Source organism: Prevotella sp. khp7, from assembly GCF_900109055.1.
In the GTDB taxonomy this organism is placed as follows: Bacteria; Bacteroidota; Bacteroidia; order Bacteroidales; family Bacteroidaceae; genus Prevotella.
Map to the genome: position 1 here is coordinate 230,687 of NZ_FOIV01000002.1, position 57,671 is coordinate 288,357.

Annotated in this window: 46 protein-coding genes (1 of these 46 cut by a window edge); 14 read left to right on the top strand and 32 right to left on the bottom strand. The window is 43.6% G+C overall.

The annotated features are described in order from the left end of the window. The first annotated feature begins 160 nt into the window (after window positions 1-160). From BMX82_RS04710 to BMX82_RS04720, 3 genes are read left to right on the top strand one after another with little or no spacing between them, the layout of a single operon-like run. Window positions 161-1,276: a glycoside hydrolase family 88/105 protein gene (locus BMX82_RS04710; RefSeq protein ID WP_081911036.1), complete on the top strand. Its 1,116-nt coding sequence runs from the start codon at window positions 161-163 to the stop codon at window positions 1,274-1,276. Further along, window positions 1,273-3,009, top strand: a complete 1,737-nt coding sequence (locus tag BMX82_RS04715; RefSeq protein ID WP_255396546.1) for a heparinase II/III domain-containing protein — start codon at window positions 1,273-1,275, stop codon at window positions 3,007-3,009. Before BMX82_RS04710 ends, BMX82_RS04715 begins: the two co-directional genes overlap by 4 nt. Continuing rightward, the gene (locus tag BMX82_RS04720) at window positions 3,006-4,292 is read left to right on the top strand and encodes a DUF2264 domain-containing protein (protein ID WP_036910664.1); all 1,287 of its coding nucleotides are present in this window, start codon (window positions 3,006-3,008) and stop codon (window positions 4,290-4,292) included. The genes BMX82_RS04715 and BMX82_RS04720 overlap by 4 nt, the downstream gene beginning before the upstream one ends. Window positions 4,293-4,490: 198 nt before the next feature. Here the strand turns inward: BMX82_RS04720 and BMX82_RS04725 are convergent, their stop codons facing one another. The 8 genes from BMX82_RS04725 to BMX82_RS04760 form a co-directional block, all read right to left on the bottom strand. Further along, a complete protein-coding gene (locus BMX82_RS04725; protein WP_036910666.1) occupies window positions 4,491-6,440 on the bottom strand; it encodes a RagB/SusD family nutrient uptake outer membrane protein in 1,950 nt (649 codons plus the stop codon). A 24-nt stretch (window positions 6,441-6,464) separates the two neighbouring features. Further along, on the bottom strand, window positions 6,465-9,506 hold the full coding sequence (locus BMX82_RS04730) for a SusC/RagA family TonB-linked outer membrane protein (RefSeq protein WP_369794034.1): 3,042 nt from the start codon (window positions 9,504-9,506) through the stop codon (window positions 6,465-6,467). Window positions 9,507-9,675: 169 nt separating this feature from the next. Next, on the bottom strand, window positions 9,676-13,587 hold the full coding sequence (locus BMX82_RS04735) for a two-component regulator propeller domain-containing protein (RefSeq protein ID WP_091766528.1): 3,912 nt from the start codon (window positions 13,585-13,587) through the stop codon (window positions 9,676-9,678). A gap of 95 nt (window positions 13,588-13,682) precedes the next feature. Further along, on the bottom strand, window positions 13,683-14,285 hold the full coding sequence (locus BMX82_RS04740; protein WP_036910673.1) for a WbqC family protein: 603 nt from the start codon (window positions 14,283-14,285) through the stop codon (window positions 13,683-13,685). 10 nt (window positions 14,286-14,295) lie between these two features. Further along, window positions 14,296-15,726: a signal peptidase I gene (gene lepB, locus BMX82_RS04745; protein ID WP_091766531.1), complete on the bottom strand. Its 1,431-nt coding sequence runs from the start codon at window positions 15,724-15,726 to the stop codon at window positions 14,296-14,298. Between the two features lie 80 nt (window positions 15,727-15,806). Further along, window positions 15,807-16,520 (bottom strand): 4-hydroxy-tetrahydrodipicolinate reductase, encoded by a 714-nt coding sequence (gene dapB, locus BMX82_RS04750; RefSeq protein WP_091766534.1) that lies wholly within the window; start codon window positions 16,518-16,520, stop codon window positions 15,807-15,809. Window positions 16,521-16,600: 80 nt separating this feature from the next. Further along, window positions 16,601-17,725, bottom strand: coding sequence for a DNA-processing protein DprA (gene dprA, locus BMX82_RS04755; protein WP_036910679.1), 1,125 nt, complete (start codon window positions 17,723-17,725; stop codon window positions 16,601-16,603). 2 nt (window positions 17,726-17,727) lie between these two features. After that, entirely contained in the window at window positions 17,728-19,023 is a 1,296-nt protein-coding gene (locus BMX82_RS04760) for a DUF2851 family protein (protein ID WP_091766540.1), read from the bottom strand. A 180-nt stretch (window positions 19,024-19,203) separates the two neighbouring features. On the opposite strand from BMX82_RS04760, the gene BMX82_RS04765 reads away from it, so the two are divergent. Next, complete coding sequence (locus BMX82_RS04765; RefSeq protein WP_143058310.1) at window positions 19,204-19,785, top strand: hypothetical protein; 582 nt, start codon at window positions 19,204-19,206, stop codon at window positions 19,783-19,785. A 13-nt stretch (window positions 19,786-19,798) separates the two neighbouring features. Then, window positions 19,799-20,344 (top strand): hypothetical protein, encoded by a 546-nt coding sequence (locus tag BMX82_RS04770; RefSeq protein WP_143058311.1) that lies wholly within the window; start codon window positions 19,799-19,801, stop codon window positions 20,342-20,344. A gap of 81 nt (window positions 20,345-20,425) precedes the next feature. Here the strand turns inward: BMX82_RS04770 and BMX82_RS04775 are convergent, their stop codons facing one another. From BMX82_RS04775 to BMX82_RS04790, 4 genes are all read right to left on the bottom strand, one after another. Next, window positions 20,426-21,688 (bottom strand): outer membrane beta-barrel protein, encoded by a 1,263-nt coding sequence (locus tag BMX82_RS04775; protein WP_091766545.1) that lies wholly within the window; start codon window positions 21,686-21,688, stop codon window positions 20,426-20,428. Further along, window positions 21,685-22,230 carry an RNA polymerase sigma factor gene (locus BMX82_RS04780; RefSeq protein WP_036910689.1) on the bottom strand — a complete coding sequence of 182 codons (546 nt, stop codon included), beginning with the start codon at window positions 22,228-22,230 and terminating at the stop codon, window positions 21,685-21,687. Before BMX82_RS04780 ends, BMX82_RS04775 begins: the two co-directional genes overlap by 4 nt. Before the next feature lie 9 nt (window positions 22,231-22,239). Next, entirely contained in the window at window positions 22,240-22,875 is a 636-nt protein-coding gene (locus BMX82_RS04785) for a hypothetical protein (RefSeq protein WP_143058312.1), read from the bottom strand. Window positions 22,876-23,004: 129 nt separating this feature from the next. Beyond that, on the bottom strand, window positions 23,005-24,495 hold the full coding sequence (locus BMX82_RS04790; protein ID WP_036910693.1) for a vWA domain-containing protein: 1,491 nt from the start codon (window positions 24,493-24,495) through the stop codon (window positions 23,005-23,007). 143 nt (window positions 24,496-24,638) lie between these two features. Here BMX82_RS04790 and dusB point away from each other — a divergent pair, with 143 nt between their 5' ends. Both dusB and BMX82_RS04800 read left to right on the top strand, forming a co-directional pair. Continuing rightward, window positions 24,639-25,595, top strand: a complete 957-nt coding sequence (gene dusB, locus BMX82_RS04795; protein ID WP_036910695.1) for a tRNA dihydrouridine synthase DusB — start codon at window positions 24,639-24,641, stop codon at window positions 25,593-25,595. A 21-nt stretch (window positions 25,596-25,616) separates the two neighbouring features. Then, entirely contained in the window at window positions 25,617-26,171 is a 555-nt protein-coding gene (locus BMX82_RS04800; protein WP_036910697.1) for a DUF3332 domain-containing protein, read from the top strand. 35 nt (window positions 26,172-26,206) lie between these two features. Here the strand turns inward: BMX82_RS04800 and BMX82_RS04805 are convergent, their stop codons facing one another. The 3 genes from BMX82_RS04805 to nrdD are packed head-to-tail and all read right to left on the bottom strand — an operon-like array spanning window position 26,207 to window position 29,932. Continuing rightward, on the bottom strand, window positions 26,207-27,337 hold the full coding sequence (locus tag BMX82_RS04805; RefSeq protein ID WP_036910699.1) for an SGNH/GDSL hydrolase family protein: 1,131 nt from the start codon (window positions 27,335-27,337) through the stop codon (window positions 26,207-26,209). A gap of 21 nt (window positions 27,338-27,358) precedes the next feature. Beyond that, window positions 27,359-27,826, bottom strand: coding sequence for an anaerobic ribonucleoside-triphosphate reductase activating protein (gene nrdG / locus BMX82_RS04810; protein WP_036910701.1), 468 nt, complete (start codon window positions 27,824-27,826; stop codon window positions 27,359-27,361). A gap of 3 nt (window positions 27,827-27,829) precedes the next feature. Next, a complete protein-coding gene (nrdD, locus tag BMX82_RS04815) occupies window positions 27,830-29,932 on the bottom strand; it encodes an anaerobic ribonucleoside-triphosphate reductase (protein WP_091766552.1) in 2,103 nt (700 codons plus the stop codon). 288 nt (window positions 29,933-30,220) lie between these two features. Between nrdD and BMX82_RS04820 the strand changes: the two genes are divergently transcribed. The 5 genes from BMX82_RS04820 to ybeY all read left to right on the top strand — a co-directional run bounded on the left by BMX82_RS04820 (window position 30,221) and on the right by ybeY (window position 34,462). Then, entirely contained in the window at window positions 30,221-30,787 is a 567-nt protein-coding gene (locus BMX82_RS04820) for a LemA family protein (RefSeq protein WP_051949692.1), read from the top strand. After that, window positions 30,768-32,438: a DUF2207 family protein gene (locus BMX82_RS04825; protein ID WP_177172015.1), complete on the top strand. Its 1,671-nt coding sequence runs from the start codon at window positions 30,768-30,770 to the stop codon at window positions 32,436-32,438. The genes BMX82_RS04820 and BMX82_RS04825 overlap by 20 nt, the downstream gene beginning before the upstream one ends. 74 nt (window positions 32,439-32,512) lie before the next feature. Then, on the top strand, window positions 32,513-33,547 hold the full coding sequence (gene ruvB / locus BMX82_RS04830; RefSeq protein ID WP_036910868.1) for a Holliday junction branch migration DNA helicase RuvB: 1,035 nt from the start codon (window positions 32,513-32,515) through the stop codon (window positions 33,545-33,547). A 30-nt stretch (window positions 33,548-33,577) separates the two neighbouring features. Continuing rightward, complete coding sequence (gene coaD / locus BMX82_RS04835) at window positions 33,578-34,027, top strand: pantetheine-phosphate adenylyltransferase (RefSeq protein WP_036910709.1); 450 nt, start codon at window positions 33,578-33,580, stop codon at window positions 34,025-34,027. Window positions 34,028-34,051: 24 nt separating this feature from the next. After that, window positions 34,052-34,462 carry an rRNA maturation RNase YbeY gene (ybeY, locus tag BMX82_RS04840; protein WP_091766557.1) on the top strand — a complete coding sequence of 137 codons (411 nt, stop codon included), beginning with the start codon at window positions 34,052-34,054 and terminating at the stop codon, window positions 34,460-34,462. Window positions 34,463-34,474: 12 nt separating this feature from the next. On the opposite strand, the gene BMX82_RS04845 is transcribed toward ybeY, so the two are convergent. Beyond that, window positions 34,475-36,490, bottom strand: coding sequence for a beta-galactosidase (locus BMX82_RS04845; protein ID WP_091766560.1), 2,016 nt, complete (start codon window positions 36,488-36,490; stop codon window positions 34,475-34,477). A 155-nt stretch (window positions 36,491-36,645) separates the two neighbouring features. Between BMX82_RS04845 and BMX82_RS04850 the strand changes: the two genes are divergently transcribed. Further along, the gene (locus tag BMX82_RS04850) at window positions 36,646-38,208 is read left to right on the top strand and encodes a tetratricopeptide repeat protein (RefSeq protein ID WP_091766563.1); all 1,563 of its coding nucleotides are present in this window, start codon (window positions 36,646-36,648) and stop codon (window positions 38,206-38,208) included. 187 nt (window positions 38,209-38,395) lie between these two features. Further along, window positions 38,396-38,767, top strand: a complete 372-nt coding sequence (locus tag BMX82_RS04855) for a hypothetical protein (protein ID WP_143058313.1) — start codon at window positions 38,396-38,398, stop codon at window positions 38,765-38,767. Between the two features lie 65 nt (window positions 38,768-38,832). Here BMX82_RS04855 and BMX82_RS04860 read toward each other — a convergent pair whose 3' ends face one another. The 16 genes from BMX82_RS04860 to BMX82_RS04925 all read right to left on the bottom strand — a co-directional run. Then, the gene (locus tag BMX82_RS04860) at window positions 38,833-40,131 is read right to left on the bottom strand and encodes an HlyD family secretion protein (RefSeq protein ID WP_091766568.1); all 1,299 of its coding nucleotides are present in this window, start codon (window positions 40,129-40,131) and stop codon (window positions 38,833-38,835) included. Next, a complete protein-coding gene (locus tag BMX82_RS04865) occupies window positions 40,118-41,392 on the bottom strand; it encodes a hypothetical protein (protein ID WP_091766571.1) in 1,275 nt (424 codons plus the stop codon). Before BMX82_RS04865 ends, BMX82_RS04860 begins: the two co-directional genes overlap by 14 nt. After that, window positions 41,389-42,621 (bottom strand): radical SAM peptide maturase, encoded by a 1,233-nt coding sequence (locus BMX82_RS04870; protein ID WP_091766574.1) that lies wholly within the window; start codon window positions 42,619-42,621, stop codon window positions 41,389-41,391. The genes BMX82_RS04865 and BMX82_RS04870 overlap by 4 nt, the downstream gene beginning before the upstream one ends. 89 nt (window positions 42,622-42,710) lie before the next feature. Beyond that, the gene (locus BMX82_RS04875) at window positions 42,711-42,908 is read right to left on the bottom strand and encodes a TIGR04149 family rSAM-modified RiPP (protein ID WP_036910725.1); all 198 of its coding nucleotides are present in this window, start codon (window positions 42,906-42,908) and stop codon (window positions 42,711-42,713) included. A gap of 90 nt (window positions 42,909-42,998) precedes the next feature. Next, window positions 42,999-45,206, bottom strand: a complete 2,208-nt coding sequence (locus tag BMX82_RS04880; protein ID WP_177172016.1) for a peptidase domain-containing ABC transporter — start codon at window positions 45,204-45,206, stop codon at window positions 42,999-43,001. Then, window positions 45,203-46,456 carry a hypothetical protein gene (locus BMX82_RS04885; RefSeq protein WP_091766577.1) on the bottom strand — a complete coding sequence of 418 codons (1,254 nt, stop codon included), beginning with the start codon at window positions 46,454-46,456 and terminating at the stop codon, window positions 45,203-45,205. Before BMX82_RS04885 ends, BMX82_RS04880 begins: the two co-directional genes overlap by 4 nt. Window positions 46,457-46,459: 3 nt before the next feature. Further along, window positions 46,460-47,698: a radical SAM peptide maturase gene (locus BMX82_RS04890; RefSeq protein WP_091767268.1), complete on the bottom strand. Its 1,239-nt coding sequence runs from the start codon at window positions 47,696-47,698 to the stop codon at window positions 46,460-46,462. A 95-nt stretch (window positions 47,699-47,793) separates the two neighbouring features. Continuing rightward, the gene (locus BMX82_RS04895) at window positions 47,794-48,009 is read right to left on the bottom strand and encodes a TIGR04149 family rSAM-modified RiPP (protein WP_091767270.1); all 216 of its coding nucleotides are present in this window, start codon (window positions 48,007-48,009) and stop codon (window positions 47,794-47,796) included. Between the two features lie 250 nt (window positions 48,010-48,259). Further along, window positions 48,260-50,842 carry a carboxypeptidase-like regulatory domain-containing protein gene (locus BMX82_RS04900; protein WP_177172017.1) on the bottom strand — a complete coding sequence of 861 codons (2,583 nt, stop codon included), beginning with the start codon at window positions 50,840-50,842 and terminating at the stop codon, window positions 48,260-48,262. A 56-nt stretch (window positions 50,843-50,898) separates the two neighbouring features. After that, window positions 50,899-51,672: a GLPGLI family protein gene (locus BMX82_RS04905; protein ID WP_036910872.1), complete on the bottom strand. Its 774-nt coding sequence runs from the start codon at window positions 51,670-51,672 to the stop codon at window positions 50,899-50,901. Window positions 51,673-51,737: 65 nt separating this feature from the next. After that, window positions 51,738-51,914 carry a hypothetical protein gene (locus BMX82_RS12965; RefSeq protein WP_177172018.1) on the bottom strand — a complete coding sequence of 59 codons (177 nt, stop codon included), beginning with the start codon at window positions 51,912-51,914 and terminating at the stop codon, window positions 51,738-51,740. Between the two features lie 118 nt (window positions 51,915-52,032). Continuing rightward, window positions 52,033-53,328, bottom strand: coding sequence for a vitamin K epoxide reductase family protein (locus tag BMX82_RS04910; RefSeq protein ID WP_143058314.1), 1,296 nt, complete (start codon window positions 53,326-53,328; stop codon window positions 52,033-52,035). 455 nt (window positions 53,329-53,783) lie between these two features. Further along, window positions 53,784-55,043, bottom strand: coding sequence for a hypothetical protein (locus tag BMX82_RS04915; protein ID WP_091766588.1), 1,260 nt, complete (start codon window positions 55,041-55,043; stop codon window positions 53,784-53,786). A 258-nt stretch (window positions 55,044-55,301) separates the two neighbouring features. Continuing rightward, window positions 55,302-56,639 (bottom strand): radical SAM/SPASM domain-containing protein, encoded by a 1,338-nt coding sequence (locus BMX82_RS04920; RefSeq protein ID WP_177172019.1) that lies wholly within the window; start codon window positions 56,637-56,639, stop codon window positions 55,302-55,304. A gap of 61 nt (window positions 56,640-56,700) precedes the next feature. Further along, the gene (locus BMX82_RS12970) at window positions 56,701-56,874 is read right to left on the bottom strand and encodes a hypothetical protein (protein WP_156097635.1); all 174 of its coding nucleotides are present in this window, start codon (window positions 56,872-56,874) and stop codon (window positions 56,701-56,703) included. Between the two features lie 67 nt (window positions 56,875-56,941). Further along, window positions 56,942-57,671: the 3' portion of a DUF6734 family protein gene (locus BMX82_RS04925; RefSeq protein WP_036910738.1), read on the bottom strand. 533 nt of this gene lie beyond the right edge of the window; only the last 730 of its 1,263 coding nucleotides appear in the window; the start codon falls outside the window, past its right edge; its stop codon occupies window positions 56,942-56,944.

The following is a 57,671-nucleotide window of genomic DNA, read 5'->3' on the forward strand; positions in this document are numbered from 1 at the left end:
TATTTCATTCATACATAATTTAGGTTATTAGTTAGTATTTTCTAAGGCGGAGGGGCAGTCTGCGCGATGTAGGCTGCCCCCTTTTGTAAGAATTAACAAGCTTAGAACCTATATTATGACAGATTCTTAGTATCTTTGCAAACAGCTAACATAACAGATTATGAAAAGACTACTGTTAACACTCACATTGCTCTCGGCCCTGACTCTACAAGCAAAACGTTGGACGGCCAATGAGGTGAAGGATGTTATCAGAAAGGTAAACACCTACTGGCAGACAAACAATCCTGCTGAGGTGCGCTCCTTTTGGGACAACGCCGCCTATCATACGGGCAATATGGAGGTATACAAAATACTGAAAGACGAAAAGATGCTCGACTATAGTATTCAGTGGGCAGAGCATAACCAGTGGAAAGGTGCCACTGAGCCGGATCCTTCGAACTGGAAATACAAACAATACGGAGAAGGACAGGACTATGTTCTTTTCGGCGATTGGCAGATTTGTTTCCAGACATATATCGACCTCTATAATCTTGAAAAAGATGAAAAGAAAGTTGCCCGTGCCAAAGAGGTAATGGGCTATGAAGCCGACTCTAAAGCACATGACTACTGGTGGTGGGCCGATGCTCTCTACATGGTGATGCCCGTGATGACAAAGATGTATAAACTTACTGGCGATGAGAAATATCTGCGTAAACTCTATGAGAATATCTGTTATAGTGACTCTATTATGCTAGATCACGAAACGGGGCTTTACTTCCGTGACGGTAAGTATATCTACCCGAAGCATAAGACCGCAGCAGGTAAAAAAGATTTCTGGGCACGTGGCGACGGATGGGTACTGGCAGGATTGGCCAAGGTTCTACAAGACATGCCTCAGACCTATGTGCGCCAACCTTTCTTCGCAGAGAAATTCACTAATCTGGCCCGTGGCGTAAAAAGATTGCAACAACCTGAGGGGCATTGGACCCGCTCGATGATGGATCCCAAACAAGCTCCCGGCTATGAGACCAGCGGTACTGCCTTCTTCTGCTATGGACTGCTCTGGGGCGTTAATCATGGCTACCTGCAAAAGAAAGAGTTTGGACCAACCATCGAGAAAGCATGGAACTATCTGACTACTATCGCACTACAGAAAGATGGTAAGATTGGATATGTTCAACCCATAGGTGAACGCGCCATCCCTGGTCAGACGGTCGATGCAAACTCTCAGGCCAATTTCGGCGTTGGCGCCTTCCTGCTAGCCGCGTGTGAATACATAAGATATATTGGACAATGAATCTGCTATTGACGATAACTCTCAGCATAACCAGTCTGTTGCCGCAGGCTGACGACAACTTCTGGCAGGATTCTATTCCCACAGAAATGCGCCAGAGTTATATCACTTATGGCGAACAATACCTTGACAAGCCTTGGACGGCATTACCTTTTACCGTCTTCGCAGAGAACAAGCAAACGGGCAACCGTGTGAACTACGAAACCATCTGCTTTGAGAAACGTCGTCAGTTGGCAGCTCTCGTCATGGCTGAGATTATAGAAGGTAAAGGTCGTTTCACTGGCAAAATCATCGATGGAATAGGCAGCTTTTGTGAGGAAACGTGGTGGGGTATCCCTGCCCACTACGCCAAAGCCATTCCCTTGGCAGAGCTTCAGGAGGTGGACCTCTTTAATGCCGAGACCGCCAATCTCATCGTGTGGACCAAATATATGCTTCAGAAACAGTTTGATGACTTTTCACCCGACCTCTGCCAGCGCATTGATCGTGAGATAGAACGACGTATCCTTGTGCCGGCCTTGAAGAAAGACTATTGGTGGAAAACGGCTGGCATGAACTGGAATCCCTGGATATGCAGCAACTGGCTGGCATGCGTGTTGCTCTGCGAGCACGACGAGGCTCGTAAAGCTGAAGCTATCGCCCAGATACAGAAAGCTACACAAGCCTTTATCGACGCGTATCCCGACGATGGAGGCTGTGACGAAGGCCCTGGTTACTGGGATCGTGCTGCCGCCTCGATGTTCGAGGTACTGAGATTGATGCCTGATTTTCCTGACGATGCTGATAAAATCGGTAAGATGGCATCTTACGCCTATAAGACCTACATAGGCAATGACTACTGCGTAAACTTCGCCGATGCACATGAGAATAAGGCAGTACAACAGGTGAACATTGTCTATCCTTTCGGCCTCTGGCTCGGCGATCAGACCATGCGAGAGTTCGGAGCTTACTTAGGGCGCCAAAAGGGAGTGCTCACCAATCCTGCAGCTCTATACGATAAGAGCGGTAACTTTCCCACACTCAGCCGTGAGCTCTTCTTTCTTCGAAATATCCGCCATTTCATCGAAGAACGACCATGCGAACCATTATTAAAAGATGTGTGGCTCCCCAACCTTCAGGTTATGACGGCCCGCAGAGGTAATCTGTTTATAGCCATGAAAGGAGGGACCAATGGTGAGAGTCACAACCACAATGACGTGGGGTCTTTCATTGTCTATGCTGACGGCGAGCCATTATTTATCGACCCTAGCGTAGGTGAATATACAGCCAAGACATTCAGTAACGACCGATATAGCATCTGGACTATGCAGTCACAATATCACAACCTGCCTCAGATTAATGGCATCGATCAGAAGGACGGTAGGCAATATGCAGCCAAAGTCATTAGCCATAGAAACGGTCAACTGACACTTGACATTGCAGGTGCCTATCCCGACGAAGCAGGAATAAAGACATGGAAACGTACGGTTTCATCGAGCAAATCTGCCATTACTATTACTGAGGATTATGAACTGAGCGAATATTGCCATCCAACCCGACTGATGTTCATCACCCTCGACCGCAACGCTTTGAGCCGTATTCACTTCGACACCAACCAACTCTCAGCCACCATTGAAGACATCAGCGACCTGCTTGACCCACTGCTACAAGGCATGTGGGGAAAACAAATGTATCGTATCGTTCTAACTGTCAAATCACAAAAAACAAACAACAAAATTAAATACACCATCCAATGAAAAGACTTATTACCTTGATGACAGCCTTAGCGCTACTTCTGCCACTCCACGCTAAAAAAGTAAAGCAGCAGACCGATCGTGACTATTGGTGTTCTCTGGCCTATAAGATGGCACAGCCCGTATTGGAAAACATGGCCAAGGGAGAATTGCAGAAGAACATGAAGACAGAGTTCTCCCCATCGTTCGACAACCGCGATCGCTCTGTTGTCTATATGGAGACCTTTGGACGCTTAATGGCAGGTATTGCCCCTTGGCTCACCTTACCCGATGACAACACACCAGAAGGTTTACAACGAAAGCAACTCCGCGAATGGGCTCTTGCTGCATACAAGAATTCTGTCGACCCCGAATCTCCAGATTATTTGTGTTGGGGCAAAGCTGGGCAGAATCTGGTAGATGCAGCCTACATCGCAGAATCGTTCCTCCGCGCCTGGGACACTCTATGGATACCACTTGACGATATCACGAAACAGCGATATATCAAGGAATTCCAAGGCATGCGCAAGATAGACCCTCCTTACACGAACTGGTTTCTTTTCTCGTCGACTATCGAGAGTTTGCTAGCCAAAGCTGGAGCACAGTTCGATGAGTTCCGTGTCAACACCGCCTGCCGCAAAGTTGAAGAGTGGTACGTTGGCGACGGCTGGTATGCTGACGGCCCAGTGTTTGCCTTTGACTATTATTCGAGCTATGTTTTCCATGCCATGTATCTGGAAACGTTGCAAGCGATGGTCGATGCCAAAGTCAACTCGCGCCTGGACTACCAAAAGTATCATGATCGTGCCCTGAAGCGTGCACAGAAGTTCGCTATCATCCTTGAACGTTTTATCTCGCCAGAGGGTACCTTCCCCGTCATTGGCCGCTCTATACCATATCGCATGGCAGCCATGCAACCTTTGGCCCTAATGGCATGGTATCAGAAACTTCCTGAGGAGTTGAGCAATGGTCAGGTACGTGCAGCCCTTACAAAGGTATTACATCGTATGTTCGATATTCAACAGCACTCGGCCCAAGGAGACGCTTGCCTAAGCAAGAATTTCAACGACGCTGGTTATCTGACTATCGGTTTCTGTGGTTCACAGCCCGAGATAGCTGACTGGTATACCAATAACGGCTCGCTCTACATGACCTCATTAGCTTTTATGCCCCTCGGTTTGCCTGCCAACCATCCTTTCTGGACAGATGCTCCGCAGCCTTGGACGCAAGTCAAAGCCTGGGAAGGGCAGCCTTTCCCTAAGGATCACCGCTGGGGCGACGATATCCACACCCATGACAAGTGGTAAGTCAACCCCTAGTTCAGATTGAAAATTCTCCTTGTTTTTTGAAATCCCACACTTTCCGCACCTAAGTCGGGTGTGGGAAGTGTGAGAAGTGTGGGATGTTTCTCGGATATAACAACTATCACGTGAGTAAGGAATAGAAAACACGGGTCGTCATCAACGACGGCCCGTGTTCTACACAGAAAAGATACTAACTTAAAATTAATTCCTATATGCGGGATTCTGATATGCATCCTTCTCCTCCTCGGTCATCTCCATACCCTCCAGCTGTCCCTGTGGGATAGGACGGATATAGTAACCAGCAGGAATATCGCGCTTAACTGTCTGCAGATCCTTATCGGTGTAACCAGCACCAGCGATGCGGTATGTACCAGCACGCTCAGCCCACTTCTGAGTACGAACGAGGTCGAACCAACGGTATCCCTCACCCCAGAACTCACGGCTACGCTCGTCGAGGATGAAATCGATAGTGATCGGGTCCGGTGTTGCAGCAACCATAGCGGCGCTGTTATCAACAGAAACGGCTACGTTGTCGTTCTGAGAGAATGTCTGCTTACCGGCACGGGCACGGAGTACGTTAACCAGAGTCTTAGCATCGGCCTGCTTACCGAGCTTAACAGCAGCCTCAGCACCGATGAGATAGAACTCAGAGAACTTAGCAACGTTCCAAGGACGTGGGCTACCACCATTAACCTTTGAACCAAGACCACCAGCATTGTCAGTACGATAGATACCAATCTTCCAGTTGATGGGGTACTTCTTACGGCTGATGTGGTTTACAGCAACTACGAAGTCAGGACGGCCTGCCATCTCACCGAAACCAAGCTTACCATCGGCACCAGTGTAGTTAATCTTGCTGTCCTCGCTCTCAGGAACCCAAGAGAAGTAAACCTCGTTGGGATATACCTTCTCACCATTAGCACCAAATACATAAGGCTCGGTGTTACCACTCTTCTGCCAGTTGGTATGATAGCGCAGGGTGAAGGTTGCATCGTAACGAGAGTCGATAGCCTTAACAGCATCTTCCCAAACACCACCTTCCATGAAGTTGTCGGCGATAGGAGCCATACGAGTCCAAGGACGACCGAGAGCCTGAACTGCCTCACGCTGAATGGGGTTAATAGAAGCACCAGAAGCAGCCTTTGCAATCATCTCGGTGTAGTTCCAAGTCTCCATCCAGTAAGCGAAGTTCTCAGGAGAACCACCGTTACCCCAACCATAGCCAGCACCACCGTTACCATACTTCTCGTCCTCGTCGTGATCAGCGTAGAGCATGATTTCAGAGTTGCGGTCGTTGGTAGCTACGTTTACATCATAGAATGTAGGCTGCAGAGCGTATGGACCAGGATTGTTGATGGCCTGCATAGCGGTATCGTAAGCCTTCTGGAAATAGCTCTGGGCCTCACCAGAATTACGACTACACTCAGGATAGGTAGGAATATTGTTTGGGTTCTCCAACCACCAAGCGTATGTCAGATAAGCCTTAGAGAGGTACAAGCGAGCCAAGTTCTTAGTAGCAGTACCAGTAAGACGCGGAGTCTCTGGCAGATCGGCAACAGCTTTCTCAAGGTCGCTGAAGATTGCTGCATAGACTTCAGGAACAGTATTACGTACAGAAGTACGAGCAGTAGAGGTGTTGAACTTCAGTTCGCCAGCACCCAGATCGAGGGGCACACCACCGTAGGTCTGCACCAGGATAAAGTAGTCGAATGCACGGAAGAAGTAAGCCTCGGCCAGCAGAGCTGGATCAATGCCTGCCTCAGCACCATTCTCGATAATACCGCTGGCGGTATTGATGTTAGCAAACAGGGTACCCCATGCGCCACCAGAAACGGTGCTTGAAGGAGTAACAGAACCTACACCTGAGAGGTCGGCATCCTTAAAGTTACCATCGGCACTCTGTGCGTATGTGTACTCATCGGTACCTGTCTCAAGGGTGTTCAGGTAGTAACCGTTGCCATAGAAATAGCGCAGGTGAGCGTAGAGCGATGTCAGACCGCCCTCAATACCCGCCTTCGTATTAAAGAAGGTTGGGTCGAACTGGCTACGAGGCTGCTCGTCGAGCACGTCGTTGCAGGATGTCATGGTAGTTGAGAGACCACAGCATACGAGACCCGCAGCAAGAATATATTTGATACTTTTAGTTTTCATAACTCTTAATTCTTAAATGATTCTTTAGAATGTTACGTTAACACCGAAGATGAAGTTGCGGGTTGAAGGTGTGTTATAACCTACGATAGGCATTCTGTGACTACCGAATGAGTAACCTACAGCCGTATTCTCGTTTGACCAAGAGTTGGTTTCTGGATCAAGTCCGCTCTCGTTGTTGTATGGCGAGAAGAGCACGAATGGATTCTGAACGGTAGCATATACACGCAGACGGCTGATACCAAGATCCTTTACAGCCTGCAGCTTATCGAAGTTGTAACCCAGAGTGATGGTGCGGAACTTCAGGTAACCAGCATTGAAATAACCCAATGTAGAACCGTACTTGGGGTTATCGCTGCTCATAATGCCACCTGGTTTTGGATATTTTGCACCAGTGTTCTCCTCGGTCCAGTAGTCAACGTCGAGGTTGTTACGACGACCAGAAAGCATGTTCAAGTAACCATTTGAAGAGTGGATGGCAGAAATCAGCTTACCACCAACCTGGAAGGCACCGATAACAGTCAGATCGAAGTTCTTGTAACCAACAGTTGTATTGAAACCACCGATCAGGTCAGGCTCCATGCTCATAATCTGACGGTCGTCGGGACCAATCTGGCGGCTTGGCGTTACACCGTCCTCCAGGAAGTCGCCCTTAGAAGCATCACCACGATACTTAACCTTAATCATACCTACGTTTCCACCTGGCTCAAGAATGTTCATGTAGGGATCACCCTCCTGCCACAGACCTTCATATTCGTAGTCGTAGATAACATCGATTGGATGACCAACGAACCAGAGGTTTGCCTCATCCTGATCCTTGCCAGAGGCCAACTCAACCAGCTTGTTGCGGTTCTGATAGAAGTTGACACCAGCCTCCCAATTCCAACCGTTCTTGTTGTCGAGGATGATACCGTTCAGAGAGAACTCCCAACCCTTGTTCTGAGTCTTACCGATGTTACCAGTATAGCTGTTTACACCTGATGTATCTGGAAGCTTTACGCTGAGCAGGATATCGTTAGTTTTCTGAGTATAGTACTCGAACGATCCAGACAGACGACCATTGAAGAACGAGAAGTCGAGACCGAAGTTCCAAGTCTTAGAGTACTCCCAACCAAGCTCAGGGTTAGGCAGAGAGTTCACATAGTAACCTGACTTATAGGTAGAGCCGAAGTTATAGTTACGTGTAGCCAGACCTCCAAGAGTAGAATATGGGTTGATACTCTGGTTAGAAGTTTCACCATAACCTACACGAAGTTTCAGGTTGTCGATCCACTTCAGATCCTCCATAAAGCTCTCACGGGCAATGTTCCAACCGGCACTTACTGCAGGATATGTGTGCCACTGATGACCCTTAGCCAGACGTGAAGAAGCGTCCGAACGGAGGGCAGCCGAAATCATATACTTATTATCATAAGAGTACATGACACGACCCATCCAAGAAATCAGACCGCTCTGCCAGTAGTTGTAACCAGTGAGGTTAGCCTGACCAATAGCCTTGTCAAGTGCATAGTACTGGAAGTAGTCGGCAGGAATATCCTGTGCTGATGCACCACTCTGCTCATAAGTTGTCTGCTCAGCAGAGTACATGGCAACAACATTCAAGTTGTGCTTCTCGGCGAAAGTACGATCAAATGTGAGCAGGTTCTCAACAGCCCAGTTACGGGTCTGGTTCTCATAGACAGAACCGCTGTTAACAGCGTTGGCATCCTTATTGTTAATACCAGTACCTGTGAAAGAACCACTCTTAGAAGAACGGAAGTTAAGACCTACGTTTACACGATAGCTCAATCCCTCGATCCATGGGCACTTCAACTCGGCAAACAGGGTATTATACGAACCGATACCCTTGTTCTCGCTCAACCATATATCCTTGTCGCGCTCTACTGTCTCCTTTGTAACCACAATCTGGTCGTCGGCAGGCAGAGCGTTGTAACGCTTCAGGTTACCATTCTCGTCGTATGGGCTTGACAGAGGTGACGAACCCAGTACAGCGTACATGTTGTTCACACCCTGAGTTTTACGATAGCTATTGTTGGTGCTCAAGCCGAAACGGAACCATTTTCCAACCTTCTGGTCGAAGTTACCACGGATAGAAACACGGTCGTAACCCTCGGTAGGAACAACAGATTCATCCTTATAATAACCAGCGCCAAAGCTGTAGCTACCGCCATTGGTACCACCAGCAACACTCAGGTCGTGGTTATAGCTGATACCTGTCTGATAGTACAAATCCTGCCAGTCGGTATTGGTGGTTTCGCTCTCGTCGAGTGAATTCTGGTACAGACCTGCATACTGACGCATCTTAGAGAACGTAGGTCCATCCATCATAGGATACTTGTGGAAAACCTTCTTAAAGCTTACATAACCATTATATGTAACCTTGGCAGGTGTGCCCTGAGCTCCCTTAACGGTTGTGATGATGATAACACCATTAGCACCACGAGAACCATAGATGGCTGTTGCAGAAGCATCCTTCAGGATATCCATTGACTTGATGTCAGCAGGATTGATATCAGAGAGCTGACCCATGAATGGAATACCATCGAGCACGATCAGAGGGTCGTTACTTGCGGTCAGTGAGCGCTGACCACGAATACGAATCTGCATCTCAGCACCTGGCTTAGACGATGTCTGTGTCATGAGCACACCAGCTACACGACCTTGCAGGGCCTGGGCAGCGTTAGTAGCAGCAATCTGATTCAGTTTCTCACCACCGATGTTGGCTACAGAACCTGTAACGGCTTCGCGGCGCTGGGTACCATAACCGATAACAACCACTTCGTTAACTACGTGGCCGTCTTCTTTCAGGTTTACGCGTACATTATCACCAGCCTTTATTTCCTGTGGTTTGTAGCCGACATAAGAAATAACGAGCGTAGCGCCTGGCTTAACATTAAGAGAGAAGTTACCTTCAAAGTCGGTGACTGTACCATTGTTGGTACCCTTCTCCATGACCGTGGCACCAATCAGTGGACCCTGAGAGTCTGAGACCTGACCAGTAGCCTGCTTCGTTTGCTGAACGGAAGCTACAGATTCGGTAGCTGCCGAAGCCTGCTGTGCAGTGATCATGCCCAAGAAGCACAATCCTACCAACATGGCTGTTTTCTTTGCTTTGAAACTCATACGTTTTGGTTTTGTTAGTTAATAATCAATTAATTTAATAAAAAATCTGCCGCAAAGGTAGGCAGATTTCTTTTTAGAGGCTTTAACGTATGTTTCACTTCATTTCATTTTTGTTTCAACCTTGTTTTTTGGCTACTTTTTGCTCCATATACTCTGTTGGCGAGACTCCAAACTGTTTACGGAAGACCGTAGAGAAATGCGCCAAATTACTGAATCCTACAGAATAAGCAACCTGCGTAACATTGATTTTCTGTTCTTCTAACAGACGTACTGCCTGTTCCAAACGGATGTTACGTATAAACTCGCTGACTGGCAGACCTGTCATCTCCTTCATCTTACGATGCAGCTGAGCCCGACTGATACCCACCTCCTTCGTCAGCACTTCAACATTGAAATCGCTGTCATCCAAATGTTCGTTTACAACTTTCATGATTCGCTCCATCAGAGCCTCATCATTTCCTTTCACCTGCTTCTCCTCGACCTTGTCTTTCTGCTGTTGGGTACCAGAATACTTGCCTTTCAAGCGTAAGTTCTTACTTATCAGATTATTGATAATCACATGTAGCTCATCCATATCAAAAGGCTTTGCAAGGAAAGCGTCGGCCCCTTTCTCAAGACCTTCCAAACGATTGGCCACATCCGATTTTGAAGTCAGCATCACCACTGGGATATGTCCAATATTCATGTTCGATTTAATCATTCTCAGCAATGTAAAGCCATCCATTTCCGGCATCATCACATCAGACACCACAAGGTCGAACTGCTTATCCTGATCTACTGCCAGCAAAGTCCGAAGCGCCTTTCTTCCACTAGTTACAGCAGTAATATGATAAAAAGCTCCTAATTCTTGCGAGATGTACTCGCCAATCTCAACGTCATCATCAACAACTAATACATGATAATTTGACTGCGATTTTGGCTTTGCCTGTCGCTCTTTTTCCTCGGCTACAAGCAATTCATCTTTTGTCAGGTGACTGTTTCCTAACGGCAAACGTACGGTAAACACACTACCCTGTTCGTTCTCACGATTTGCAGCCTCAATAGTTCCATGATGCATCTCAACCATCATCTTACAGAGGTTCAAGCCGATTCCAGTACCTTCAATATGCAACGAGCGTGAACTACTACCCTGATAGAAACGGTCAAAAATTTTATGTACATCACCCTTGATTCCCATACCATTATCAAGGACTTGCAACTCCGCCGTCTGACCTGGGCCTTCGGCTACACGCACCTCTATTTCGCCTCCATCATAGGTATACTTGAAGGCGTTGGAAAGCAGGTTGTCAATCACCTTATCTATTGAGGTGCGATCGAACCAAACCTTCAACTGGTCTATTGCCGGTACGTATCTGAAACCCATGCCTCTTTCTTTTGCAGTATATTCATATGACTTCAGGATATTACCAACATACTGTACCATATCGGTTTCCTGACATTGTAACTTCATCTGCTGTTTGTCTATTTTACGAATATCAAGTATCTGGTTTACCAGATTCTGAACACGTTGGGCATTATGCTCAATCGTCTTCAGTTCCGATTTCAAATCACTATCTAATTCGCGCTTCAACAGTTTATGTAACGGACTCATGATAAGTGTTAACGGCGAACGGATATCATGGGTTGCATTTATCAGGAATTTCATCTTCTCCTCGTCAAGTTCCTGCTTACGTCTGCGAATATACGCCCAAATAAGTACGCCAACCACAAGAAGAGTTGCTAATATATATATAAGGTACGCCCACGATGAACGATACCATGGCGCACGCACAATGATGCGATACACCTGCGAATCTGTATAAGCACCGTTATCATAAGCTCTAACCTCCAATACATAAGAACCTGGCTGCAGATGTGTAAAAGAGATACTATTACTGCCTGCCGCTGTCTGCGTCCACTCCTTAGAACCGTTTAAACGATATTCATAAACAACATTTTCTGTATTCGAGTAGTTTAATAATGAAAACTCCATTGTAAAGAAGTTGTCGAGATATGACAATTGAAAACGGTTGCTTTGCTCCAAAGCCGTCGTAATCACATACTCGTCATCAGATAAAGTCTTGCAGTTAACTGGAATACCACCTAAAAACAACCCTGTCAAATGAACAGAATTCTGCCTGTCTTGTCTATTTCTCAAAGTCGCAGGTTGGAACAAGGTAATTCCATCACTAATTCCGAAACAAATGGTACCATCAGCTTTCTTAATAGCAATATCCGACACGTATTCACGTGTTATCAACCCGTTGCCATAGACATGTGCAATAAATCTGTTTTTATTGGCCTGATACTGCCATATACCCATAGAAGAACTACACCACAAATCACCAAAGTCATCCTGCATAATGCCACAAATAACCTTACCTGCCAAAACCTCTGCTCTAGGACAAGGTATAAAATTTCCCTTTTTGCTGTCATAAAGAAAAAGTCCCGTATCGGTGCCAGCCAGAATCCGATGAGCCGCATCTTCATAAAGCGCAGTTACCCCCTTACCCTCCAACTGTACCTCCCAGCCATAGGGTCTAAAGAAATCATTCTCAGGATCATAGCAACACAGATTTGAGGAGGTGCCTAACCATAGTTTCCCATTGCTGTCTACCATCATCGACATAACCCAGTTATTATGCAACCGCCCTTTTTCTTTGTTTGTTTGCTGCATGTTATAGTTTCTCAGCTCTTTTGTCTTCTGGTCATAAGAACAAAAGCCTTTCGAATAGGTTGAGAAATAAAGGAGCCCCTTGCCATCGTCTGCCATTACGTTAATGTAGTCGCTATCAAAATCCACCTCTTTCTTATAAGCACCTGTCTGTGGGTTATAGGAATAGAGCCCTTTGCCCGTACCAATCCAATAGTTACCTTGTTTGTCACGATAGATTGAATATGTGTCGGACGGAGAAGCCGGATGAGCTACAACCTTTCCATTAGCATCAAGGCCATAGATACCATTGTTCTGCACCGCACACCACGTCATACCATTATCACCTTGACACACGGAGGTTACAGAGCCACCAATACTGACATTCTGTGCAGAGAATTCCCAAGTAGTGAACAAAGGCTCATGCTGAGGCAGTAACAGCAGTCCGCGTTTCAAGCATCCCACCCAGAGGTTATCCTGGTTATCTTCAAACAAAGCCCATACATTTGAGGTGTTCAGGTCAAAGGATCCGCTAGTGTATTCATAACGTTGAAGTTGACGGGAACCGCGTGGTATCCAACAAAGTCCCTGCCCGAGAGTCCCTATAAACAGGTTACCAGCCTTGTCGAGGAATGCACTACGTAACTGGACATTCTCACTACCCAAAACACTAATATCGAAGAAATCGCACTGCAATTTTCCATTTCGATAGAAGGCCAAACCTTTTTTACACACCATCAAAACACCTCCTTCATAACTGATAAAATCAGTCACCGTTCCAACGGGCGATTCAAAAGTCCGGATGGTATGACGCCTATCATTCTGTCTGATTGTGACTATTGGAGCAGAACCTGCCTTCCAGAAATTTCCCTTTTCATCGATCATGATATGACTGAAATAGTCTTTATCGTCAGCCTTGGAATAGTTGTTTACTGCCACAACCTCGAGTGTTCTGATATTTACCCGAAAGAGGCCGTATCCTGCCGTTCCTATTAACAGGTGCGTGTCATTTTCTTGTATAATGTCATTCACGCGAGCCGATGCAATCTCAGGGAATTGAACTCTCTCGAATTCGTCGTTTGCACTATTATACCTACAAAGTCCAGTACCACAACCAACCCACATAGACCCCATATTATCAACAAAGAGCACAACGATATTGTTACTATTGACTGAGGCGGGGTTATTTTTATCATGCAGATAGTTTGTAAAACGATAGCCATCGTATTTGTTCAGGCCATATTCTGTGGCTATCCATATATAACCCGTCTTGTCCTGACAGATGTCTGTAATCTGGTTACTCGACAGTTTATCAGATGTATAGAAATGCTGCGTCTGACTTGATATGGTCAGATTGAAAATGAAACACAAAGATAATAAGACAAATTTCCTCATTGTTTTGGTTTTTAAGTTGGTGCAAAGGTAAGCATAATCCCCGAAACAGCCAACAAACTTACATAGAAATCTGCTTTTCTATATGTCTCAATAGTTTATAAATAATATATACCCTCTGGGCCCATATTCATCAAAAGGTCCAAAATTGAGAGATTTGGAAGGAATCCGTATTTTTCCTTATATACTTGATAATAAGGCTTTAACAGAAAGTCTGAATCTGATACGGGATGTTTCGGACGGATTGTCTCACGATAATCTTTCTCTGAAACATCCGGCATATACATCTCTGTAAGAGACACTACAGGCTGTATATCGATTAGCTCACATATTTTCTGACGGATAGCCTCATTGAAATCGAGCAGAAACGTCCAACGCTGTTCGAAAAACGGACGAATATCATCTTGATAATACTCAAAAAAAGGTGATTCTCCATAGGCACTCTTCAAGGCATTCCAATGCAGATGTCGCCAATTACCATGATCACTGATGCGAATATCCTTTATCAGCAAACTGTCCCCATGTTCCACTGGCACAGTAAGTGTCTGAACACCATTGGTCGTAGCAATGAGACAACGGTTGCGGTAAGTCTGTTTTGAGAAATTCTCCCATTGTTCTATTTGCACAGATTTGGCCCGATGTAGTTTCTGATACCACTGCACCGGGCCAAAATATGTTGTACTTAGCAGAATGTTCTCCACCTTAGATAACTTACTTGATATTATCCACAATCCGCCCCAGCCTACTCCAGCGTATACCACTAAAGCCATGACGATCCGGATCGCTCGACCACCAGATGAAGATAGGCTTACCCACGATATGATCCTCAGGTACAAATCCCCAGTAACGTGAGTCGGCTGAGTTGTGACGATTATCACCCATCATCCAATAATAATCCATCTTAAAGGTATACTCCTTCGCTTCCTTACCATTAATGAGAATTTTACCGTCTTTAATCTGCAAGTCATTATTTTCATAAACCTTGATAGGACGTTCATAGATGGCGATATTATCAAGATTAAGCGTGATAGATTCACCCTTCTTCGGAATCCAAACTGGTCCATAATTGTCTCTTGTCCAGTGTTTATTTCCGTTTAGCGGATATATTTCTAAATCGTTTACCTCTGTATTCAGTTCAACACTCTCTACAATATCCTTTCTTGCCTTCAGCACTTCCAAAGCCCGTTTCGTCAAAGGAAGATATCCCGCGGTGTTCAGGCTCGTCAAATCTTCCATCGAAATGCCGAGATCTTCCATCATATCATCAGGGATAGCCTGCTTCAGTTTCAGACGATAGGTATACTGCACATTCTCTGGCTCTTTATTAGCCTTACCATCGAGATAGATGATATGGTTCTTTATCTGCAACGTTTGTCCTGGTAAACCAACACAGCGTTTTACATAGTTCTCTCGCCGATCCGTCGGACGGGTGATGATTTCGCCATATTCAGCAGCATTCTGACGAATCACATCACGACCTGCTGCATAGATGGCATCAAAGTACTTCACACGCATATCTGCCGACAATGAGTCGGGATCAGGGCGGTTAGGATAGAGCTGATAACCTATGCCATAACACATCTGATAGTAGTCGTAGGCCTGATATTGTGGCGCTGCGCACAGGGTGTCGCCTGCAGGAAAGTTGAAAACAACGATATCATTCAGTTCAACCTTACCCAGACCTTTTACACGTCGATAGTCCCAATGAGGCCACTCGATATAGCTCTTGCACTCTACCACAGGCAGAGTATGCTGAGTGAGCGGCATCGTTAACGGGGTTTGTGGAATACGGGGACCATAGCTAACCTTTGAGACGAACAAATAGTCGCCTGTCAGCAGCGACTTCTCCAATGAGCTCGATGGAATCACATAGTTCTGGAAGAAGAACTGGTTGATGAAGTAGACAGCCACCAAAGCAAACACCAGTGCATCTATCCACGACATGACAAACTTAACCGGCTTCTCGGCCTCTTTCCACCACTGCCACTTAATCTTCTTGGTGATATATACATCAAAGATGAAAGGCACTACGAGCAGCCCCCACCAACTCTTAACCCAATAAAGGAAGAGCAGATAGAGCACCAGCACAACGATGAACTTCGCCCACTGCACCTTCGGATTGAATTCTTGCTTCTTTACCATTTTATCAAAATTACATTCACATCGGTTTGACGCAACGATATTTAAGGAAGTTGCATCTTTTCCAGACTTTAACCTATGTTTTAGAACTTAAACATATCAGAAATTGTCAGCAGACCCTGATGATCCTTTGTGTACTCGGCAGCCAGCACGGCTCCGAGGGCAAAGCCCTTACGGCTGTGAGCATCGTGGGTGATTGTAATCAGATCGGCATCAGAATCGTAACGAACGGTATGGATGCCAGGCACCTCACCACGGCGGATATGGTCTACACGCAGCAGTTTCTTATCCGTAGTATCTTCTGCCCACGCCTCTTTACGGTCAATATTCTCTACGATTTCATCGGCCAGCGTAATGGCTGTGCCGCTGGGGTGATCGAGCTTGTGCACGTGGTGCGTCTCCTCCATCTCTACATCGTATTGTGGAAACTGATTCATGATTTTAGCAAGATAACGGTTTACGGCTGAGAATATGGCCACACCTATCGAGAAGTTCGAAGCCCAAAAAAGTGTCTTACCCTCAGCACACGCCTTGCGAACTTCATCGCCATGATCTTTCATCCAACCCGTTGAACCACTGACAACCTTCACACCAGCCTTCCAAGCTTTCAGATAGTTACCATAGGCCGCCTGTGGAGCCGTAAACTCGATGGCAACATCAGCCGAAGCAAAAGCAGGCGAATCAAAGTCCTGCTGATTATCGATATCGACAATACTCACAATCTCATGACCACGGCTCAAGGCTATCTGCTCTATCATCTTGCCCATCTTTCCGTAGCCGATTAAAGCTATTTTCATAATTAATTCGAATTAAAACGCTGCAAAGATACTTATTATAATTGAGAAACGAGAATCGGAAATTGAGAATTATAATATTTTTACAATAACAGATGATACATACCGCCCGCCAAGGGTTTCACAACACCCTTCATCTCCAACTGAAAAAGCAGGGCTGTCAACTGTCCGATGCTGAAGCCCGTCTTCACGCCAAGTATGTTCAGCTGTAAGTCGTTGGTTTTCTGGAGCAAATTCACAATCTGCTGTTCTTCAAACGACAATTCCGGGAAGAGATTTCTTTCGATTCCGTCGATAAAAGCCTGTTTCCTTCGAACATCATCCTGCCAACCCATGGCTTTTACAAAATCCTCTGCATTTGATATGAGGCCAGCCCCATTGTCACGTATCAGATTGTTACAACCTTTGGAGAATTCTGCCCCGACATTACCAGGGAATGCAAAAACGCTGCGATCATAGCTTTGGGCGATCTCACAAGTTATCAGGCCACCACCCTTTTCTGCACTCTCAACCAGAATCGTACAATCTGACATACCAGCCACGATTCGGTTTCTACGCACAAAGTTGGGCTTGTCGGCATTGGTCTGCGTCATAAACTCTGTGAGCAGTCCGCCTTGATTCAACATCTGGGCTGCTATCTCACGATGGTGATACGGATATATCCTATCCAATCCATGAGCCAGTACTCCTACTGTCTCATAACCATTGGCAAGTGCCTCACGATGAGCGTTCACATCTACGCCATAAGCCAAACCGCTGACTATCAGCACCTCAGGGCAGTATTGATGCAAATCGCTGATAAAACGACGTATCAGATCCTGTCCGTAAGAAGTGATGTGGCGAGTACCAACAATACTGACGACTTTTGCCTGATTAAGTTCACTATTACCTTTATAATATAATACCAATGGCGCATCAGGGCACTCTCTGAGTCGTTGGGGATAGTCATCATCATTTAGCGAAATTCCCTTGACACCATGCTCCTGCATGAACTGCGACTCAGCCTCAGCCCGTTTCATCGCATTGCTCCAGTCTTTCAGAGCCTCAACAAGACGTGGTGAGCATTCACCGATTAATTCGTCAATATGGGAGCGGTTCTCAAACAGTTGTCGTGCTCCTCCCGCAGCCTTATACAGTTCGAGAGCCTGCTGGTAGTTAAAGTTGGTCAGGCGCGTCAGCGCCATCACATAGAATAGTTCTTGTTCCATTATTATTTCTTCCTAAGATATTCATAGCCAAATCGACATCGGAGACAGTCTCTCTTATCGCAATATTCTTTCTTCAGTTGGATAAGTGCTTGCGAGTCACCTGCTGTCTGTACAACTAACCCCACCTGCTGCCACATTCTGATAATATAGTTGTTCTCAGCTCTCAACTGCTCCAAATAATCAAAGGCCCTGTCGCAAAGCGCGTCCTTTTGCTTGTGACGCCCATAAGCAAACAGCATAGGTATAGCCGTGTTGATCATCAGCAGGTTCAATGATCCATAAGCCAGATGTTTCTCATTCCTGCTACTGGTAGAACCAAAGGTATAATGCGTCTCCCAATAAGGCGTTACTTGCGATGAAAACAGGGCTTTCAACTCTTCTATGGTCTCACACTCCACAAGTTGGCTGAGTCCAGCCTTCTGCTGGTAATAAAGGTTGGCCAATTGCGAAATGCGAATATGGGGAAAGTTCTGTGGACGAAGCCTCAGAAATCGCCAGAGTTTATAATCCATCGGTTTCATCGAGAATTTGTGGGCCAGGTAGAGGTATTCATTGCGCAGTTTAGCGAAATAGCCCTCGTTCAGCGCATCCTTCTGATAATACTCTGGTATGGTGTCAAGTTCCAGCAGTCCAGCTTGTCCCATGAAGATAGCCTCTATCTGAAAGAGGTTGTCGCGATGATGAGCAACAGCATCCAAAGGCAGGTTTTGCGCCCAACATTCAAAGGCATCATTATTAATACCAAACCCATAGTTACGAGCCAACGTCATAAAGTAAGCATTCTCCCACGAGCCATTACACAGTTCCACCCGTTTGTGTATGGCCTCTGTCTTCTGTTCCAGCCGTTCCGTCTGCAGGGAAGCCATCCAGGAATGAACAGTCAGCCTTTCCAAATCAGGTATAACCTTATAACAAGGGGGATAGCTGTCTGTCCTCTGCAATTCATCGTAGTGTTCCCTCACCTTATCAGGCACGTCGAGCTGCATCTGACGGATAAATTCCCCATTGGTATTCATCACTTCAGCGTCAAGAGCCTCTGCCACATGCAGTATCACGTTGTTATAGCTGGAGTCCTTATCATGACCATGCAGATACCAGTCGCTCGACTTGTCGTGTATCTCCACGTTACCCACCCAAAGAGTATCTCCTATCCTGACTTTCGCGTTAAAGAAATCTGGCCCGGAATTGCGATTATGCAGCCCAGGGTCAAGCACCTCAACGGTCTGACCATCGCTGGTCAGTAATTCATGCAACGGAAACAATTTATGCTTCCACACATAATGAAGTAGTTGCTCCATAGTGTCAGTTCTTATGTTAGTAAAGTTTATGGATTGCAAAGATAGTACAAAATCCCGAATCTGCCAAACATTGGTATATCAAAATTCATAATAATCGTTAAATCCGCCAGGCATGCTGCAGGATTTCCATGTGTTTCAAGTTCTAATTATATAGCAAACATCTAATTATAAATAAAAGAAATGAGACAGCTAACATTCTCAGCCGCAATACTGTTGGCAATGTGTTTCTTAACAGCCTGCGACAAAAACAGTGATGTCATTTGGGACATTAGTCCGATAGAATTCACCATTCTTATGACAGACAGCGAAGGACACGACTTACTCGACTCCACCTATCAGGGCAATCTGATAAAAGACATTTATGTTACCTATCAAGGTGAGGACTATTCTTTGATGACAGAGCAGGAGTATTTGGAGAACATGTACGAAAAGGCTGGTACAAGAGCCTATATGCCTCATTTCTATGGACTCATGCTTAGACAATATTGGAATCCCATAACCAGTTCATATGATTGCTATAAAATGGTTTTCGGCGAATTTGACGGCACAGACAATATTGACAGACGCGAGATAACACTTCATCTACCTGAAAATCATCAGGTTAAACTGGCATACAGCAACAATTTCAAATGGAAATCTAATGGTGAACCGAAAATCAAACGTCATTTCTATTTGGACGACAAAGAACTAGAAGGTGGCTATTTTTATCTCCGCTATTCCAAAACTGGCGGTTGTGAATACATCACAAATGGAACAAAATAATAATACTACAAACATGAAACAACTATATTATCTTTTAGCAACAGCCATTTTTGCCTGTCTGTCGCTCTCATGCTCCGACAACAACGACGATATCGAAGCAGAATCTTCATCAAACCTCTATGCTGTCATCAAACCCGAAGGGGCACAGCTGATTGATATCATTTCGGAGGACTATGTGCTGACCCTCGACAACATTGTTGCCGTGAATCCGGAAACTGGCGAATTTAAAATCAAGGACTCGAAGCGTATTGACGAGAAAGCCTTCCCAATACCAACGCAGTATGTCATCATGTTCTATTCAGGAAACAGTTTTCTTTTCGAAGCCAAACTCAACAGCGCCATATCCAGTGCCCTGTCAACAGGTCTGAATTTCTGCCATCTCTTCACAGACGCAAGCGGAATGGCAAGATATGACCTTGAGCCAATCAGTCTTATCAATGGAAAGGTCTCAAAAGGGAATTCTACAGATCAGCAGAAAAAGGGCATACAGCGCATGTATGACATTCTGCGAAAGGCAAGAAAAATAGATTATCACATCGATTACGACATTAATTACTAAAAGTCCAGACGGAGTAAAGTGGGAGTTTACTCGGAGTAAAGTCTGGATTTGCTCCGTCTAAACTCCCACTTTATTTTTCTTTTATTTCTTCAGATTCAGGCGTAAACCAAGTTGCAGGTTGAAACTTGTCGGCTTGTCTTTAAAGAAGGTGCTGACATTACTTCCGTTGTTGAAATAGTACTTTACGCCAGGCTCCGCATAAATGCCCAATTGCGGAATCACATCATACTCAACACCAGCTGCTCCATGAACAGAGAACTGCCAGCGATCGCGATAGGCAGGATAATCTACGCCTTGCTGCTCCATGTGAGCCCTCAGGTTATAGTCGGCTTGTCCGCCTGCAGACGCATAGACACTCAGTCGCTTATAATTCCACAACTGATACTGCACACTCAATGGAACGCCCAGATAATATAATGTCTGCTCTTTTAAAAGGGGGAATCCTCCAATAATGCTGGTAAAGTCTGAATGCAGACGGGTATAAACCAAACCAGTGGTAAACGAAAGCCGCGACGTGACAGGAATGTTAGTTGTCAAGCCAAACGAAACGGGCTGATAGTGCTTCTGGCGTTCCTTATAATCCACAAGATAGATAATTTCATTATCAGAACGCGTTCCATGGGGGGCAAGCAAATGGCCATAATAGTTATAACTGCTTGCCATCGACGGACTCATGACGACCCCATTAGTACTCATCTGACTACCCCCACCTCCTTGGGCGTATAGATTAAAACTCATACGGCCTCGCTTGCTCTTCTTCGTTGTCTGTGCCAGATTCTCGTAGAACTGGTTAAGCGGTTCCTGTTCCTGATAGCTGGTCATAGCCCTTTGAGGCTCTTCAACAGGAGGTTCCGATGAAATGGGCGTTTTTACTTCCTGATTTAACACTTCTGGTGCCTTTTCTGGTGAATTCGAGTGAATTATATCCGCTTGTAACAACATCTTCTGCGCTATAAATGCATTCGGATGGATTTCATATACCTTCTCGTGCATTATTCCAGTTTCAGAAGCACGTTTTGGCGTATTCACCGTTATTTTCTCTGCCATTTGGGCGTTCTGCTCATGGCTAATCTCCCACATCAGGAAACCATTACAGGTCATCACCCCAATAATGGCTGCTGCAACAGCGATACGCTTGGTCCACAAAGACAGAAGACGGACAGGGCGCTTTGTGGCTTCAGCCTCAACCCGATTCACGGTGCCCTCTTTCTGAAGATGCGCCTCGATATCAGCCCACAAACCTGCTGGGACTGGCTTTTCGCGGTCTGCCAGCTTGCCGCGTAGCTTGTTCGTCCAATCCGCTTCTGGATTTTGTCTGCCTACCTGTGGTTTTTCTTGCTTCATATTGCTTGTGAATATCTGTATTTTCTAATCATTTCTGCTAATAACTTCTTTGCGTGAAAGAACTGTGAGGCCGAGGAAGACTCCTTGATACCCAGTCGTTTGGCTATATCCTTGTGAGAGAGTTGTTCGAAGACATACAAGTTGAGCACGGTTCTGTATCCGACGGGTAATTGTCCAATCATCGCATCAAGTATATCTGGCGGCACGTCGTCAACATCTGGCACATCATCGTCTACGACTTCCTTAGGCATATCTGATATTGTTATGTTTCTCTCATGTTCCTTAATCCAGTCAATGGCATGATTGACTACGATTCTTGCCACCCAGGCCTTCAGCGTTCCCTCGCCACGAAAATCAAACTGACGAACGTTGGTCAGAATGCTTACAAAACTGTCTTGCAGAACATCTCTGACTGCGTCATAATCAGGAATATACCTCAGCGCTATTGCCGTAGTATATCCTGAAAAGCGGTCATACAGGCGTCGCATCGCCTGACTTTCACCACTTACTATCGCATTGAGCAGTTGCTGTTCCGTCTCCACCTTACGTTCTTATTTCTTTCTGCCCGTAGTCTGGAATGACATGAGTATCGGGGAAGAACCTCCACGCAATGTTCTTGTCTCAGAAGTCTTCATATTTGTAATGGAAAGGCTATCTAATGGCATCACTCCAGACCATACATCTTTATCCATATCGTATATCAAAGCTGTCTGCTTAATTGCAGACTGTCCTGTATTTGTCCACATCTTACATTGGTAATACACATTATCCAATATAAATGCTGCGCTTGGATCTAATGAGGTATTTGAAAAATAAACGTTTTTGGTTGACAATCCGACAAACGCCAAATCCATCTGCCATGACGACCAATGATTGTATCTGAGATTTTCTTCTTTAAAGTCCTCAGGATTACGATCACTGTAAAGAATCTTCATGAAATATTCCATCGGAAAATGGGAAATAACTGGTAAAGAGAAATTATCCTGATTTGAAAATGTTGCCGTGTCTACCGGATTATTATCTATTGTCCATGCAACTCCAAAAGAACCTCTAGACATTGTCGCAATTTCCTTTAGAAGTTTATCGTTATCCTCATATATGGCGGAAGCAATATCATCAGTATCACTTTTGCTACATGACATTACCAAAGGAATGACACCTACCATAAACAAAAACAGTCTCTTCATATCCTAAATTTTGAATATATGTTTATTGTTATAACTGAGTATAGGATTAAACCTTGCATGAAAACCGCCCTTTTTAAGATTGTTTAACTATGAGAAGAAAAGCACCACCCTTGTCGGATGGTACTATATTTATTTCGTTTGAGCGGCTTTGGTGATGAGGTTTAAGAGTTCTGAGCGGCGATGATCGGGGTCGAAGCTAAGGCTGCTCTTGATAAGGCGACAGGCCATGTCGTAAGTGGCATCACCTTTGTAAGGCGAATTGCGCAAGATCATGCCGTAGGCGGCCACGCCGCTGGCGAAGTTCAGATTGGCTGAGGCCGGTTTTGCGGACTCCTCGACAGCGACTTTGAGCTGCATGGGTACACTCTCGTCGCTCAGACTGCGCTTATATCGGACATCGAAGGTACAAAACGTGCTTTTGGGATTATTCTTAAATTCATCCGTAGGTACTATCTCATAGAGGGCGGTAATAGTCTGGCCAGCCCCAATCTCACCCGCGTCCTTGGCATCGTTGTCGAAATCCTCATTATTCATCACGCGGTTCTCATAACCTATCAGACGATACTTGCTGACGAGCTTGGAATCGAATGTGAGCTGACATTTAGTATCATTAGCCACACTGACAAAGCGCTCACGCTCCGTTACGAAGACTTTCATCATCTCATCTTCGCAATCTATATAATGGTAAGCGCCATTGCCTAAGTTGCTGATACGCTCCATCATGGCGTCGTTGAGGTTGCCCATTCCAAAACCAAGACAGGTCATATAGATGCCCTGCTTGGCATACTTCTCAACGATGCCTGCTAACATCTCAATATTGGTGACACCCACGTTGAAGTCGCCATCAGTGCCTAGGACAATGCGGTTATTACGCTTTGCATCATAGTTTTTCAAAGCCTCTTCATAGGCCATCTTCAAAGCGTCGCCACCATTGGTACAACCTTCAGCCTGAAGTTTGCTGATGGCAGACTTGATCTTGGCAGCTTCACGGGCTGGCGTAGATTCAAGCAACTTCTTTACCTCACCAGAATAGGTGATGATAGAGATGCGATCGTCAGGATTCAGCTTGTAGACGAGTTCTATGAGTCCAGACTTCAGCAGTTTGAGTTTGTCGTCAGTATACATGGAGCCAGAGACATCGACAAGAAATACGAAGTTGGCCTTAGGCACCTCGCTCTTAGCAAGACTCTTACCCTTAATGCCCAAGCGTAATAACTTATGACCTGCATTCCAAGGGCAGTCGCCCACCTCGGCATTGATGGCTATCGACTCACTGCCTATAGGGTTAGGATAATCAAAGGTGAAATAGTTCAGAAACTCCTCGATGCGTACGCTCTGCGGATCGATGGTGTAACCAGAAGAAAGATAACGCCGCATAACGGCATAAGAGGCACCATCGGCATCAACAGAAAAGGTGGAAACATGCTGCTCTGCAACTGATACAAAAGGATTGTCGGAAAACTCGTCGAACTTGTCTCCTCGAGGTTTGCACTGCTCAAATGCATCCTTGTTATAGTCAGCATAGAAACTGCCAACCGTATCATCAACGTTAGTCGTATCACATCCTACAGCCAGCAGACTCATAGCTATCAGGCCCAACCTTGCAAATGTCTTATTCATTATCATCTTCGTTTTAAATGATTTCATATATCCTTATAACTGTATTTGGCTTCAGACACTGCATGAGAAAGCAATGATTTAAACTTATTTAGCAATAAATAATCTGCAAGTTTGACTATTTACTCGTACCTTTGCCACCGAATATGAAGATAGGTAATGTAGAATTTGGAGACAGACCTGTGTTTCTGGCACCTATGGAGGACGTGACAGACATCGGATTCCGACTGCTATGCAAGCGGTTTGGAGCAGCGATGGTGTATACGGAATTTGTAAGTGCCGAGGCGCTGATACGCGACGTAAAGTCTACGATTCAGAAACTCACTATCAGCGACACAGAGCGCCCTGTCGGCATACAGATCTACGGACGCGACGTGGAGGCGATGGTTGAGGCTGCCAAAATTGTAGAACAGGCTGGGCCTGACGTAATAGATTTAAATTTTGGTTGTCCAGTAAAGAAAGTGGCTGGCAAAGGTGCTGGCGCAGGTATGCTTCAGAATATTCCTAAGATGCTGGAGATCACCCAGAAGGTGGTAGAATCCGTAAAACTGCCCGTAACGGTGAAAACCCGACTGGGCTGGAATCACGAGCAACTAGTTATCACCACGCTGGCAGAACAGTTGCAGGATTGCGGCATTAAGGCATTAACCATCCACGGACGCACTCGCAGCCAGATGTATACTGGTGAGGCTGACTGGACTCTGATAGGCGAAGTGAAACGCAACCCACGCATACATATTCCTATTATAGGCAATGGCGACATCCATTCACTCGACGAGGCCGACAAAGCCTTCGACACCTACGGCGTGGATGCGGTGATGATAGGCCGCGCCACATTCGGATGTCCTTGGATATTCAGTCGTAAGCAACTAACCTTCGATCAGAAACTCGATCTACTGGAAGAACTGCTTCGTATCAATGTAGAGCGCATCGATGAAAAGCGCGGCATTCTGCACACGCGTCGACATCTGGCAGCTACACCGATATTCAAAGGTATACCCGACTTCCGACAAACACGTATTGCCATGCTCAGAGCAGAGACGATGAACGACTTGCTTGGCATACTTGAAGAAACAAGAATGAGATTAAATCAACAATATTAATCCTTATTAAATGATTTCGAAATGAAAAAAGTAACTTTGAAAGTGGCTACATGCCTCGTTGCAGGTGGACTCCTGCTTAACTCGTGTATCGGCTCTTACAGCCTGTTTAACAAGTATGCTCAGTGGGAGCTCCGTATGACTGACAATAAATACCTGAATGCCATCATCGGTTTTGTGCTTGATATTGTATGTGTTCCTGTAACCCTGATGGTTGACTCGCTGGTACTGAATACCATCGAATTCTGGAGCGGCGAGAACCCCATAGCTTCAAATGTTGGTAAGACCCAACAGGTCGTTGGTAAAGACGGCAGAATGTACACCGTAAAGAACCTGAAAAACGGTTATGAGGTAACAGACTCTGAGGGTGCCGTAACCTTGTTTACTCACAATAAGAAAGAAAATAGCTGGTCGATGACTCAGAACGGCGTGACTCAGGAGATTTTCCGTTTCAACCCCGATGGCAAGAGCATCAGCACCATCATTAACGGAGAGCAGAAAGACTTCTCACTTAACGAGCAGGGTGTCTTCGAGGCGCAGATGAGTGCTGGCGATGGGCTATTCTTTGCTGCACGATAAAAAGAAAATCCCTGCCAAATACAGGGATTTTCTTTTTAATACCATTTCATCAATTCTCTGAGATAGGCAGTCAGTTCGGCTGCCATCTTTTCATCTTGATAAATATTTGGGTGCCAATCGTTACCATACCAAGGATCACCTGCAATGGGAGACATATCGAAACGATATATTTCCTTGTCACCAGCTTTCTGGGCTTCAACCTTCACCTCGTCGAGCAGTTGCTTGGCCGTTTCCAATTCCTGATTGTAGAGCATTGAACCAGTGAGAAGTACAATCTTAGCCTGAGGATTATGCTGACGTACCAACTCCAAAAGCTTTTGATAACCCTGCTTTAGCAACTTTACATCGTAGTTATTGGTAGACAGGTCGTTGGTGCCAAGATTGATGCAAACCACATCAGGCTGATAGCGGCTAAAATCCCACTTCTCACTCAGGAAACTGGCCTCGTTACGCACTTTTAAGTCATAGGCATACCCCGTATACTCATACTGAACAGGCATACAAGAACGTGGAGAGCCTGTCTTGACGTCGCCATAGTTACGATAGGCGCCAATGCCACTGCGGGCAACCACCCAATGTTGGGCTTCAAGTGCACGTGCTGCGATAGAAGCATAGGAATAATAATGATTCTCTGTCTCGTATTCGAAATGCTCCTCTTTCTTCAAACCCTCGTTGCCATAACCACAAGTAATGGAGTTACCCACAAATTCTATCTTCCTTAAAGGAAGGGCTGGAGCCTCAACAAGTGCCCGCCCCTGGTCAAGCAAGAATCCCCAAAATTCAGGATAAAACTCATAACCCTCGATAATGTACATCAGGCGAACGGTATGGCAACCATCTGGCAGAGCCGTAGCCAAAGTCACCACAGAATCACGCTCCCCACGGAAAGCCACCTTGAATGGTTCTGCCTCATCTATCTGAGCCATGAAATAACCGCTACAAGGCTTTGCCATCATTCGAATCGACGTACCCTCGAAAGCAGCTACAATCTGAACACCGGGATAATTGAAGGCAGGACGCTCGGGATTGGTAAAACTGATACGGCCTGCATACAGAATATGCTTGTCGGTCGGACTGATAAAAGCCCCTTTAAGGGGCACACTCACATTAGCCTTTGCTGACACACCGACTAAAGCCAATAGAGTCAGCAGAAAAAACTTATTCATTGTTTTGTTGGTTATATTTAGTTATTTTTTCCAGAAACGGGAAGTAATATCCTCAAACTCACCATTATCGTTTTGGCGATACAGGCGCTGGTTGGTTGTTGGCGACTTTAGGGGACCTAAGTGCTTGATGAACGGGCCAATCTTGATATAGTCAAAATCAGCCTTATTAATGACAGAAGAGATAACAGTCTTACCACTATACCATGCCACCTTGAACTCTGGATACATCTCATGGATATAAAGGGCTAGCTGACTCACAGCTTTTGGGTCGCCATCGCCTCCCATAAAAGATATACATGTAATGTCGCTGCCAAACGTCTTCACGAAGTCGTCGATAGCTTCGGTATTCAGCGGTAGCCCAACATCATCCCAAAGATAATAGCTATGACACCCAGGACAATGACACGGGCAATTAGAGATGTTTATTGCCAGTGTCACTTCGTCGGGTATCTCCTGAAATACTATTCCCGTATTGACGTATTTCAGCATAGTTTACAATTTATTCTCCGGAGCATAATATCGGCGGGCAGCCTCCTCCTGACGAGCCTGAGAGAAGTTGCTTACACGCTTCAAATAGCCAATGATACGAGTCATGTAATCAACGTTCTTAGAATGACAGTGAGGACACTCCTTCAAATAGCGCTTGTCAATATGCCCACAATCGTTACATACAGTATTGGGGATGTTGAATGTAAAGTAGTTACAACCTTCCTTGGCAGCCACCTTCAACAAATGCAGATACTGCTCTTTCGACAAGTGTTCGTCAAGGTTCATATGGAGGGCAGAACCACCTGTCAGATGCTCGATGTATGGCGCACCATGGAGTTTGAACTTATCGATGATGGTAAGCGAATCGTCCTCTACCACATAGAAATAGCTGTTATAACAATCGCGTGGTACAAAATAGCCATCCTCACGATCCCACTTGGCATGTTTCACACCTACATTCTCGGCAGGAATCATTTCACAGTTAAACATCACATCCTTGGTACGATACTCACGGTTGTATTTCTCAATGAGTCCGAGAATACCTTGGACAAAATGCAGATAGTCATCATTAGGCGTTATTTTCAGTCCCATAAACTCGGCAGCCTCAACCAAGCCGTTGATACCGATGGTGAGATACTGACGACCAATATTAATGTAGCCCGCGTCGAAGAGAGGCAGCATGCCATGCTGCTGTAACTCTTTCAGGTTTTCATTGTATGCCAACTGGACCTTATGGCAAAGGTCGATAACCTCACCCAAATATTCAAGATAATCCTGATTGTGATTTACTGCATATTGGATGCAACGATTAAGGTTGATTGTCAATACAGACTTAGAACCTGTAGATACTCCACCGGCACCGAGGGTATAGCTAAAGCCATTATCAGTAATCTCATTACGCAGACGACAGCAAGAACTCAGTGAGTCTGCATTGTCACTCATATAGGTGAAGAAACTATGACCCTCTGAATACATTTCTGCAGTAAAATCGCCCCACTCTTTATCCTTGCATTCGCCTTTTTCGTCAACGAGCAGAGCCATCGTCTCAACAGGGAAAGTAAGTAGAGTCTTGGTACGCTCATGGTTGAACCACTTCATAAAACGCTTCTGCAACCAAGAGAGGCCTTCCCAATCGGGCTTAGAACCATCGGGGAAATAGAACTCACCGAAGATACTCTCAAAATAATACTTATCATAATATGCCACATTCCAGAACACGGCCTGATAGTTGCGGGCGCCTGTAGGCTGATTCAGCGTATAGACTATCTGCTCAAAATAATCGGTAATAACCTTGTCAATCGTGCGATGCTTCAAACTAAGGTCAGCTTGTTCGTCGGCACGTTTATAATAGTCGAGACCATACTCTTTACCAATGAAATAGTTCATGTACATCAGAAACTCTGGTGTGGCGCATGCGCCACTCAGCATAGAGCTGACCATGAAAACCATATTAACAAAACCACCAGCAAACGATTTCAGATTTGTTGGAGCTGTGGAGTTACCGCCAATGGCAACGGTACCACCAATAAGCCAAGGATACATAGTGATAGAGGCGCAATAGTTGGCTAGGCTCGTCTCGTCGTTCTTATATATAAAATGGTGTGTTAGCTTGTCTATGTATTCATCTGCTAACTTCTTGCCATACATCTTCTTAATACGGTCGGTCAAGAGGCGACGGTTAAGACGGATGAAGTTCGACTTAGGCAGTTCACCAATCAGCGTTGCTATGTTCTTATGCTCCACATTGGCATTAGCATCATACTTTGAACCAGTTGCAGCGTTCACTGACTCCATGTACTCTGAAAGGAAATTCATCTTCTCCAGGGTTTCACGGTCTTCTGTGTGCTGCTGGCGATAGAGGATAAATGACTTGGCAACATTGTAATACCCCTCACGCATCAACGCCTCTTCCACTTGGTTCTGGATATCTTCCACGGTGATGTCGTCGTGCATGTCGAGGTGATTCAGAATCTTGGAAACAATACCCAAGTCTGCCGGTTCATTCACACTTTCAAATGCCTTAACGATGGCATTCATGATTTTGTCTAACGAGAACTGGTCTTTAGATCCGTCTCTTTTGGTAATAGTAAAGTTTTTAATCTCCATTGTTATTGTTCTGTTAATGTTTATCGCCTCATCGTCTCTCAAAGTTGTCCATTTTGGAGAACTTTTCTCTATTGAAATCGAAAAAAGTTTCCCGTTTTGGAAAACTCCAACTGGCTGCAAAGATACAAAATTTCCCCAAAACCATCAATACCTTACAAATAGGTTAACTTAAATTAACACCCCAAAAATTACCCGCTTTATAAAAAATATCGAATAAAGCTTGGATTATTAATTTGTTCGTTGTACCTTTGCAAACAATAGTAATCATTAAACCAAACTATTTCAATTATGAGTACAGCACTAATTATCATTATTGTTTTGGCAGTTATCGTCATTGGTTATTTCATTTCAACCCAACGCTCGTTGGTAAATCTTGATGAATTGTGCAAGAACGCCCTGAGTCAAATTGAGGTTCAGCTCAACTCTCGCTGGGATGCCGTACTGGCTTTGGCAAAGATGGCTGCACAATATTCTCAGCATGAATCAGAAACACTGATTAAAGTGATTGAACAACGCCGTGGCGAACAAGTTAACACACCTGAAGCTGTGAACGAACAGCAGAGTGCCCTGGGGCAGGTGATGGGACGACTGATCGCCATCGGTGAAGCCTATCCTGATTTGAAAGCTGCCGATTTGTTTAAGGAAACTCAGGAAGGTGTAAAGCAGTATGAAGAGAATGTTCGCATGTCGCGTATGATTTACAACGATACCGCAACCAAGATGAACCGCATGGTCCGCCAGTGGCCGTCATCAATCGTTGCTTCCATGCTCCACTTCGACCAAAAAGAATATCTGAAGGTCGATGAAGAACAAAAAAAGAGTTATCCCAATCTCGATGAAGCATTTAAAAAATAGATTGTTTTTGTTGCTGGTGCTCTTCGCATCAGCAACAAATATTTCAGCCCGTCCATATCTCTCGAATCTCAACATCCGCGTGGTGCTGAGCAAGAATGGTGACGCACACATCACAGAAACCCGTCAGATGGAGATTGACTCTGAAGGCACAGAATGTTATATTGGATTGGGGGGAATGAGCGGCAGTGAGGTGCATGACTTGGAAGTGCATGACGAAAGCGGTACCAAGTTTGAGAACATTGGCAGTTGGGATGTCGACCGTAGTCGTAACTGGAAAGCAGGCAAATGTGGCATTGTGTATAAGGACAATGGATACGAACTCTGCTGGGGGCTTGGCGACAACGGCAATCGTACTTATATTACCAGCTATACCATCACCAACCTCGTCCGTGCCTACCCTGACGCCGATGCCATCCGTCATATATTCCTTGATCAGAATGCATCACCAAAGCCCAATAAAGCCGAACTGTCTATCGAGGCAGAAGACTCGGTGCAATTAACCGAAGAGAATTGTGGCATTTGGGGATTTCGCTTCGGAGGTGAACTCGCCTTCGAGAATGGAAAAATCATCGCATACAACACGGAGGACTTCGGTAACAACGGTGCCCTATATATTATAGTAAGGTTCGACAAAGGTATATTCGAACCGACTATCCAAGAAGACGACACCTTTGAGCACAAGAAAGAACAGGCTCTTGAGGGCAGTGACTACAATAGCGATGATGATTGGACATGGGAAGACACGTTTATTCTCCTTGCCCTGGTCATTGGGGTCTTCGTTGTACCTGCCATTGCCTTCATCTGGCATATCATTTCAGTTTTCCGAGCCCGAAGAAAAGCCAACAAAGACCTACTCTGGTATCGTGACATCCCCATGAAAGGCAATCTGCAGCAAGCTAACAACATGCTCAATGCTTATAGATACTTTGGTTCTGATTACAACAACCTGCTCTCCGCCTGTATCCTGAAACTCATCGACATGGGCGCCATCAGCATCGAACAACAACTCAAAGGCAATGCCGAGCAGCGCTCGACCTCTGGCCACTTTGCCGAAGCAAAGAACTTCGTCATCCACGACCTGCAGAACTATGCCGACCAGCCCCTGCTGCTCCGTAAGATTCACAACATATTCAAAGTGGCCGCTGGCGATGACACCGTACTGGAACCCCGTGAGTTGAAGGTCTATATGAAGAGTAGTAAGAATCAGAGTGCCATCGAATCTTTTATCAACACCCTACACACCAAACGAGATCTCTCCTACTACAAGAAACACCTCGACGAGGTTCGTGAGGTGTTCGGCCTCAAAAAGTTCCTGAAAGAATTCTCATTGCTTGACGAGCGCCATGTAAACGAGGTTACGCTATGGAAGGACTACATGATCTACGCTACCCTCTTCGGCATTGCCGACCAAGTAATCAAAGATATGAAGAAGATCAACCCCGAATACTTCAATATGGACCAGGTGGCATCCCAAATGGCCGATGATATGACGTTGCCTATCATCTATTCTACACTTCACTCCGGCACATCCCGTGCCGTGGCCGAGAAGGCAGCTCGTGAGGCCCGTGCCTCTGGCCATGGCGGTCACTCCTCATGGGGAGGTGGTGGCGGAGGTTTCTCTGGGGGCGGCTTCGGCGGCGGTGTGAGATAAATCACAGAAAACAAAAATAGCCACAGATATTTTGTAGTCTGTGGCTTTTTTCGTAATTTTGCCCCCAGATTATGATGGACGAAGATTTCGACATACGGGAAGAACGGTTTTCACAAGGCGAGAAAGACTTTGAGAACGCCTTACGCCCCTTAAGTTTCCGCGATTTCAGCGGACAACAGAAGGTGGTGGAAAATCTGGAGGTGTTTGTAGAGGCCGCCAAATATCGTGGTGAGCCCCTCGACCACACTTTGCTTCATGGCCCTCCAGGATTGGGTAAGACCACACTCTCTAACATCATTGCTAACGAACTGGGTGTTGGATTCAAGATTACCTCAGGCCCTGTACTCGACAAACCTGGTGATTTGGCTGGAATCCTAACCTCACTTGAGAAGAACGACGTGCTCTTCATTGATGAGATTCATCGTCTGTCACCTGTAGTAGAGGAATATCTCTATTCGGCAATGGAGGATTATCGCATCGACATCATGATTGACAAGGGACCTTCAGCACGAAGCATACAGATAGACCTGAATCCTTTTACGCTCGTCGGCGCTACCACTCGCAGCGGATTGCTTACAGCGCCGCTCCGCGCTCGTTTCGGCATCAATATGCATTTGGAGTATTATGAGCCCGAAACCCTACAAGCCATCATAGAACGTTCTGCAGGTATTCTAGGTGTTCCCATCACAGAAGATGCTGCTTTGGAAATTGCAGGTCGATCAAGAGGAACACCTCGTATCGCCAATGCCCTGTTGCGTCGTGTGCGCGACTTTGCTCAAGTAAAAGGTAATGGTAAAATTGACACTAAGATTACCAAGATTGCGCTGACAGCACTGAACATCGACCAATATGGTCTCGATGAAATCGACAATAAGATCCTGCTTACCATCATCGACAAGTTTCGTGGCGGCCCCGTGGGTATTACAACAATCGCGACTGCTATCGGCGAGGATGCCGGTACAGTAGAAGAGGTTTACGAGCCTTTCCTTATCATGGAAGGATTTATCAAACGTACCCCCAGAGGCCGCATGGTAACAGAGTTGGCCTATCGCCACTTTGGGCGCAACCCTTACGGCGGCAACATCATGGAACCGAATCTGTTTGAGTAGTAAAAAGCGAAGAGTGAGAAGTGAGAAGTTATGAGAACAGGTATTTTCGTTGGGAGCTTTAACCCGTTCACCATTGGACACGATTCTATCGTGCAACGGGCATTACCACTATTTGATCGTCTGGTAATCGGTGTGGTAGGTGATAATGTACACAAGCCTGACATGCCTTCTGCCGAGGAACGAATAAAGGCCATTGCTGATTTATATAGTGCGGAGCCTCGTATTGAGGTGAAGGTCTATCAAGGTCTTGCTATCGACTTCGCCAAAGCAGAAAATGCCCATTTCATCGTAAAAGGAGTACGTACCATCAACGATTTTGAGCATGAACAGTGGCAAGCCGACTTTAACCGTCGCTTAGGGGGTATTGAGACCATTCTGCTCTACACAGAGCCAGAGTTGGCTAGTGTATCTTCTAGTGCTTTAAGAGAATTGGCGCATTTCGGCGTCGACATCAATCCTTTTCTGCCGAAAAGGAAATGAATAATGACGAAAAGTGAATAGTTTATGATTTCATACGAAGCTGAAGGGGTGAAATTCCCTAACATCAAAAAAAGAGAAACAACCAACTGGATTCGCCAAGTGGCAGAGTCTTATGGTAAGAAAGTTGGCGAGATAGGCTATATGTTCGTTAATGACGAAAAGATATTGGAAGTCAACAACGAATATCTTGGTCACGACTACTATACAGACATCATTACCTTTGATTATACCGAAGGGAAAACGCTTAATGGCGACCTGTTTATCTCTTTGGACACCGTATTCACCAATGCTGACAAATTTGGCCGTCCTTATGATGAAGAGTTGCATCGCGTGATTATCCACGGCATACTTCACCTTTGCGGCATCAACGACAAAGGCCCAGGTGAGCGCGAAATCATGGAAGCAGCAGAAGATAGGGCTTTGGCCATGAGATAACAATCATCCCCGCTAATCAGCGGGGATGATTGTTATATGCCTAATCTCCTCCCCTGGTGTTATATCAGCCTCACGAGGGAAATAAACGGGCATATCCTTTTGCAAAGGAAGGATGCGGATTTCTAATTGGGTGCAACCTTCCGGCAAGCGCCACAAGGCATATTGGAAGGGACGTCCATTATAGAAGTTGTCATCTAGGAGTTTTCCGTCAACATAAAGGCGGGCCACATCACCACGATAATCAATATTCAATAAGTTTCCTTCTCTAGAAGTCTCTGGCAGGTTAACGGTATAGACAGCTGCCTCGTCAAAGTCTTCGTCTGTTGGTTCCTCCGCCACCTTGTTTACACCGATAGTAATAGTGCGAAAAGGGCCAGCCTCCTTTATCTTATTAAAAACGGGAACATTAATGGCGATGTCAGGACGAGCCTCTTCTTCTAAGAACAAGCGCCCTGCCTGCTCAGATGTGAGCAAATAATAGTTCTTATAAACTGGCGTCTCAGGCCCTTTGGCCTTCAGGTTCCGCAACACCTTATCACCAACAGCTAACGTGGTTGGAATGCCTTTTATCTGTTCCAGATAGATCTTCCCATCACGCTTAGCCACCAATTGTGCTGTAACATACTTAATGCCATCGATATTCACTGGGAAGATACAGATACAGCCAGCAGGAATATTGAGTAGAGGCAATCTCACACCGCAAGCCTCCAACTTGACATTTCGCTTAGTGGAAAGATTCTGCAAACGCTCATAGTTGTTCACAAAGATAAAACCACTACCATTTCTCGAACGATATGACCAACGAAGGAACGAATCGTCGCCTTTTGAGATATCCTGTTTACAAGGGAAACCCGCCTCCATCGTAGCCAATATACTCCCCCAATCCTGCATAAACAAGTGGAGTTTCCGCAACAGATAATATTGAGGATTCTTCTGCCCGAACTCATTCAGCGGTGCTTGGAAATCATATGTCTTCACAGGCAAATCATTATAGTTTGTCGCCATTGTACGCTGGGTTTCGTTCAGATAAGTAGACCCTTCTGGATTCGTACCACCATGATACATATAATAGCCCAATAAGTTAGAGCCACTGCCCAACTTTACCACTGCCATCGAATAAGCATCCTCTGGATAGAGGTAAGGACGGCGGTGATAGGCCGTCATCATACCACCACCGAGTTCACATGTAAAATAAGGATATTGCTCATCGCCCTTGTTCAGACGCTCTTTCTGCTCTCCTAGTTGTTCTGTTGCAATGGCCGTCGACGAACGGAATGCCTTAAAGTTGAAAGCTTTATAGTAGTTGCCTGCCGTTTCTTCAATGCTACGTTCCCAAAAGCCATCTGCATAGTCTCCATAAAGGGGTAGCATCTCACCAAAAGGTACAGGAGTAGCCAACTCTGGCCATCCTGTACGAGTATAGAAAGGCAGATTGAAACCAATCTTTGTAGCCATCTGTTTCAGAGCCATCAGATATTCTCCTCGACCACGATACTCGTTGTCAAACTGAGCCGCCACCACAGGGCCGCCATCTTTCCACTGAAGTCCCTGAACTTGAGTGAAAATCTGTCGATAAAAACGTTCCACATAACCAAGGAATACAGGATTCTCGTCTCTCATCTTACAGTTTTTAGAGAACATCCAGTCGGGTATACCACCGTTTCTCACCTCTCCATGACAAAATGGGCCTAGGCGAAGAACCACAGGCAACCCGTCTTTCTGGCAAATCTCGATGAAATGGCGCAAATTGCGTTGTCCGTCCCAACGAAACACGCCTTCTTGTTCCTCAATGTGATTCCAAAACACGTAGGTGGCGATAATCGTTATGCCGCCCGCCTTCATCTTCCTAATCTCAGCCTCCCACTCATCTGTAGGAATACGTGAGTAATGCACTTCGCCCATAGCAGGAACTACACGCTGACCATCCGCCATTAGACTGTAGGCATCCCAACTTACGTCTCGGATCTGGGCCCCACTCATCAAATAGACGGTCATCATTGTCGTCAACAAAAAAAACTTCTTTCTCATCTTAGGTAGTCTGTTTGGGTGCAAAATTACTAAAGAATTATATGATTTTACACAATCCATCTTCTATAATTAACATATTTTATTAAACTATATACATCGATTTTGTTTGGTGATAATTCAAAAAAACATTATCTTTGTCGCCAAAAAATAAACAAATGGCCCGGCAACTCAGATTTATTCCTTTTGTTATTGCTACTTTTATGCTCATTTGCTGCACCAGTCCGACCCATCAGAGCCTGGAAGCAATTAGCTATTGCCTTAAAGAAGATTCTCTTGCTGAAGCTGAAGCCTATATGGACTTGATTAATATAAATGAACTCAACGAAGAAGAGAAAGCTATATACTATCTTCAAGAAGCAATTATCACATATAAGAAATATCTTCATCCAAAATCTTTTGACGGTATCAACTATAGTATAGATTATTTCAGCAAAAAAGGAGATGAGAGGAATCTGGCTGAGGCCTATTTCTATAAAGCAGCACTGGAAAACGAGGTTGGGCTAACAGAGAAGGCGATCAACAACCTAAAATGCGCAGAGTTTGAAGCGCAGAGCATTCAAGATGCAGCTCTGCACCATAAGATTGACGAGTTACAATGTTCCGTTTTTGGTTCATCTGGTCTTTACGAACTTAGCCTGAAATATGCTAGAAGGAATTTGGAACAGGCGATTCAGGAAAAAAATAAAAACTGGTATGTCTATGCACTCGATAATATGGCATCAGTTTATCATCGTATGGGTAAGGAAGATAGTGCGCTTCATTACATCAACAAAATCTCCGCCTACGAGAAGTATCTTAAAAAAGAAACGATGGCAGATGTATATACTAATATTGGTATCATACTCTCCTCTCATCGCGTTGACCTGGCAAAGCAATACTTATACAAAGCAATAGATTTAAAGAATTCTCCAAATGCCTATGCCATGCTGGCAAATTTGGAGATCGAGCAACATGGTGACAGACTGGCTGCAAAAAATCTACTAGACAGTGCTATTGCGTTTACTTCTGACAAGGATGTTCTCTATATTATTAGAAAACTTACAGCCTTATATATGCAAGATAATCAATACGAGAAAGCATGTAGTCTACTATTAAAGAAGGATAGTTTAACGTGTATGCAAGACGATATCAAGCAGAACCTAAGTCGAGTACAGATTAGATATGACATGCTTCACAAGGAAAAAAGGCAATCTGATCTTATCCATATGGCACTGATTATTGCCATCCTAGTTGTTGCCTGTATAGCCTTCCTTATCTTCCATCACCAATATAGGTATCTGAAGGTCAGGAAAGAGTTGATGCAAAGACAAATGCTGATAGAGAAATACAACAACAAGTTTAAAGACCTCCAACTTTCCGAAAAAGAAGAGTTAAGAGATAATCTCATATCTCTTCAAGAAAAACAGGCCAAAGCCATTTATAAGGGTAAGCAACTATACGACCATATCAATGAAGGAGGCAGTGTCGTCAACTGGAGCAAACAAGATTATCTCATATTCATTGATTATTTCAACCTCGTTGATGCCTCTTTCAGCATCCGTTTAGAGACTGAATATAATAATCTCTCGCCACGATATAAAGTATACCTGATTCTTCAGAATATGGGTAAAAGCGATGAAGATATTGAATACATCTTTGGTATTGGAAAGAGTGCCATACGCTCTATCAAGTCACGAATTAAACTAAAAAACGAAGAAAACATGAGTAATAAAAGTTAGAAGAAAGTCTCATTTTTACCATCAAAAAAGTGTTGCACGATATGCAAACGGCTATATTTCATCATGTTAGGCTATTTCTTCCTGCAACACCATCAATAAATTTTAGCTCGATTCTTCGTTTTTTCGACCAAAAACAGTTAACTTTGCACCAATTTTATTATCATAAACCCTATAAACAGTTATTATTATGAACCGAAAAGTTTTTTTATCTATCGCTCTTGCATTGGCTATGTCATTGAATATGTATGCAGGTGATGATGGAGATGAAAAGGAAAAGCCAGAAATTGGTCCGACAACTTTTCCAATTCCTCATCGTGCGCCTAGACAGCAGCCTGCCGTTACTGTGAACAATATTGGAAATGGCACAGCCATCATCCAGTTTAACAAGGATGCAAAAAGAGTGGAAGTAGAATTCTACAGAAATGGTATCTTCGTTGGTTTTGAAGGCTTTGTATCAGTAGAGGCATCAAGCATACTGACAATCTCTGCCGACGACTATTCTGCAGATAGTTTTGCCATGATTGTTAATGGCAAAGAGGTTTACGCTGGCGATTTCTAATTATCGCCTGAGTTATTTCAGCAGTAAAGGGAGGTATGATACCTCCCTTTACTGCTATATGATAGCTAATCATCTAAGACGTTTCGATAGAACAGATATCTGAGAGGACCAATAAGTCTTACTGCTACAGAGAGGTCTTCAGTAATGATTTCACCAGTACCTGTCAAATCTCCCGATTTTCTGATATGCTTACCGTATGAGGTAACCTCTCCGCTTTTTACCTCAAAGGTTGCGGTGTAGATGTCCTCGTCGGGCATTGAGGCAACGGAAACAACTTTTCCCGTCAAGAAACCATATTCCAGATAAGGATAGCCGTCTAACTGGATATTGATACGCTGTCCTGGTTTCACTTTTCCAGAGCCGGCCACAGGTATCTTTGCTTTACCTATCGTAGTTTTCTCATGAGTACTGACAACAGAGAAAGCCTTATCGCCTGCAGTAATGTTCTGATTAGTCTTCCACAGATTGTTATAGGAGACAACACCCGTTATAGGGCTCTGAAGAAGATAGGCCTGTTTCCACTCTTGAATGGCCGTCCGAGTGCTCTCCCAGGCAGACTGCAGAGCCGTCTCCAACTGCCGTTTCTCCTGTTCTTTCTGCATCTTAAGTTCAGAGATGGTATTTCGTATTTGGGCTACTTGTATCTTAGCATTAGCTAAAGATGAACGCATCTGTTCTGTCGACATACTACTGTTAAGCAATCCTTGTTCTGTTGATTCTAAATCGGAAACGGAAGTCAATCCTTTGTCATGCAGTATCTTTTCACGCTGATAGTTTCCTTTGCTTAAAGTGTTGATGCGCTGGCTATAATCTACCTGTTTAGATACAGATGTCAGATAGTCTGAGTATGGTCGTAGTTGAGCCTCCTCTGCAGCAATACGCTGGTCGTAAAGATTGTTGTTCACAAAGTTATTATAATCTGTAATAGCCTTTGCAAGCGTCGTATATACACTCTGGATACTGCCAAGATGCGCATTGTCAAGACAAATACCGAAACAATCCTCATTCTCCCATGATGTAGAGGACAGAAGAGAATCAAGTGTCAATACATCCTGCGTATTTGCTGGGTTTTCAATGACTGCGATGATATCATCAGCCTTAACATGTTGTCCGTCTTTAGCATAGAGTTCCTGTAGCCTGCCCGACATTTTGGCGACTACCCAGACAGGAGGCTCTGTCTTTGTAATGGTAACCGCACACGAGATGGTGTCGGGATACTTAAAGATGAAGCAAGCGATGAACAGCACCAACAAGATACCGCCAATCACCGATGACCCGATGCTTAGCAACTTATGAGGAGGAGCCGACAGGATATCTTGTACCTCCTCACTTCTGATAACACTCTCTTTCCTACTTTTTGCCATTTTCTAAAGACTTTCTTATTTTGCAGACCGATGTCAGGTTCTCTTTCAGTTCATAAACAGAGATAGGAGGACAGATGTATTTGAACGGACAAGAGCAACATGATGTCAGATTACGTGTCAACCTCCAAGTATGGTTTTCTTTGAGCTCTTTGCAAACCGCTTGTAATAATGTACACCCATCTTTTAGATTTCCCAAAACAGACTCAGATCCATGGGGAGAGATTTTTCCAGAGTAATCAATATCCAATACACCAAAGAAGTTCGCGTTCAATTTCATATTTCTGAATATCTTTTGATGTGAAAGAACAGTATTCTGTAAATCTTCTATTGTTAACATCACATTCCTTTCAAAGAAGTCAATATTATCTGTTGCCCATATCGGAACCAGTTCCAGATTCTCTATTTCCTGGTTTTCTACCTCACTTTCATCAGAAACAAGATACAGGAAAGAGGCCTTATCTGAATAAAGTTCCTTAAATACCACATTACCATCATACAGATTATATTTGTCTAAATAGACCCTATAATCAAGATTATTTATCACAACTCCCTTTAAATGGGATTCAATGGCGGCATAATCCTCGTAGAAACAAGAGATTGTAAACGAGAAAGGATACTTGTTGAGAATATGGGCAAATTTGTCAGGTGATGTTTGAGCCAAGAACGAACTACCAATAATTAAGTTCACTCGAGCTACTCCAGAGAGGCGCAGCTCATCTAGTATTTTAATAAGTAGTCCGCTTTCAACCATGTCTTTTAATGGCTGATTATCGTATACGGGAGAGCATACATCTTTATAATAGCTATTCCTATAAGCAACCTTCTTTTTGTCACTATTGTCATAAGTACTTGAAGACATCCAAATATTAACACCCGTCAGAAACCTGAGTTTCTTTTCCATAATGAATAACCGATCATCTATATTCTTTCCTTTGTCCAAATCTCTCTGCAGATTTAATATGGGTAGAAGTATCAATGGTTTTGTGTTATCCTCTGTCCTCACGGTTTTTAATACACATATATTTAGAGCCTCAGAAAAATCGGATGAGAAATCCGCTATTTCTTTGTCATCGAATGCAACGCTTCCCATATTCTTTGGCTCTCGCAATCTATCGATTAAACGAATAAACGACTTATTCGTACTTACCATGAAAAGCCCATTGTCAGTATTGTATAATATTGCACACGCCTCATCTACTCTGTCATAAAAAGTTGATGAGGGCAGTATTACCCAATGAGCTTGCATCTTTTTTTTATTCATATCACCTCGAGATTATGCATAATATGAGAATAGGCTTCAGGAAACTGCTGAAAGAATAAAAGTGCTGCCTCTTTTTCTTTTCCTGTTATTTGTGGCGTAGCAAAATCATTACATCTACAATTCTCCAAATACCCGTTATGAAAGATACAAGTTAAACAGTTTCCTTTATTTTCACATTTACTGCATAGTTTTGTAATACGATTATAGTAGTTGTTATATGTATTGGCGATTTTTTCAAAATCGATCTCAACACCATCTTCCCGAACTTGACCTAATCCATATTGATGGGATATCTTTTCGCATGGAAGAATCTTTCCTGCGACCGTTACAAATACTCTCTTAGTAAAGGGTTGACAAGTCCCTGTTGGTATTGGTTTGCATTCTCTTTTCCCAAACAGCAATTCATTATAATCAAGAAAGAAATAAGGAGAGTTCATACTCAAATAACTTGCAACCGCCTCATAACTCGGATGTTTTTGAAAGTCAGAGGGTTGTGAACTAAGACTATTTATTGACTCATTCATCTTCTGGAATATCTTGTCAAATTCTTCTTGCTTACTTTTTCTAACTCCCGTCATGCTGATTTCAGAGAGACGTGGCACTTTCTGAAAAGTATTTGTTATATAATCACGTACACCTGATATAGAATTCTTGTTATTTAGGACTGCATTGAAGTCCACAAACTTCTCATAGTATTCCGGATATTTATTCTTAATGAGTTCTATCGACTTGACTATCTCCCCAAAAGCAGGAGTCCCATTCTTAAATACTCTATATGAATTTCCTTCTTTATCTCCATCAAGACTGATAAGTAATTTAAATCGTTTATCGACCAGATAATCCATGTATTTCGGAAGAAAAATCGCATTCGTAGTCATAGAAAAGGAAAAGGTCTTACCATAGCCCGACAAATCAGACTCCACATATTCAACAACCTTTTGGATAAGTTCCATGTTCATTAAGGGTTCACCTCCATAGAAACCAATATCGATCTCTGACTTACCATTAGTATCATACCCTTCTTCCCAAAGTTCTTTTATAAATGAAAGAAATTTAATGGCACATGCATAACTTAGTTGTCTATCATGCCTTTGGTCGTAATCAGAATACAATTCTCCGTAAGCACAATATGTACAATTGAGACAACACCTCTCTGTTACCTCAAATGTTATCTGAGGAGTTGTAGCTAGATTTTCCTTTACCTTGTATGGATTTAAATATTCCGTCATTACTTATATAAAATATGAAATGAGTCAATGGCCATCTTTTACATATTGTTAGTAGAGGGCGTATATACACCCTCTACTAAATTTATGACTTAGGGATGATGAATGATAATCTCATGGTCTGTATGATCAGGAGACTGCAAATGGCCACGATAATTAGCACCTCCATTGGCCCTTGTGTTTCCACTTACGCAGGCACAGCGGCAATCGCCACCACCACCAACAAGATTGTTCATCTCTCTTCTTCCCATAGCATTCTCGGAAAGCATGTTAAGTTTTAAATTTTTCATAAAATAAAAAATAATTAATTGAATATTGTTTGAATGTTGAATGTACAAGGCCAAACCATCTGTCGTTTACAGACAAAAAATCGATGTACACTATATGTTTAGCTGGTTCTTTACGAGTGTAAAGTAAAGCCCCTTCTTTCCTATTAATGTTTCGTGGTCACCTTGTTCACAAATCTTGCCATCTTGTAGTACCACGATATTGTCGGCATCGCGAACGGTACTCAGACGGTGAGCTATAATAATGGCCGTCTTACCCTGTATGAAACGATTGAGATTCTCCATAATCTGGTGCTCATTGTTGGTATCGAGCGAATTTGTTGCCTCGTCCATGAAGATAAATTCCGGATTTTTGTAGACAGCACGCGCAATCAGTATTCGTTGTTTCTGGCCCATACTCAGTCCGTGTCCCTCGGCACCGATCTTTGTATTATAGCCCAATGGTAACTCTTCGATAAAGTCCTTGATATTAGCCGTAGCAGCCGCCTCGCGCATTCTGTCCTCATCAATCCGTTCCTCTCCTGGGGCAATGTTCCGCGCGATGGAATCAGAGAAGATAAAACCATCCTGCATCACTGAGCCGCAATGTTTCCTCCACTCCCGTTTATCGTAGTTCTCAATATCAGAGTTACCAAGAATCACCTTACCCTTGTCTGGCTTATAGAAGCCAAGAATCATCTTCAGAAGGGTTGTCTTACCACTTCCACTAAGTCCGACGATAGCAGTTGTCTTACCACGTGGGATTGTCAGATTAATATTATCAAGCGTTGGCTTCTCGTTCAATTTGTCATATCTGAACGTCAGATTCTCAATCTTGATGTCATTATTATGGATTTCCGTGATAAGAGTCTTCTCCAAGGGGCGCTCGTCATCTTTCGAGTAAATCTCCTGCAAACGATCGAGGCTCAACTTGGCATCCTGATATTGGCGTGCAAAGTTTATCAACTGGTCGACAGGGCTATTCAGCTGACCGATGATATACTGAATAGCCAACATCATACCCAGTGTAATCTCTCCTTTTATGACCAACGCAGCAACAAATGCCGTGATAATAGCATTCTTAAGCTGATTAATCAAAATACCTCCGGATTGCTGATATTGCGACAAGGCAAGCCCTTTCACGGTAATCTTATATATTCTTGCCTGGATATGCTCCCACTCCCAGCGTTTCTGCTGCTCACACCCATTGAGTTTTATCTCCTGCATACCTGTGACCAGTTGCACCATATTACTTTGGTTTGCTGAATTTTGGGTGAACATCTTATGGTCAAGTATGGCCCTCCGTTTCATGAACAGCCATACCCATGCCACATAAAAGGCACTGCCCAAGAAGAATATCAGAAAAATCATCTGACTATAGAAAAGGATGACCACTCCAAAGATAATAACGTTAACGATAGAGAAGAGAGTCGATAAACTGGTATTGGTCAAGAACTGCTGAATACGTGTATGATCATTGATTCGCTGTAAGATATCACCCGTCATCTTCGTATCGAAGTAAGCAATAGGCAGACGCATCAACTTAGCCAGATAGTCAGAGATAAGAGATATATTTACCCTTGTACCAATATGCAACAAAATCCATCCTCGGATGAACTCGACCGACGTGCTACTGATGACGAGCATCATCTGTGCAATCAGCACCAGGTAGATATAGCCAAGATTCTGATTGGTAATACCAAAATCGACAATAGACTGCGTAAGGAACGGCAAGAGGAGTTCAAGAAGAGTCCCTGTACCAAGCCCTATAAATAATTGAATAATCAGTTTCTGATATGGTCGGAGATAGCCAAACAGGAACAGAAGGCTCTGTCGGCCTTTATTGGTGTCATCGTCAGCAGAGCGGTTATAGAACTCGGGGGTTGGTTCCAGACATAAAGCAGTCCCCTCGTCTTCCCCGTCTTTCCTACTACTCAGCCAGCATCTCTTAAACTCCTCTTCCGTAAATGTGGCTTTAGCGCCAGCTGGGTCTGCCACATGAAATAAGGTCCCTTTTTTAGTTTTCTCAATTCTGTAGAGTACTACGAAATGGTTTTGGTTCCAATGGATGATACAAGGCAAGGGGACATCTTCTTTCAGTCGGGATATCGAAATGCGCAGTCCAATGGTGTGCATACCAAGTTTCTCTGCAGCCTCACTGATGCCAAGCATAGATACGCCAAGACGCGATATGAAGCAGTTCTCCCGAAGATACTGTATCGAGTAGTGCTTACCATAATAAGCAGCGACCATCCGGAGACTCGTCGGACCGCAGTCCATCGCATCATGCTGGACATATAGTGGAAAGTCTTTTATTCTCATCGTTTAATCAGGCATTTCGGAGCTGTCTTATATAATGTCTCAAAAGCCGAGACTGGTGGACATATCGTCCGATAAGCACATTCATCACAATCAGTCTCCTTACGTGTGATTCGCCACGAGGTGTTTTCACGTAATTCTTTTTCGACAATATGATAAAGATCATCGATATAAATATTTCCCAACGGGACTTTTGCATTCAAGGCATAGATACTACCAGTAGGAAGAATCTCCATAACCCCAAACGAAGATGCATTCAATTTCATGTGTCTGAAAAGATCTTCCATAGTCAGGCGGGAATTATCAATATCCTCTTGCGTCATCAGCACATAGCGTCTGAGAAACGTTTCGTTATTACCCGTCCAAACGGGAAGCATATCTATGCCGTCAGTTTCGTCTACAAAATCGCTTTCATCTGCCACAATCTTCTTGAAGACAACGGGAAGCCCCTGATCTTGCAGACTGGCACAAATCGCATTCAGATTGTCTGTCCTAGAATATCTGTCGATATAGGATGTGATGGAATAGTCGCCAGTAAACCCTTTGGCAAGTAACAATTCTGACAGACATTTGATGTCCTCGTCATAGCAATTGAACACATACTTGAAGTTGTATAAACTGAGCGTATCCAATACATCTGAGAAATAAGCCTGTTCGTTTTTGTCCAGGCTCACAATGATATTGACAACGGCCGTACTCGACACCTTCAATTGATTAAGTGTGATGGCAAGTGCTTGATGAGAGAGTCTGACGTTGGTGAGATAATAAGGTGGTACAGGGTGTTGTCGATGACTCCTATTTCTGAATGCCACCATCGTATGTTGCTGACTGTCTCGCAGTTTGCAGTTCAGATAAATGTGGACACCCGACAGGAATCTCATCTTGTTACCCATCGTTCTCAGACGTTCTTCTTTCTCGTCATTTGTGCAGTCAAGATCTGTCTGCAGGTTGATGTAGGGTAACAGGTTAATGGGTCTGCCTCCGTCGCTAATGTCTTTGAGAAAAAATATTCCCCGATTGAAAGCCTGAGTGATATCGGCGTCGTTGCAGATAGCATCCTCACTATAGGGTAACGCACCCATATTGGCTGGCTCATACAGACGCTGTACTAATCCGACCATCTTCTGACTCTCAGAAATCATATAGGTCTGAGCTTGCGTATCGTACAGCATAACTTTTCTTTCGTTGATGATGTCGACATAGACAGAGGGCGAGATGATAATCCAACGGGTATTGGTAGTAGGCATATCCATCTGTTATACAATTTTTAATTTGTTCATAATATAAGAATATGCCTCCGGATATTTCCTCAAGAAGCTATATGCAGAATTTTGGTTGACTCTGGCCATCTGTTTGTTGACAAAGAAAGAGCACACGCTCTTCTCGTTCTCCAACTGACCATTATAAAACATGCAACACAAGCATGAGAGATAATCGTGACACTTCTGACAGACACGGTTCACCCTCTCATAATAGGCATTATACTTATCGGCTATCTCTTTGAAATCAAGCAATATCTGTCCATCTTCGATTCTGCCTAATGCATACTTATGACTAATACGTTCACAAGGCAGAATTTTCCCTGAGACGGTAATAAAGACTTTTTTCGCAAAAGGGAGACAGGTTCCCGTGGGCATCCTGTTGCTTTTCCCCCTCCCAAGAAGCAACTCGTTGTAGTCGTGGTAAGTATAAGGTGAGTGCGTCTGTATATATCGTGCAGATCTCATGTATTCTGGACTGTCTTGGAAACATGTCGGTTTTGATTCCAAGGCTGCCTCTTCTTCTGAATCGACCTTACTCTTATGTACTTTCTCAAATAATTCTCGCGCATCTTCTCTGATACCGGAGGTATTAATCTCCCCAATACTAGGCGTTTTCCCATAACTCTCCATGAAGAAGTCGCGGATGGACTTTACGCTGTTGCAGTTGTTCAGCACAGCATTGAAACTGATGTTATCTCTGAAAAAGTCGGGATAGGTGTTACGGGCATAATCAATGGATTTCACAATATAGTCATAGGCAGGCTGTCCATTGGGGAATACCCGATAGGTATTACCGATACGGTCGCCGTCAAGACTAATTAATATTCTGAAACCCTTTGAAACCAGATAATCAAGATTCTGCGGCAATAACAATGCATTGGTTGTCATCGAGAAAACAATCTTTTTATAAGCGAGGAGCTCTTTTTCTATATATGCGACTACTTCCTTGATAAATGGCATATTCATCAGAGGCTCCCCTCCATAGAAACTGATATGGAGAATGTTTGCTTCTGCGCCCTGATAACCGCTATCCCACAACGATTTTATATACTTGAGAAATGCGATTGCATTCTGAGTGTCAAGCATCCTATCGTAACGCGCATCCTTATCAGAATAAAATTTACCATAGCCACAATAAACACATGAAAGATTGCATCTTTCGGTAATCTCAAAGGTTATCTGCGGTGTGTTGGCAAGATATTCCTTAATATTCTCTGGTATTAATTGTTTCATCCCCGTTATATCTAAAGCTAATGGCATTGGCCATGGCAACACGTCCAACGCCATTAGCGGTTAAGGTTGGTCGTAGTTTTTATAGACTACATTTATTATGGTCTGCAAACAACTTCGTCCAGGAACCAAACCTGTTCTGTCATGCTACCTTTTGAGTGTTTACCACCTGCATGGTTAGCAGTACCATTGTCATAAGTTGAAGAAGGTCCGTTACAGCCACAACCACAAGCGGGTCCAGCACCTACGAGTTCTCTCATCTCTCTTGCTTCCAAAGCATTCTGTGAAAGCGAATTCATCTTTAATGATTTCATAATTAATAAAATGGTTAAATTAGTAATAACGGTTTGATTTTTTAATGCCAAACTTTCTGCACTTTGCAGATATAAACTCATTGCAATTGCGCTGCAAATTTAACCTGATAATATTTATAAACCAAGAAAAATGCGTCGCAAAAGCAAATCTGCGATTATATGGTTTTTTGATAGTTAATCTCCTGTTTTTTAACCCATTGCATTCTTGCAACACTATTGCGCAACGCATTTTGAGACGACAGACAAGCGCTTACGGATTAATAAACACACTCATTATCAATTCACGTCCACGAATGTGATTGACAGAGGTACTGCTGGTAAGGTCGCTGGTGATGACATATGAATAGGTGTCACGATTCAGCAGATTATTGAGCGAGAGAGTGAAATCAAGACGCTTTGATTTGTAACTGGCTTTGATGTCGGCCAGGAAGAAGTCTTTGTAATTACCACTGGTAATCTCGTTGCGGTAATACTCACCCCGAAGGTCAATGATGAACGGACTGACAGGAATAACGATGGAGAGATCTTGCTTCCAGCTGTCAATCTTTTGCATATAATCCATCGATTGGATTTTGGCTTTACCTTCGTCCGTCACAGCTCGACCAATTCCGAGCAAGCCCTGTTGGTTCTCGCTGCTCCGTCCGTTCATACGGTCCTGATTGAACGTGAAACCATAGCGCAGGTGCATGTCCTTCCATAATGAGAAGTCGAGACCTGTGCGGATGTTGAACATCTGACTATTGTAGGTAGTCATTATCCCGTTTTGGAGCATCGAGGCATCGTTATTGAGATACAAGGCTCGAAGATTGACAACACCATTCCAAAGGCTGATGCCTTTACTGGCTATCAGGTTGGCTTGCCAAGAGTCCGACTTACTTTCCTGCTCTACAGCAGAGAGGATGATATAATCGCCTACGAACAGGCGTGTCGGTGTATAAGGCGAGGTGCTGAAAGTACGCGATACGGTCAAGATGGTGTGCAGGGCTTTCAGTGCATCATTATAGTTGATGCCGCTACGGATAGCCTGCGTATGGCTGTGCTGATATCCCGCATAGCCTCGGTTGATATACTGGAAGTCCTGCAATATCAGTGAATGGTAGAAACGACTGGCATCCAAAGGCTCCACAGAGGCAGAACCTCCTAATAAAAGACGCAGGCGAGGTGTGACATACCACTTGACACTGAGGTCTGGCGAGATTTGAAACCCCTTGTGAGAGGGCTGACCAAAGTCAGAGGTATATTCATAGAGGTATTCTGTTGTGGGGCTGAGTTCCACGCTGACATCGTGCGTCTTGTAAGTCAGATTCGGTTGTACGTATAACCGGATGAAAGAAAAACAGCTGTTATCCGCCAACAATCCGATAGTATCGGGAAGTCCTGTTAAGTCAGACTCTATGCGGTGCAAAGCTGCATTCACACCCGCTTTGAGCGAAAGGCTAAAACGTCCAAGTTTAACGCCACCCATAGCGTAGGTATCGGTGCCGTATCGTTGACTACTGACGTACTGATGAAGTGAATCTACGAACAATGACTGCGGACGGCTGATGATGCGGTTGTTGGAATAGAACGACACAAGGCGGTTGCCGTACTTGCGGATGATATACAGATTGTCCTTAATGTCGTATTCGGGCTTGCGAGCAAACTGGTTGTGGTTTGCACTTCCAATCTCGTTAAGCCACTGACGGCTCCAAGTAAAATCGCCCGACAACAAGTTTTTCAGATATTGATTGGTACTGTTACGCTCATACTTCATCAGCGCATAGAGTTCGTTATCCTTTTGTAGATAGCCCTTACGATTGTCGATGATGCGGTTTCCATAGGGAAGAAAATACTCCGTGCGCCTTTCACCCTCTGCCGTCTCGCGATTGTTATTATAGATTACCTGTATGTTCATCTGTGATGACTCACTAAACCGTTTCAGTGTGTTGAGCGTGACAGCATGGCTGCGATTGAACAGGGTACGGCTTTCGGCAAGATTGGGTGTCGTAGGCGGTGACAGCTGAATATAATCACCACTGCTTTCCGATTCGTCGAAATTAAAAAGACTCGTTGTTTCCTTGCTGATATCCAGTCCCATGTTATTGGTTTTGTAAGTGAGCATGGTCTGGAAATCAGACTTGAGGCGTAGGCCAAAGCCCTCGAATTTCCATAATCCAGTACGATGGCTGATACCGGCCCCACCATTGAATGATGTTACCCAATGGTTCTTGGCCCCCTCTTTCATGCGGATGTTCACTGCAGCCTCGTCGGTATAAGTAAAATCCTCAAGCACACGAATGGGCTGGTGATTTCTCATGACCTGCACAGAACCGACATCTACCTGCGGCAGAGTATTGGTAGCTACACCGTATTTGTCACCCAACATATCCAGCCCCTCAATATAGAACTTGCTGATGGGCTTACCCTCGTATTTGATTTGTCCGTTCTGCTTGTTCACCTCAAAGCCGGGAATGCGGGAGAGTACGTCGCCAATGTTGCGATCATTTTGATCGGCAAAAGTCGCCACATTGTATGTCAATGTGTCACCATGCTCACGCACCTTACTTGCCTTGACAGTCACTTCCTTCAGGGCTATTGCCTCTTCCTGCATCACTATTCGTAGTGATCTTTCGTCCGAAAGGTTGTGAATACGCTGTTTCCTGAAACCAAGCATCGAGACTTCAAGATAGCTTTCTGTTACCGCTTCGATGGAGAACATGCCTTTACTATCGGTCTTGCAGAATCCTATCATCTTATTTGTTGCATTGCTACGTACTTGAACGATGGCTCCCGTCAACGGATCATCGTTCCTGTCGGTGACCATTCCCGTTATCCGCATCTGCGCCGATGCCATGAGCGGAAGAAGGCTGTATAATATAATTATAAGGCAACGTCTCATTCCTATTTTGACTATTCCAATTCTATATATGGTTCTGCTGGTAAGACTTTATTCACCCGAGGTATGGTTCTTGGGCGATTCTTGTACTTTAGGAATTTCTCTCTTGTCATGTGATAGTATTTTTCATCACCCCAATTATAGAATGTTACGGGATTAATGCCATCCTTCTTAATATTTATAGCTGTGAGTCTGATAAAGTCACTATCGGCCGTAGCCTTGAGAATAAGACCAGGTAAGCCGCCAAGTTTCCAAGGACCAAGACTAACAGGAATTTCTTCAGTAAACCAAACATCCCAAACACGCCCTCTGAACTTTGTTGTGGCTTTATGGCATTCTAGTCCCAAGATTGTCATTACAGAATCCATATTGATAGTCCATTCTTGTTGAGGAATATCTTCCTCATAAGTATAATAGGCATCCGAATAACCGCTATAAAGAGCCAATTTCCCTGTTTTCACGTCTTGATAAAGCTTCTCTCTGCTAATTGTGCTGCCTTTTAGCTGTTCAGACTTGCCTGCCTCTTTACTCACAGACGCAAAAAACTCATTCAGAGCTATATCCATTGTTGTATCATCTGTATTCAACAAGCTGTCAGTTCTGTTTTGGTAATAACTAAAAAACTGATTAGCCGTCTTTCCTGTCCTAAGAATATAAGAATCGCTACAATCCTTCTGCCATGAGTCATATCGTACTTCGAGTATAGCTGGCTCTATTACATGAGTCTCCTGCGCATTAACATTTAAAGTCAAACAAAGAGATAATATAAACAAGAAAGTATGTTTCATATTCATTGAGGTTCTAAATGTACGTCAACTATTTTTGTAGTTGACGTACAAATCACAAATATTTTTTAATCCCAACAGTTCTTCTCCCAGAGCTCAGCCCATGCATCCCATTGTCTCGGGCCCCAGTTAGCACTCTCATCGCCATTGGCCATTTGTTGAAGTCTTGTACATGCATTACTACGACCACCATTCACATTGTTCATCTGAGCTTTGCTCATCTTAAACATTTCTAAATTTTTCATTTTACTTTTTCTTTTAAGTTATACATAAATTTATTTTTGGTGAGCAGTTTAGGTCGTATCACCACTTGACCCATATATTGTGCACTAATATGCTAGTTGATAATTGACAAGTTTAATTCTATAATACATATTTCAAGTTCTCAACGCTATACAGTTCTGGGAGCTCCCTACCATTAAATACAATCGTCGGTGTCTTATCTATATGATTCTTTCTACAATATTCATTTAAATCTATATCATTTGAAGCTAATGACACCGTCTTTACTTTTGCTACCTTTCTCAGTTCTGGAATATATTTATATACTCTTTTGCACTTCTTGCATCCTGGATGAACAAACAATGTTATTATATTGTCTTCACCAACACCACCCACGTCTGCATATTTATCATCAACCTCATCGATCGGCCTTTCCTTCGACAAAAGCCAATCAAACAACTCTTTATTATACAAAGCCGAATCCCGATGCTTAAATGATTCATTCTGACTTGCAACAGATAAATAGTGAATAACGATATACCATGTTACATATGCCACGACACCCGACAATATAAGTACAAAAGGAGTCTGAAGATTAATTGTTATTCTATTAAATGCAAACATAATCGTATCAATCCACACCATTAAATTGATTGCCATACAATACAAACATATCTTTCGGATTACAGCTATCTGATAAATAACAGAATACAGCGTAAAACAACAGCCTACTAACAACAAAAGAAAAGCATACCCCAACAAGTCAGAATTAGCTATCAGGGCAAAAAACAACTGAGTAGAGAAAAAGAGAAAAGCCAAATCACTCATACGAAAGAGACCAAAGAGTAGACTTCCTTTCGAAGAAAGCACCTGCTCACAATCTACAACCTTTCCAATTTTACAATATTTTTCCAATATATCACCTCCATAATCTCTTCTCAACAGAATTGTAGAAACCCAGATTCCCAGAGCTGACATAACAGAATGACAAACTACCCTAAGACCTGGCCAAGCAAAGACTATAAACAAAAATAACAATGTTGCGATAATCAGATACATCTGATTATCAATAATGTATCCTACAGCATTGCGAAGCCATACATTTTTATATATAAAAGTTTCAGAAGTCTTTCTTGCAACTAATACAACACCTTTCCATTCAGGCATTGCTTTAATTCTATTCTCCTCATTTTCTACGACAGCAAATGCATCTTCACGATGAGGGAGCACCATCACATAGGGATAATCTAGTTCTTTAAGATACTCTGGGGGCAATTGATAAACATCATTATCAATATTCAGAGAATCCAATGCGTCGCTGAGACCTCTTAAGGTTGTTCCCACAGGAGTATCCAGCAAACGTTTCACTACAGAATTCGGCACTTTGACACCGATACTCTGCAAAAGTTTCTTCAACGTTTTTTTTTCCAAATCCATTAAACACCTTTTATTAATGATTCGTAAGATATATGGTTGCGTTGCAAAGGTAAGCAATCTTTTTCTTTAATACTAAGAAAAAGCGTTGCAAAAACAAAAATTCGGAAAACGCACTATTCCAAAAGCTAACTATCTACAATACAAATAATTGCATATACGCAACATCATTGCGCAACGCATTTTGAGACATATAATCAAACGTCGGTATAAAATAACTCTTCATGAAAAAACAGATGAAATCCTAGGAACTGATTCGAAAGAATCTCATTAGTGAAAATAATCGGTATTTTTTCTGTTTTGCTATCACTTTACGCATAAATTGCTTAATACAAGACACTTATGAATGGTTGGCAGCAAGATAAAAGTGACAGCAAATTACGAATCTTTTAGTATTATCAGGTATTCAGTACCCTTATTGGAACGTTTTCGCATGATTTCGCTCCGATTGAAATCATTTATATTTTTCTAACCTTTCTATCAAGCATGTCTACGACATTTCCAGGCAACCGTCCTCTCATAAAAGAGATAAAAGAGTTATAGTCTATATCCTTGCCTTTATTATCCAACATAAATTCGATGATGCTCATAGCCAAGGACTCCATCCCAACCTGATCTGCAACCTCATACAGTAACTCTGGACCATATCCGTATATTAAACAAGCTGTACGAGTATCGTCAGACTCCAAATCATAGATACTTATCTGAGGTCTTTCGCCCCATTTTGTGGTATCCTTTTTTTCATTAAGATACTGAGCCAGCCACTCAATGAGGCTCTCGCTTACAAAATATCGTCCTTTTGTGTTAGGAGATACACGGTTATCAAATATAGAATGAAGTATCTCATGAACACAAGACTCATACTTCATATCCTTGTCAAGGATACAGAATCTGCCCAAAGAATGCCCAGCAAGCCAATTCCCTGAACGGTATAATACACGCAGGATATCCAAATCGCCATTTACAGGTGCTATGCTGCTCAGTTTGTTCATTGCTCGTATTACTGCATTTTTAAGAGTTGGTTTATCTCCTTTCATATTGTAAAAGGTCAAGCTCAGATTCCCCATTTTCATTGTATCAGACTCAACATAGGTCTTGCTAACAAAGACTATGTATATCCGGCTCTCTTCATTTCCAGAGGTTTTGATACTTTTTAAGGCATAAAAACTATCTGGTGCCTCCACGAGAATATCCTTAACAAACACATTAGTAGGGAATACAGACTCTTCTTCTGAACAATATGCATAGATCAGAGTCCTGTCATCCTTATTGTTTTCTTTAATGGGATCAAAAAAGAAAAAAGTACCCATAACGTCATATTCTACCTTAATTCGAGCGACATCCCCTTTCATAACCGTGATGATTTGTTTATCCGAAAAAGGTGCAGAACCGCTTTCGTTCTTATATGTCGTTATGAACGTCTTCTCTTTGTTGTAATAGTCATAAGCTTTGATGTAAGAAGGGGCAAGCATTCCATTTCCTTCTATAGATGGTTCGCCGATTCTCACATTAGTAAAAAGCATAATTGTGTCAGATGACTGATGAGTGTCAAGGTCAAGCTCAACGTGCAAATTCATTATTGAATCGTTACCAAAGGATTGGGGCCTCAACGATACCACCATCTGATTACACTCCAGTTTTTGACCATACAATGAAGATGTCACTACTAACGACATCAACAAATCCACCAGAAGAACTCTCATAAATTGTCTATGCATATATTCACATGTCTTTTTTACGCTCACGCTGCAAAGATAAAGAGATTGTTCTTTTAAACAAAGAAAAAATCACTTTTCTTTTGCCAAACTATTTAAAAAGGAAATACCGCCATTCTAGCAAATCATCGATTTGCTGTCACCAGACATTTTGCTGTCACCACCCATAAACCGCACATATTTAGCGGTTTATGAATAAAGTGACAGCAAAACAGCAAGTGATGCAAAATAATATGTATATATACAACTCTCTTTTTTCCTTTATTTATGACACTGCTGCTGTTTTCTCGTTTTCAGATAGACATACACAGAAAGCAGGAAGTTCCACCGCATTTTCTGCATCTCACACTCGTCTGGCGAGAGAGACTCGTGCTGCCGTCCAATCAGAAGTTTCTCAGAATAGCACCCTCCTGAGCACAGATACTTGACCCAGCAATCGCGACAATTCTCAATCTCATGAACCGAGGTGGGACGATACGACCTCATCTTCTTCACGTCAATACCGCTACGGATATCACCGATGGCATACTTTTTGTCGTAGGCCAGATGTTCGCAACTGAAAATTTCTCCTGTATCAACAATCGAGAACATGTACTTTCCCGAAGAGCAGGCCCTCAGATGTGTCCTGTGCTTATCGAGTGTCTCAACCTGCTCCCTAATTGACATGCAGTGAACAGGCCGTCCGCTGTCTATGCGACGGATATAATAATCAATCAGGTCCTCATACTGTTTCTTAAACGATTCAAGACGTTCGTCATAAACACATGTTCTGTTAACGTTCCTCGACTTATAGGCAGGTACGGCAGAGAAAGGCATACCCAGATTCTCAAAGTAGTCGTAGACCTTCCACATGCATTCGCAGTCGCTTGGGATGGTCGCCCTCATCTGGAACTTCAGACCGGCATCCTTCACTTTCCGAATATTCTTCAGCACGAGGTCGTTGCTACGCTTCCCATTAGGGAACACGCGATGAGTCGTAAACTCCTCAGGACCGTCATAGCTGTAAAGAATGTCAATCTGGTGGTTTTTGAAGTATTCAATATTCTCGTCGGTGAACAGCGTTCCGTTGGTTGTCATACCATACCCCACATTCCTGTCTGCGTATTTCTCGGATATATAGTTAAGCACAGCGTCTATAGTGTCCATCCTGAGCATAGGCTCACCACCGAAGAAGTTGAACCGGCATTGCATGTCATTATTCGTGTGCGCCATAACGTAATCAATAATCTCGTGGCAGTTCTCTGGCGTGATGTCACCGAACCCGAAGTTTCCTTTGTTCTGCGCAAAGCAATAGGTACACCTCAGGTTACACTTGCCCGAAATCGGCAAAATCACATCCTGCATCGAATATGAATCATCGTCACCTTTTTCTTCATACCTTTGGCAGAAAACCGGGAAGACCTCCAACACCTCCTCTTCAAGGCTTTGGAACTCCTCATCATCAAAGAACTGGCCTTGCCCTGTCAGCTGTGCGAAGAACTGATCGACAACCGTATTCTCCTTCAGGTTCACCACCGTCATAGTTGGAATATGCAGGAGATAGCACTGGTGGTCTCTCTTCAGATAGTAGAAATCACATTTTGATAACACTTTCAACATCATCGTAAGCATTTAAGAGATTCGCCATTCTTTACTAAAATGGCGAATCCCATGAAAAATACTAAGGTCTCAGAATAACCGGATCGGGGAAATCTACCTTGTAGTTATAGTAACAACAGGCAAACTCCATGTGATTGCAGATGGGAAGAGACTTCTCAACATTAATTCCACCATTGACCTCATTCATCTCGCTCTCATTCAGAATAGCGAAATCTTCTTTCTTAATCTTTTTCATAATTTTAATGAGTTAATAATTAGGGTCTATTTTATGCGCAAGACCGCTAGCGCTTATTGGTTATCCGTTAAGTAATCGTTAGACATTTTGTAATATAAAGGCTTTCCATCATCAGGTAAAAGACTTTGGTAAATATCTGCTCATATGTCAGGTTGGGAAGATACGCTTCTCTGCATATTTCCCGGCATACTGCCTCCCCCGTATTTGCTTGTGAGAAAAGAGTCAAAAAGACGCACCATCCTGTTAGCCTATATTTTCCATAAGGTGAATTCATATAGTAGTCCTCACTCTCTTCCTCTATATGACAATTGGGGCTGAGTTTAAATTCAAAATCCGTCATAACCTCATGTATGTCCTTAGCCTTACCAATTCGTGAAAATATTTTGTAGAAATGATTGTATTCCTTCATTGACTTGATGTTTTCTTCATACTCCACCCCGTCTTTATCCAGATAGGATAATATCCGATCATAATACGAAGGGAACTCATACTTTAACCGATATTCTATCTGTTCACAAACATAATTATACCGTTTCAACTGTCCTAAGCAATGCGTATACTTACTTTCGTATTGAGCAGTTTCGATAGTACTGTATTTCACAATTTCGTCAAGGTCGTTACTTCCTATTAAATACGAAATCCTCTGATGGTGTTTCTCTGCAAGTTCTGTCAGCAAAAGCTGCTCATAGATAATATTGAACTTTCCTTTTATATCTCCTGAACACATGATCCCATCATACATATCATGAAACGCGCTCTGGGCCTCTTGACAGTATTGCTGGATAAAGTCTAGATTA

What these genes read in the sequence shown, in the direction of transcription:
- dusB (WP_036910695.1), top strand. Translation starts at nt 24,639, where the DNA reads ATGAAGATAGGTAATGTAGAATTTGGAGACAGACCTGTGTTTCTGGCA.
- BMX82_RS04735 (WP_091766528.1), bottom strand. Translation starts at nt 13,587, where the DNA reads ATGAGGAAATTTGTCTTATTATCTTTGTGTTTCATTTTCAATCTGACC.
- BMX82_RS04855 (WP_143058313.1), top strand. Translation starts at nt 38,396, where the DNA reads ATGAACCGAAAAGTTTTTTTATCTATCGCTCTTGCATTGGCTATGTCA.
- BMX82_RS04760 (WP_091766540.1), bottom strand. Translation starts at nt 19,023, where the DNA reads ATGGAGCAACTACTTCATTATGTGTGGAAGCATAAATTGTTTCCGTTG.
- BMX82_RS04900 (WP_177172017.1), bottom strand. Translation starts at nt 50,842, where the DNA reads ATGGCATCGGCGCAGATGCGGATAACGGGAATGGTCACCGACAGGAAC.
- dprA (WP_036910679.1), bottom strand. Translation starts at nt 17,725, where the DNA reads ATGGAACAAGAACTATTCTATGTGATGGCGCTGACGCGCCTGACCAAC.
- coaD (WP_036910709.1), top strand. Translation starts at nt 33,578, where the DNA reads ATGAGAACAGGTATTTTCGTTGGGAGCTTTAACCCGTTCACCATTGGA.
- BMX82_RS04775 (WP_091766545.1), bottom strand. Translation starts at nt 21,688, where the DNA reads ATGAAGCAAGAAAAACCACAGGTAGGCAGACAAAATCCAGAAGCGGAT.
- BMX82_RS04905 (WP_036910872.1), bottom strand. Translation starts at nt 51,672, where the DNA reads ATGAAACATACTTTCTTGTTTATATTATCTCTTTGTTTGACTTTAAAT.
- BMX82_RS04850 (WP_091766563.1), top strand. Translation starts at nt 36,646, where the DNA reads ATGGCCCGGCAACTCAGATTTATTCCTTTTGTTATTGCTACTTTTATG.
- BMX82_RS04880 (WP_177172016.1), bottom strand. Translation starts at nt 45,206, where the DNA reads ATGAGAATAAAAGACTTTCCACTATATGTCCAGCATGATGCGATGGAC.
- BMX82_RS04860 (WP_091766568.1), bottom strand. Translation starts at nt 40,131, where the DNA reads ATGGCAAAAAGTAGGAAAGAGAGTGTTATCAGAAGTGAGGAGGTACAA.
- BMX82_RS04865 (WP_091766571.1), bottom strand. Translation starts at nt 41,392, where the DNA reads ATGAATAAAAAAAAGATGCAAGCTCATTGGGTAATACTGCCCTCATCA.
- BMX82_RS04910 (WP_143058314.1), bottom strand. Translation starts at nt 53,328, where the DNA reads ATGGATTTGGAAAAAAAAACGTTGAAGAAACTTTTGCAGAGTATCGGT.
- dapB (WP_091766534.1), bottom strand. Translation starts at nt 16,520, where the DNA reads ATGAAAATAGCTTTAATCGGCTACGGAAAGATGGGCAAGATGATAGAG.
- BMX82_RS04915 (WP_091766588.1), bottom strand. Translation starts at nt 55,043, where the DNA reads ATGCATAGACAATTTATGAGAGTTCTTCTGGTGGATTTGTTGATGTCG.
- ruvB (WP_036910868.1), top strand. Translation starts at nt 32,513, where the DNA reads ATGGACGAAGATTTCGACATACGGGAAGAACGGTTTTCACAAGGCGAG.
- BMX82_RS04820 (WP_051949692.1), top strand. Translation starts at nt 30,221, where the DNA reads ATGAGTACAGCACTAATTATCATTATTGTTTTGGCAGTTATCGTCATT.
- BMX82_RS12965 (WP_177172018.1), bottom strand. Translation starts at nt 51,914, where the DNA reads ATGAAAAATTTAGAAATGTTTAAGATGAGCAAAGCTCAGATGAACAAT.
- BMX82_RS04765 (WP_143058310.1), top strand. Translation starts at nt 19,204, where the DNA reads ATGAGACAGCTAACATTCTCAGCCGCAATACTGTTGGCAATGTGTTTC.
- BMX82_RS04870 (WP_091766574.1), bottom strand. Translation starts at nt 42,621, where the DNA reads ATGACGGAATATTTAAATCCATACAAGGTAAAGGAAAATCTAGCTACA.
- BMX82_RS04770 (WP_143058311.1), top strand. Translation starts at nt 19,799, where the DNA reads ATGAAACAACTATATTATCTTTTAGCAACAGCCATTTTTGCCTGTCTG.
- BMX82_RS04805 (WP_036910699.1), bottom strand. Translation starts at nt 27,337, where the DNA reads ATGAATAAGTTTTTTCTGCTGACTCTATTGGCTTTAGTCGGTGTGTCA.
- BMX82_RS04920 (WP_177172019.1), bottom strand. Translation starts at nt 56,639, where the DNA reads ATGTTGAAAGTGTTATCAAAATGTGATTTCTACTATCTGAAGAGAGAC.
- BMX82_RS04730 (WP_369794034.1), bottom strand. Translation starts at nt 9,506, where the DNA reads ATGATCACTGCACAGCAGGCTTCGGCAGCTACCGAATCTGTAGCTTCC.
- nrdD (WP_091766552.1), bottom strand. Translation starts at nt 29,932, where the DNA reads ATGGAGATTAAAAACTTTACTATTACCAAAAGAGACGGATCTAAAGAC.
- BMX82_RS04725 (WP_036910666.1), bottom strand. Translation starts at nt 6,440, where the DNA reads ATGAAAACTAAAAGTATCAAATATATTCTTGCTGCGGGTCTCGTATGC.
- BMX82_RS04715 (WP_255396546.1), top strand. Translation starts at nt 1,273, where the DNA reads ATGAATCTGCTATTGACGATAACTCTCAGCATAACCAGTCTGTTGCCG.
- BMX82_RS04885 (WP_091766577.1), bottom strand. Translation starts at nt 46,456, where the DNA reads ATGGATATGCCTACTACCAATACCCGTTGGATTATCATCTCGCCCTCT.
- lepB (WP_091766531.1), bottom strand. Translation starts at nt 15,726, where the DNA reads ATGGTAAAGAAGCAAGAATTCAATCCGAAGGTGCAGTGGGCGAAGTTC.
- BMX82_RS04790 (WP_036910693.1), bottom strand. Translation starts at nt 24,495, where the DNA reads ATGAATAAGACATTTGCAAGGTTGGGCCTGATAGCTATGAGTCTGCTG.
- BMX82_RS04895 (WP_091767270.1), bottom strand. Translation starts at nt 48,009, where the DNA reads ATGAAATCATTAAAGATGAATTCGCTTTCACAGAATGCTTTGGAAGCA.
- BMX82_RS04845 (WP_091766560.1), bottom strand. Translation starts at nt 36,490, where the DNA reads ATGAGAAAGAAGTTTTTTTTGTTGACGACAATGATGACCGTCTATTTG.
- BMX82_RS04800 (WP_036910697.1), top strand. Translation starts at nt 25,617, where the DNA reads ATGAAAAAAGTAACTTTGAAAGTGGCTACATGCCTCGTTGCAGGTGGA.
- BMX82_RS04785 (WP_143058312.1), bottom strand. Translation starts at nt 22,875, where the DNA reads ATGAAGAGACTGTTTTTGTTTATGGTAGGTGTCATTCCTTTGGTAATG.
- BMX82_RS04720 (WP_036910664.1), top strand. Translation starts at nt 3,006, where the DNA reads ATGAAAAGACTTATTACCTTGATGACAGCCTTAGCGCTACTTCTGCCA.
- BMX82_RS04825 (WP_177172015.1), top strand. Translation starts at nt 30,768, where the DNA reads ATGAAGCATTTAAAAAATAGATTGTTTTTGTTGCTGGTGCTCTTCGCA.
- BMX82_RS04710 (WP_081911036.1), top strand. Translation starts at nt 161, where the DNA reads ATGAAAAGACTACTGTTAACACTCACATTGCTCTCGGCCCTGACTCTA.
- nrdG (WP_036910701.1), bottom strand. Translation starts at nt 27,826, where the DNA reads ATGCTGAAATACGTCAATACGGGAATAGTATTTCAGGAGATACCCGAC.
- BMX82_RS12970 (WP_156097635.1), bottom strand. Translation starts at nt 56,874, where the DNA reads ATGAAAAAGATTAAGAAAGAAGATTTCGCTATTCTGAATGAGAGCGAG.
- ybeY (WP_091766557.1), top strand. Translation starts at nt 34,052, where the DNA reads ATGATTTCATACGAAGCTGAAGGGGTGAAATTCCCTAACATCAAAAAA.
- BMX82_RS04875 (WP_036910725.1), bottom strand. Translation starts at nt 42,908, where the DNA reads ATGAAAAATTTAAAACTTAACATGCTTTCCGAGAATGCTATGGGAAGA.
- BMX82_RS04890 (WP_091767268.1), bottom strand. Translation starts at nt 47,698, where the DNA reads ATGAAACAATTAATACCAGAGAATATTAAGGAATATCTTGCCAACACA.